The 57,671-nt window shown below is 32.1% G+C and carries 37 protein-coding genes (1 of these 37 cut by a window edge); 28 read left to right on the forward strand and 9 right to left on the reverse strand.

The genetic code is table 11. The features are described from left to right. Nucleotides 1–568 precede the first annotated feature (568 nt). The 3 genes from MXE27_RS02150 (at nt 569) to MXE27_RS02160 (ending at nt 5,823) form a co-directional block, all read left to right on the forward strand. Entirely contained in the window at nt 569–3,130 is a 2,562-nt protein-coding gene (locus MXE27_RS02150) for a DUF1616 domain-containing protein (RefSeq protein WP_248610752.1), read from the forward strand. A gap of 162 nt (nt 3,131–3,292) precedes the next feature. After that, on the forward strand, nt 3,293–4,231 hold the full coding sequence (locus MXE27_RS02155; RefSeq protein ID WP_248610753.1) for an NAD-dependent epimerase/dehydratase family protein: 939 nt from the start codon (nt 3,293–3,295) through the stop codon (nt 4,229–4,231). 152 nt (nt 4,232–4,383) lie between these two features. After that, nucleotides 4,384–5,823 carry a flippase gene (locus tag MXE27_RS02160; RefSeq protein WP_248610754.1) on the forward strand — a complete coding sequence of 480 codons (1,440 nt, stop codon included), beginning with the start codon at nt 4,384–4,386 and terminating at the stop codon, nt 5,821–5,823. 78 nt (nt 5,824–5,901) lie between these two features. Here the strand turns inward: MXE27_RS02160 and MXE27_RS02165 are convergent, their stop codons facing one another. From MXE27_RS02165 to MXE27_RS02175, 3 genes are all read right to left on the reverse strand, one after another. Continuing rightward, a complete protein-coding gene (locus MXE27_RS02165) occupies nt 5,902–6,792 on the reverse strand; it encodes a glycosyltransferase family 2 protein (protein ID WP_248610755.1) in 891 nt (296 codons plus the stop codon). Nucleotides 6,793–7,075: 283 nt separating this feature from the next. Beyond that, complete coding sequence (locus tag MXE27_RS02170; RefSeq protein ID WP_248610756.1) at nt 7,076–8,932, reverse strand: right-handed parallel beta-helix repeat-containing protein; 1,857 nt, start codon at nt 8,930–8,932, stop codon at nt 7,076–7,078. Between the two features lie 346 nt (nt 8,933–9,278). Further along, a complete protein-coding gene (locus tag MXE27_RS02175) occupies nt 9,279–10,955 on the reverse strand; it encodes a glycosyltransferase family 39 protein (protein WP_248610757.1) in 1,677 nt (558 codons plus the stop codon). A 1,099-nt stretch (nt 10,956–12,054) separates the two neighbouring features. Here MXE27_RS02175 and MXE27_RS02180 point away from each other — a divergent pair. The 4 genes from MXE27_RS02180 (at nt 12,055) to MXE27_RS02195 (ending at nt 18,430) form a co-directional block, all read left to right on the forward strand. Next, the gene (locus tag MXE27_RS02180) at nt 12,055–12,888 is read left to right on the forward strand and encodes a transglutaminase-like domain-containing protein (protein ID WP_248610758.1); all 834 of its coding nucleotides are present in this window, start codon (nt 12,055–12,057) and stop codon (nt 12,886–12,888) included. 811 nt (nt 12,889–13,699) lie between these two features. Then, on the forward strand, nt 13,700–14,773 hold the full coding sequence (locus MXE27_RS02185; protein WP_248610759.1) for a transglutaminase-like domain-containing protein: 1,074 nt from the start codon (nt 13,700–13,702) through the stop codon (nt 14,771–14,773). 988 nt (nt 14,774–15,761) lie between these two features. Further along, nucleotides 15,762–16,724, forward strand: a complete 963-nt coding sequence (locus tag MXE27_RS02190) for a transglutaminase-like domain-containing protein (protein WP_248610760.1) — start codon at nt 15,762–15,764, stop codon at nt 16,722–16,724. Between the two features lie 410 nt (nt 16,725–17,134). Beyond that, entirely contained in the window at nt 17,135–18,430 is a 1,296-nt protein-coding gene (locus MXE27_RS02195; protein WP_248610761.1) for a transglutaminase domain-containing protein, read from the forward strand. A 234-nt stretch (nt 18,431–18,664) separates the two neighbouring features. Here the strand turns inward: MXE27_RS02195 and MXE27_RS11975 are convergent, their stop codons facing one another. Further along, nucleotides 18,665–20,617, reverse strand: coding sequence for a sensor histidine kinase (locus tag MXE27_RS11975; RefSeq protein WP_248610762.1), 1,953 nt, complete (start codon nt 20,615–20,617; stop codon nt 18,665–18,667). A 160-nt stretch (nt 20,618–20,777) separates the two neighbouring features. Continuing rightward, a complete protein-coding gene (locus MXE27_RS02205; protein ID WP_248610763.1) occupies nt 20,778–22,202 on the reverse strand; it encodes an MFS transporter in 1,425 nt (474 codons plus the stop codon). A gap of 296 nt (nt 22,203–22,498) precedes the next feature. Between MXE27_RS02205 and MXE27_RS02210 the strand changes: the two genes are divergently transcribed. From MXE27_RS02210 to MXE27_RS02225, 4 genes are all read left to right on the forward strand, one after another. Beyond that, entirely contained in the window at nt 22,499–22,777 is a 279-nt protein-coding gene (locus tag MXE27_RS02210) for a PqqD family protein (RefSeq protein ID WP_248610764.1), read from the forward strand. Between the two features lie 125 nt (nt 22,778–22,902). Next, nucleotides 22,903–23,325, forward strand: a complete 423-nt coding sequence (locus MXE27_RS02215; protein WP_248610765.1) for a lasso peptide biosynthesis B2 protein — start codon at nt 22,903–22,905, stop codon at nt 23,323–23,325. Nucleotides 23,326–23,394: 69 nt separating this feature from the next. Beyond that, nucleotides 23,395–24,285: a phosphoenolpyruvate carboxykinase (ATP) gene (locus MXE27_RS02220; RefSeq protein ID WP_248610766.1), complete on the forward strand. Its 891-nt coding sequence runs from the start codon at nt 23,395–23,397 to the stop codon at nt 24,283–24,285. A gap of 29 nt (nt 24,286–24,314) precedes the next feature. Continuing rightward, nucleotides 24,315–26,189: a lasso peptide isopeptide bond-forming cyclase gene (locus MXE27_RS02225; RefSeq protein ID WP_248610767.1), complete on the forward strand. Its 1,875-nt coding sequence runs from the start codon at nt 24,315–24,317 to the stop codon at nt 26,187–26,189. 198 nt (nt 26,190–26,387) lie between these two features. Here the strand turns inward: MXE27_RS02225 and MXE27_RS02230 are convergent, their stop codons facing one another. Beyond that, entirely contained in the window at nt 26,388–32,267 is a 5,880-nt protein-coding gene (locus MXE27_RS02230) for a beta strand repeat-containing protein (RefSeq protein WP_248610768.1), read from the reverse strand. Between the two features lie 737 nt (nt 32,268–33,004). Here MXE27_RS02230 and MXE27_RS02235 point away from each other — a divergent pair. Continuing rightward, on the forward strand, nt 33,005–34,810 hold the full coding sequence (locus tag MXE27_RS02235; RefSeq protein ID WP_248610769.1) for an ABC transporter ATP-binding protein: 1,806 nt from the start codon (nt 33,005–33,007) through the stop codon (nt 34,808–34,810). A gap of 9 nt (nt 34,811–34,819) precedes the next feature. Here the strand turns inward: MXE27_RS02235 and MXE27_RS02240 are convergent, their stop codons facing one another. Next, on the reverse strand, nt 34,820–35,230 hold the full coding sequence (locus MXE27_RS02240; RefSeq protein WP_248610770.1) for an FxLYD domain-containing protein: 411 nt from the start codon (nt 35,228–35,230) through the stop codon (nt 34,820–34,822). A 240-nt stretch (nt 35,231–35,470) separates the two neighbouring features. Here MXE27_RS02240 and MXE27_RS02245 point away from each other — a divergent pair, with 240 nt between their 5' ends. The 15 genes from MXE27_RS02245 (at nt 35,471) to MXE27_RS02315 (ending at nt 53,896) form a co-directional block, all read left to right on the forward strand. Beyond that, entirely contained in the window at nt 35,471–36,526 is a 1,056-nt protein-coding gene (locus MXE27_RS02245; RefSeq protein ID WP_342765978.1) for a nucleotidyltransferase domain-containing protein, read from the forward strand. Between the two features lie 226 nt (nt 36,527–36,752). Then, complete coding sequence (locus MXE27_RS02250; RefSeq protein WP_248610771.1) at nt 36,753–37,505, forward strand: glycosyltransferase family 2 protein; 753 nt, start codon at nt 36,753–36,755, stop codon at nt 37,503–37,505. 99 nt (nt 37,506–37,604) lie between these two features. After that, nucleotides 37,605–38,576: a glycosyltransferase gene (locus tag MXE27_RS02255; RefSeq protein ID WP_248610772.1), complete on the forward strand. Its 972-nt coding sequence runs from the start codon at nt 37,605–37,607 to the stop codon at nt 38,574–38,576. Then, a complete protein-coding gene (locus MXE27_RS02260; RefSeq protein WP_248610773.1) occupies nt 38,573–40,027 on the forward strand; it encodes a B12-binding domain-containing radical SAM protein in 1,455 nt (484 codons plus the stop codon). Before MXE27_RS02255 ends, MXE27_RS02260 begins: the two co-directional genes overlap by 4 nt. Then, nucleotides 40,024–41,277: a glycosyltransferase family 4 protein gene (locus MXE27_RS02265; protein ID WP_248610774.1), complete on the forward strand. Its 1,254-nt coding sequence runs from the start codon at nt 40,024–40,026 to the stop codon at nt 41,275–41,277. Before MXE27_RS02260 ends, MXE27_RS02265 begins: the two co-directional genes overlap by 4 nt. Then, nucleotides 41,258–41,887 carry a nucleoside/nucleotide kinase family protein gene (locus MXE27_RS02270; protein ID WP_248610775.1) on the forward strand — a complete coding sequence of 210 codons (630 nt, stop codon included), beginning with the start codon at nt 41,258–41,260 and terminating at the stop codon, nt 41,885–41,887. The genes MXE27_RS02265 and MXE27_RS02270 overlap by 20 nt, the downstream gene beginning before the upstream one ends. Beyond that, a complete protein-coding gene (locus tag MXE27_RS02275; RefSeq protein ID WP_248610776.1) occupies nt 41,865–42,899 on the forward strand; it encodes a hypothetical protein in 1,035 nt (344 codons plus the stop codon). The genes MXE27_RS02270 and MXE27_RS02275 overlap by 23 nt, the downstream gene beginning before the upstream one ends. Before the next feature lie 4 nt (nt 42,900–42,903). Then, entirely contained in the window at nt 42,904–43,827 is a 924-nt protein-coding gene (locus MXE27_RS02280) for a glycosyltransferase family 2 protein (protein WP_248610777.1), read from the forward strand. Then, nucleotides 43,827–45,119 carry a Coenzyme F420 hydrogenase/dehydrogenase, beta subunit C-terminal domain gene (locus MXE27_RS02285; protein WP_248610778.1) on the forward strand — a complete coding sequence of 431 codons (1,293 nt, stop codon included), beginning with the start codon at nt 43,827–43,829 and terminating at the stop codon, nt 45,117–45,119. Before MXE27_RS02280 ends, MXE27_RS02285 begins: the two co-directional genes overlap by 1 nt. Then, nucleotides 45,112–46,398 carry a polysaccharide pyruvyl transferase family protein gene (locus MXE27_RS02290; RefSeq protein WP_248610779.1) on the forward strand — a complete coding sequence of 429 codons (1,287 nt, stop codon included), beginning with the start codon at nt 45,112–45,114 and terminating at the stop codon, nt 46,396–46,398. Before MXE27_RS02285 ends, MXE27_RS02290 begins: the two co-directional genes overlap by 8 nt. After that, nucleotides 46,385–47,608, forward strand: coding sequence for a glycosyltransferase family 4 protein (locus MXE27_RS02295; RefSeq protein WP_248610780.1), 1,224 nt, complete (start codon nt 46,385–46,387; stop codon nt 47,606–47,608). The genes MXE27_RS02290 and MXE27_RS02295 overlap by 14 nt, the downstream gene beginning before the upstream one ends. 793 nt (nt 47,609–48,401) lie before the next feature. Beyond that, nucleotides 48,402–49,823 carry a DUF2206 domain-containing protein gene (locus MXE27_RS02300; protein WP_248610781.1) on the forward strand — a complete coding sequence of 474 codons (1,422 nt, stop codon included), beginning with the start codon at nt 48,402–48,404 and terminating at the stop codon, nt 49,821–49,823. A 1-nt stretch (nt 49,824) separates the two neighbouring features. Continuing rightward, nucleotides 49,825–51,276: a flippase gene (locus tag MXE27_RS02305; protein WP_248610782.1), complete on the forward strand. Its 1,452-nt coding sequence runs from the start codon at nt 49,825–49,827 to the stop codon at nt 51,274–51,276. A 104-nt stretch (nt 51,277–51,380) separates the two neighbouring features. Then, nucleotides 51,381–52,610 carry a GDP-mannose 4,6-dehydratase gene (locus MXE27_RS02310; RefSeq protein WP_248610783.1) on the forward strand — a complete coding sequence of 410 codons (1,230 nt, stop codon included), beginning with the start codon at nt 51,381–51,383 and terminating at the stop codon, nt 52,608–52,610. A 119-nt stretch (nt 52,611–52,729) separates the two neighbouring features. Further along, a complete protein-coding gene (locus MXE27_RS02315) occupies nt 52,730–53,896 on the forward strand; it encodes a CDP-glycerol glycerophosphotransferase family protein (RefSeq protein WP_248610784.1) in 1,167 nt (388 codons plus the stop codon). 22 nt (nt 53,897–53,918) lie between these two features. Here the strand turns inward: MXE27_RS02315 and MXE27_RS02320 are convergent, their stop codons facing one another. Further along, complete coding sequence (locus MXE27_RS02320) at nt 53,919–55,175, reverse strand: flippase (RefSeq protein ID WP_248610785.1); 1,257 nt, start codon at nt 55,173–55,175, stop codon at nt 53,919–53,921. Nucleotides 55,176–55,278: 103 nt separating this feature from the next. Between MXE27_RS02320 and MXE27_RS02325 the strand changes: the two genes are divergently transcribed. Continuing rightward, on the forward strand, nt 55,279–56,388 hold the full coding sequence (locus MXE27_RS02325) for a glycosyltransferase (protein ID WP_248610786.1): 1,110 nt from the start codon (nt 55,279–55,281) through the stop codon (nt 56,386–56,388). Nucleotides 56,389–56,405: 17 nt separating this feature from the next. Here MXE27_RS02325 and MXE27_RS02330 read toward each other — a convergent pair whose 3' ends face one another. After that, nucleotides 56,406–57,671, reverse strand: the 3' portion of a protein-coding gene (locus MXE27_RS02330) for a DUF3344 domain-containing protein (protein ID WP_248610787.1). 1,581 nt of this gene lie beyond the right edge of the window; only the last 1,266 of its 2,847 coding nucleotides appear in the window; its start codon lies beyond the right edge, outside the window; it ends in the stop codon at nt 56,406–56,408.

Consider the following 57,671-nt stretch of genomic DNA (forward strand, 5'->3'; position numbering starts at 1 on the left):
ATGAATAATCATGATAAAAGGATAATACTCCACAATATATAAATGTTTTTACTTACCCTTTCTATGAAAGGATATTATTTATTAAAAGATAAGTAATTATAACTCTTAATGAACAAATATGCGGATTTATAAGGACGTAAATTAAAACAATTATTAAAAAGACATCAAATTATAGTAACCACCTTTAGGCCCCGATTTAATAGTAAAAAAGAGATCAAAAATGGTTATAAAATACAGGTTACAATCCACTACTTCATCAGACTATTTCTAAAATAAGTATTAACTAAATCTCCAATTTCACTATTCTATAAGTATAAACATATAGTTTACACCATCATAATTAATTTTTTATAACCCCAGCAAATAATTACAGATCACCCTGGACAAAAATAACTAAAATTAATAAAATCTGCAAAAAATATATTGTCTTATAATATAAATGAATAATAATATTAATATCAATGATTCTAATAATATACTTACATTTCTCGAATTTTAAAGTCATAGATTTACATGAAAATTTTAAGCAGAAACTCATTACTCATAATTATATATAACGAGGCATTGCATGGATTCCGCCAGTCAATCATTATCAATAAAAACAGAGATATTGCTTTTAATAATAACTACAATATCCCTGATTATTCTCAATATTAGCACTTTAAAACAGACTATTGCCGGCACTATAGCCAGCTTAATAATAATTTTCATAACGGGATATGGTGTTACTCTTTTACTGCCTTTACCACGTAAAGAGGAAACCTCCAATTTAATTAAAATATTTTTATCCATAATAATTGGAATAGTCCTGATAGGGCTCTGGGGTTTTCTAACCAGTTATGCTCATATCAATTCATTGAATTCAACTTTCCAATATTTAACCATTATTATAGTGACTCTGGTTTTTGTAATTAAACTCGTTAAAAAATTAAAGGGCGGAAAAAACGAAATAAAAGAGGATAATGGTAAGTGGGAAAAAGAGTCTCGCTTTAAAATAAAGAACAGAAAGGAAGCTAAACTTTTAAAAACTGCTAGAAAAGCAGCTCAATTAGAAAAAGATAAGGTTTCCAGCATTAGTAGAAAACCCATCCCTCTTGCTAAAAAAAAGGACGATCGAGTAATAAAGTTGAATCAATCATCTAAAGATTTACTGGTTATATTACTGGTTACATTATTATCCTCATTTTTAATATTAGGACCATTTTTAAAGGATAGTGTTATCAAAACACCATTTTGCATAGCCTTATTATTCTTCATACCAGGATATGCATTACTGGCCTGCGTATTTAAAAAATTCAAGGAGTATAGTCGTAAAAAGAAGGTTATTGGGAGTATATTAGTTAGTACAGCCCTTTTTTTAGGTATAGGTGCTTTAAGGTATCTGACCCATTTAAAGATATCCTCAAAAACAATTTTAGGCATATTGATAGGATTAAGTCTGCTTTTTATTGTTTTATCTTACCTCCGGCGTATAAAAATTCAAAAAACCCTGAAAAAATCATTCAGAGGCGAAGTTTTAGATTCTGAAAATTCATGGGATGATCTGAATGACTCTAAAAAATCTGGTCAACCGTATTCCATTGTCCCCAGTGTTCATAAGACCGCGTCCCGTGAAGTTGAGGATATAACTCCTCAAAAGAAAAATAAATCACTCATATGGTTATATCTGGTTGTTTTAGTGTTTGGTTTTCTGGGGTTGATCTTAAGCTGGGTGCCCTCTGTTGCAAATACATGGATAAGGGCCGTTTTCATGGTTCCTTTAATCTTTATTTTACCAGGTTACGTATTAAAAGAACTAATTTTATCTTCTAAATTCACTTCTAAAAAATCCACTATTTTAATCAGCATCTTTCTAAGCATACTGATTTCCATTATGATTGGATCTCTTTTCGGAGTGATTTACCCATCTCAGCAAGGATATCACAATATCTGCACCACCATACTATCCGTCATCACAATTATAGGGATTCTAGGGGTCTTATGGATCAATCGAAGAAAATATAAAAGTTATCCACCATCTTTATCCCCGAAGGACTATCCTGATAGAACCCACGAATTAACAGATGAATTGAAACAGTACTCTAAAGAAAAAAAGAGCTTTAAATTAAAAAAGGATCCAGAAAAAGTTGAATCCAATGACACAACAAGGGAAGTTAAAAAATTAAAAAGAAAAGATGAATTCTCAAAAACACAGCACCTGGAAGAGGATTTGAAAAAATCATTTTCACAGGTTTACCCTGAGAAAAAGTCATTTACTCCTGAATCTAGTTCAAGGCTATCTTTTTTGAAAAATGATATATTTTTAGTAATTTTGACTACTTTAATTACTTTGACCACCATCTATGTTCCTTTTTTAAGTGCAACGCCTCTAAGAGAGATTTTTGGGCTTTTATTTGTCCTATTCATACCGGGCTACGTATTAACCGCGGCCTTGTTTCCTAAAAAATCAAGTGTTGATGGTATTGAGCGTTTGGCCTTGAGTTTTGGTTTGAGTTTAGCTATATCTCCCTTAATTGGAGGAATTCTTTATTTTACTAAATCCAGTGTAGAATTTACATCTTTAATTCTTCCCTTAACTGCCCTAACCATTATACTCTGTGTTATTGTTCTTGTAAGGCGCAGAAGATTGGATGAAGATGAGAGATATGCTCCAAATCTTTCACCATACTTCCATTCTATTAAGGCATCTTTCCAGCAGGAATCTCGGCTGGATAAAATACTTTCTATTGTACTGATTATCTGTTTAATTCTGGCTGTGGCCAGTACGGTATATATTATTGTAAAACCCAAAGAAGGGGAAAAGTTCACTGAATTTTATATTTTAGGTCCAGGTGGTAAGGCCAGTGATTATCCAACTAACCTTACTGTGGGTCAAAATGGTTCTGTTATTTTAGGTGTGGTGAACCATGAGTATGCCAATATCAGTTATAGATACCTTGTTAGTTTGAATGGAACCAATATCACCAGCGAAGTAATAAATCTAAAGCCCGGAGAAAAATGGGAAAAAAGCATACAGTTTGCCCCCACTATAGCTGGTGCTGATAAAAAATTAGAATTTATCTTATACAAGCTTCCTGATGAAACAACAGCCTATAGATCATTACACTTGTGGGTCGATGTGAGCGAATAATAAATGATGTTTTATATAATAATAGACATCATCCCCTTTGAATTTAGAGGTATTAAAAACAGTCATGGAATAATTATTTATATATAAATCAACAACTAATTTAACTTATCAATTAACAGCACCAAAGAAAATATTATTCTAATCAATAAGGACGTAAATGAAATGCAGAATAAAAATATAGTGGTTACAGGTGGTTTAGGTTTTATCGGGTCTCATTTAGTAGATGAACTTGTAGAAAACAATCAGGTGACCATAATAGATGATAACTCCACTGGAAAACTAGGTAATTTAACTAATCCTCAACATACAAATTTGGAGATAATTACCGGCAGCATCACTGATTTGGATTTAAATGACATATTTCAAGATGTAGATTACGTTTTTCATCACGCGGCTATGGCCAGCGTCCCCTTAAGTGTGGATCATCCTGAAAAAGCACACCTCATTAATGCCACGGGAACACTGAAAATATTACTGGCTGCCTGTAATTGTGGAGTTAAAAAAGTGCTGAATGCTTCTTCTTCTGCAGTTTATGGCAATAATATGAACATGCCACTAAAAGAAAACGAGCCATTAAGTCCTCTATCACCCTATGCTGCATCTAAATCTTCTGCAGAACATTATGCCCAGGCATTTTATGAAACTTATGGATTAGAAACTGTTTCTTTTAGGTATTTCAATGTATTCGGACCTAAACAGGATCCTAATTCACAGTACGCTGCAGTTATACCTAAATTCATTGATTCCATGGTTAACGAAAAGTCTCCTGTAATATATGGGGATGGGGAACAGACCAGGGATTTCATATTCGTTAAAGAGATTGTGCAGGGAAATATAGTGGCTGCTGAATCTTCATTTTCAGGTGCTCTTAACCTGGCTGGGGGAAATGCTTTGTCTATTAATAATCTGTTTGAAATGATTAGAGAGATTATGGGCTCAGATATTAAGCCTACTTATTTAGCAGAGAGAAAAGGAGATATAAAGCATTCTTTAGCTGATACTTCTAATCTGGTTGAAATTGGTTTTAAAGTAGATGACAATTTTAAGGGCCAGTTGAGAGAAACTGTAGACTGGTTTTTACTTAAAAACAAGAAAAAATAACAACGTTTCCCCAGAAAAAAATAAGGGTAATCTATTCGGGAAATTAGAATATAATTATTTTTTTAATTACCATATAGAAAATCTATAAAAGATTTGATTTCTAAAACTTTAGTATTGAATCAATCCAGAATTACTTTTTTAAAAGGTGGATAATGACAACTGTTCGAAGAATTGTCAAAAACAGTGGCTGGTTAATGGCTTCTCAGTTTATAAATAATATACTGGCATTTATCTGGACCATACTCCTTGCAAAGTATTTAGGAGTGGCTGATTTTGGACTCTTATCTGAGGCACTGGCAGCTACTGGAATTTTAAGTGTGTTTGTGGACGTTGGAATGACCACTTATGCCACCAGGGAAATAGCTAAAGACACTACAATTGCCTCCAGACTGCTTGGAAATATTTTTGTCATTAAAATAATCACATCCCTAATCATTATTATATTGCTCGCAGTTTATTTAAATCTCTTAAATTATCCAACTGCAACAGAACAGATTTATATATTGATTGGGGCTTACATGATCTTCAATTCATTTAACTACAATTTCTATGGTTTTTTCCAGGGGCTGGAGAAAATGGAATACCAATCCATAACAACCATATTTAACAGTGCCCTGCTCTTTACTGGTTTTTTACTGGTGATATTCTTAAAATTAGATTTATTAGCATTTGGTTTAGTTTACGTTATTAGCAGCCTACTGAGCCTTGTCTGCAACCTTATAATCTCAAAATGGAAATTTGTCATGCCCGAGTTAGAGATTAACTGGACTTACTGGAAGAAAATTGTTAAAATTTCGCTTCCTTTTTTAATTACCGCCATATTCACCACCATATACTTCTGGATCGATACCGTGATGCTGGGTTATATTCAAGGAAACGAGGCCACTGGACTTTATAATGTTGCTTATAAAATAATGCTGGTTCTGGTTTCGATTTATTCAGTTTACATGGTTTCCATATTCCCAGTAATGGCCAAATATTATAAAGAATCATCCGAAGCTTTGAAATTAACCTATGAACGGTCCTTAAAATACGTTATCATGATAATACTGCCTATTACCATTGGCCTCACTTTTTTTGCTCGTGACATCATACTTTTAACTGTAGGTAGTGATTATTTAGCTGCCACTATATCAATGCAGATATTGGTATGGACTCTGGTATTCATGTTCACCAATAACCTCTCTACCAACCTCTTATCCTCTATTGATAAACAGGTCACAGTCACTAAGATTGCTGGAGTAGGGGCCGTGTTTAATATTGGGGCAAATCTGGTTGCCATTCCTATTTTGAGTTTTATTGGGGCTAGTATAACTACGGTACTTACTGAATTTATAATGTTCTTATTGTTGAGTTTCACCACTTCCCAGACTAAATATTCCATTGGCCGCGAATTACTAAAAGACTTCTGGAGAATTCTAATACCAAATATGCTCCTGGTATTGATATTATTATTTTTAAAACTCCCTATGGTACTTTTGATTGTAATATGTGCCATTGTATACATTTTAGGTGTCTTAATCACCAGGGCTCTGGATGAAACTGATATAAGACTTATAAAAAGTATTTTTATTAAAGATAATTTGGAATAATTCTTTATAATGAATAATTATTCTACACCAGCAATAACTCAAGAATTATTTAAAAAAAAAATTTATTAATGAAGTAATTCACTGAATTTTATTAATATTCTGCTTGAACATGCGGCTGATTGAATCCAGTATGATTCCCGTAAATACCATGAATGTCCCGAACATGGTCATCATAATGGATGCTGTGGTTGGTCCCCAGGTAGTACTGGAACCATATAAATAATCATTTAAAAATATTATAGTCAATATTACCCCAAAAATTGTTATAACTAATCCTGGAATTGTGAAATAATAAAGAGGGCGTTTTAATTCTATTTCTTGAAGTATGTGCAGCAGCACCCTTACCCCATGACTTATGGGGTTTTTAGTTGACCCATCCACATCATAGCGAACTCCTATTTCTACTTCCACTATCTTTAATCCGGCTTCTGCTACATCCGACAGCATCTCACTTTCTACTCCAAATCCTTCTTCTTTGAAGCGGAAGTATTTTATACTCTCTCTTGAAAATGCTCTGAACCCGCTTTGTGTATCAGTTAAATCCAGTCCACTGGAGATATTGGTGGCTTTATCCAGGACTTTTTGGCCTACTCTCCTGTATGTAGGGGTGTTTTCATCCAGCCCAGTTATGTAGCGACTGCCATTTACCACATCAGCTTGACCTTCTTGGATAGGTTTTATTACGTCGGGTATTTCATCAGGATTGTGCTGGGCATCGGCATCTATAGTTACAATAATATCCATGTCTTTTGCTGCTTCAAATCCAGACCTTAAAGCAGCCCCTTTTCCTAGATTTGTAGGGTGGGTGATGACTTCAGCCCCTGCCAGTTCTGCCACCAGAGTTGTGTTATCTGTGCTTCCATCGTCCACTACTATAACTTTATCTGCGTATTGTTTTGATCGTAAGATAATGCTCCCCAAGGCCACTTCTTCGTTGTAAGCCGGGAGTAAAACGGCGATTTTAGTCATGATTTAGTTCCTTAAATTGTTAAATTATTTTTCATTAAATTAGAATAAATACTTTTAAATTTACATTATTCTTCAAATTAGAATAAAATTATGTTCCTAATATTACATATTAATGTGTTATATATTTACTTGAAACAAGTACATTAAGATTTGTAAAAAAAAATTTTAAAAATTATATTATCTGAATTTATGCTATTGAGTTAGATTAGTTAATAATATTTAAAAAATAATAATTTTAAGGGGAATGGTTTTTACTTTTAGTCAAATTTTAAGACCTTACTCTCTATTTCAATTTTAATAGATTATTATAATAATTAGGTATATCTTTGCCCATATTATCCATATTATAGATATTATCTTCTTCCCCACGGCCATTATAATTTGCTTTAAAAACTGTTCCATATATTTTTTTAGAGATAATATTTTTAATGAATATTGCTCCTCCTATTCCTTCAGCGTAATTATTAGTTAAGCTACTGTTTACTATGATTAAATTTGCATCAGTTGAATATAAAGCGCCACCTGCTTCTGCTCGATTATAATCAAACTGACTATTGGTAATGTTAAATGCTTGCTTAGCACCTTCAATGTATATGGCACCACCACGTTGCAGGATGACGTTGTCGATACTGTCCTGTCCATTCCATAAAAACCGGGTTTTGTCCATAATTACAAGAGCATCAATGGTGTAAATTGCACCCCCAGCACCAGCAGCATAGTTTCCTCCAAAATAACAATTTTTAATGGTTAAATTATTATATAAATGATAAATAGCTCCGCCTTTTCCATAATAATCTTTCCATGTCATTTGATTACGTGTGAAATTTGTGTTTTCAAAGTATTCATCCCCATAGTAACTTACAATAGCCCCACCATTAATTTGCCCATAGTTTCCATTGAAAATAGAGTTATTAACTTTTAATTCACCATAATGATTATAAATAGCTCCAGCTTCCACCATATATAATACAGGACGTCTATAACTATTTGAAGCTCTATTATCTAAAAAAGTAGAATAATCTATATTCACTTTTCCACCATCATTATCAATGGCACCACCAGACCAGTAAGCTTTAGATGATTTAAAAGTAGTTCCATTGATATGCAGAGTACCATGATTATTTTTAATGGCGCCACCTTTATCGGCATCATTTTCACTAAAAATACATCGTTTTAAATCGATAGTACAATAATTATTATATATTACACCACCACTCATAATAGTCTGAGAATTCACCGAATATTTTATTTTACTACCTTTAAAAACGCAGTCAGATATCTCTAATTTATAATTTCCATCAGCATAAATTGCTCCACCTGCATTCCATCCCACATAACTTTCTAATAATAAATTATTTTCAAAATTACAATTTTCAATTTTGGTATTTCCATAGTTATAAATTGCAGCGCCGTAATAGGCTTTGTTGTGTTGAAAATGAGAGTTCTTTATAATAAGAGACTTTGCACCATTATTGTAAATTGCTCCTCCACTGGGATAAATAGAATTTATAGACATACGAGGATTTTCAATAATTGGATCAAAATCTAAACCAGCTATGTCATTATTAAAATTACAGTTATCTATTATAACTTCTGCACCATTATTAATGTAAATGCCAGCGCCTCCATCACGAGGACTAAGCACATTTGCATTTATTATCTTTACTCCTGTAATGTTAACATTTTTATCTCCTGCAATTTCAATGGCTCTACCATTTCCTTCAGCGTCAATTGCTGAACCTTGACTAATAATCTGTACATTTTTATCTATATAAATCCCATTTTCTTTAAAATCACAGTTTGCACTTAAAATAATGGTTCCATTTTCAGGGGAAGATCTTAAAGCGGATTTAATTGTTTTTTTAGGGTTTGTTGGATCAATACCATCATTACTGTCATTACCATTTATAGAATCCACATATAATTTCATTTTATTGAGGTCATCAGTCTGGTTTTTAGTAGTATTATTAAAGGTCGAATTTTTACTAGTATCATTTATAGTTTTATTTGTTGAATTTGTTTTATTAATTTCCATACGCCACTTTGAACCATCAATTTTCTCTAATCCGTTAACTACAGGAGTAACAACTGAAAAAACAAAAATAAACATGATTATTAATGAAAATAGTTTTGATTTCATTTAACTCTCTCTCGTTCTTTTTATATTATAAATTAAAATTTAAAAGTTTAAATATATAAAATTTATGAAAAAATTTCATAAAAGAACTAATTAACATTTAAATCGAAAATAGAGCAGCACCCACCACACATACCTCACATAAATCTCATCAGTATATATGGAAAACTATTAAAAGAGAACTATCGCCACAATTCATAAAAACAAAAGAAAAACTACAAGAACTAATAGAAAAATCTTCAAAAGTCAATTAGAAAAAAATAAAAATTTACCTAAAATCACCTACCCCAACAAATAACTCCCATAAACTCGTAAAATTAAAATATGTAAAAATGGAAAGATAATTTAATTACTCATTCTTCTTGTAGAGAAGCACATTATCTATTTTCCATATTACCGTGTATCCCTTAAGTTCCATTGGGCTTTTGCCTGCACTGTAAATATAGTAATCTGCGTTAAGATCATTTAATGTTTTTTCAAATGTCCCGGGTTGGACGTTTCCGGGTATGCGAGTATTTACGTATTTTTTCAAGTACCAGCTGAAGGCCGGCCCCCGGTCAGATACCATGGTCTGATTTAAATAATCAGGCACATTTATTTTAATCCACCCTGCCATGGCTTCTTCTGATATTTGCAGGTCATCTTTTTGGGGCATCTCACTTACATAGAACGCCGTGGATGATAAGAGGGCTAGGATTAAAAATAGGGATAATGCCAAAGATGTTGCATTCCATCGGCTGAATTTGTACTTTATTAAACTGGATATCTGGTTAATGCCCAGAGCCACCCCATAGGCTAATGGAGGGATCATGGTAATGAAATACCGGTCTACTTTTACCGGGTGAAAGCTATGCATCAGTAAGAACGCGCCAAACCATGTGAAAAATAATAGGTCCATGTCCAGGTGTTTTAGATTCAGATCTTTAAGTAGATAGTAAATAGATAGCGATAACATTAGCAGAATGATTTCACTATATAAAAATGACATGTGGGCATAGGTGGTTATCAGGATTATCCCCAATGCAGCAGTGAGGATTATTTTAAGGTAAACCTGTTTTTTTGAAGTTTTAAAGCTCTCGCTTTCAAAGAGGTTTTTTAAGATTTTTATGAGATATATTACAATCCCTATAATTATAACCCCCATAATGGCATAGGCCAGTATTGTGGCCTCACTAAAAGAGGGCCATAGAGTTTGGAAATAGGTACTTGGTGCTGGACTGGATATGTAGTTAGCGATGTACTTCAGATAATAACTTATGTCCAGATTATAACCCGGATTGTTGGTTCCTGCTGCCCCTGCTGCTGTTCCTACAAACAAATCTGAGAAGGGGAATGGTTTCCCTGTATTGCGATAGAAATACCACATGAAGGGGAGGTATATTATTATCCCTGCGATTATTCCCTGCAATGCTTTTTTTACCTGGTCCTTTTTCGGGTGGTTGAGGTAGATTACCAGGAGCATGGGGATTATTATGAGTCCCGAGGTGTATCTTGTTAAAAATGCCAGCATGGCCACTGGAAATGCCAGGTAAAAGAACCTTGAATCTTTCTTAACAGATAGAATTGTCAGGTAAAGTGCCCATATAGATAGTGATATTGATGGAACATCCAGAGCACCTGATGCTGCCCAGGCAATGACAATGGTGAATGTGGCAAATGATAGTGCTCCGGCCATACTCTCCCATTCATTAAATCGGATTTTTAAAAGGAGGTATAATCCTAAAGCACCTGCTATATAGAATACTCCGCTAACGGCAAAGAGTGTTGTTTCACTCACCCAACCAGCCTTGAAAAACAGTGAAGTGATAAATGGTAGAATAGGTGGAAGATAAAGTGTATCACCTACCCCCATTCCTGCCATTTTTAGGGCGTTGTTCAGGTATAAGAATATATCCCAGTAGGCCACTCCTATATTCGACTGGACTGTTACCAGAGCATATGCTAATATGATCATTATTAAAGTTAGTAATGTGAAAATCCCTGCAGAAAATTTATTTTCAGATACGAAATCCCTTATTCCATCCATAGATTATCTCCTGATAATTAATTGTAGAATACATGTTTTAAAAGTGTAATCCATGCTAATTGTTTACAATAGTAATTAATCCTAAAAATAGGAATTAATGCTTTTTTTATATCTATACTTAAACCAGCAATTAATCCCTGAAATCTTATTATAATTGGGTTATTTAACTTAAATAAATATTTAAAATTTAATTATAATTATTTAAAAGCAACTTATCCTAAAAGCGATTATTCAAAAATAGGACAAAAAGCACCTATATGAAAAAATTAGTTATTTCCTTCTTAATATCCCCTAGCAAATACGACTTTTCTAGTAAAATAAGCTCTTTAAAAATAGATTGAATATTAAACAATCTCATTTAGAAATATTTATTACACCATAATTGTTTATTACCTATTAAATCCTGCCCAAGCAAAGAGGTGATAATTGCTCATTTATTAAAGACGTCTATTAAAGGCAAATATTTTTTAATAAGCCTCCTCCGTCTTTATTAGAGTCCAAGTAGTACAGACACCACCATGTGTGGCTACCACACACCACCTTTAGTGAATCTTAAAAATTAGAGTTTATTTTTAATAAATTTCCCTGAAAAGAGTGTTATATTCTTGAAAAAAGCCCTCTTTGTGACTTGTTTAATTGATTAAGCTGCAATTGGACTATCTCCTTTTACCGTCCCTATGAAACCTTTTAAATGCGCCCTATTTGATTCAATACGCTCAGGTAAGTCCTTTTTTTCAATTTTGAAGGGCAACCTTTAAATAGTATGTTCCAGTCAATAGGTCACTATCATTGGAGCCACCAAAAATGATTTCAAAAACGTGATTTTTTTTGAATGATTGGATTTTTTTTTAAGGCTCTGTGATATGGAGGCGGTAAAATTTCGCGAAAATTACAAATAATTTTCGTTTTTACAATATGTATTGCTTTTTTAGGCATAAATGGAATACACGCAGAAAGCGTAAATCAAAGTTCCCTGGAAAACGCCAACTCATCCAGCGGAAGTATAGAAGAAAGTTCAACAGATAATAGCTCATATGAAAGTGCGCCCAGCACCAGCAGTAGTGAAAATAACAGCAGCACGCTGACCAATACCAGTGCAGTGACCCCGACTACCAGTGTTGCCACAACCACCAGTAATTCTTCAACAACCAAAAGCACTTCCAGTGTTTCAACTACAACCAATAAGACCACTGTTCAATACTACAAAATAACAGTGAAAGTACCATACAAACACTACTACAAAAAAAAGATTAAAGTGGCTCACAAGAGATGGTACAAAAAGCGTTATAAAAAATGGTACAAAAGCTACTACAAATACAAGGGCAGATACTACTCAAAATTGAGATACACGTGGAAGTACAAGTGGGCTAGAAAGACTTACTACACTTACAAATACAAATGGACTTACCAGACCAAGTATAAAACAGTGACCAAGTACACTACCACTAAACCGGCAGCAACCGCGACCGCGAGTACTGTATCCGAAAACAGCGCTTATCTAAAACCGACTAAAAACTGTCAAGTGACAGACGGTACTATAAAGACCCAGGCCAAAGCTTTAACCAAAGGATTGACCAGCACCAAAGCCAAGGCAACCAAGATCTTCAATTATGTTCGAGATAAGGTCAAGTACAGTTTCTACTACAACAGTAAATACGGGGCAAAGAAAACTTTAAAATACAAAAAAGGTAACTGTGTAGACCAGTCCCACTTATTAATTGCTTTAATGCGTGCAGCAGGGATTAAATCCAGATACATGCACGTCAAAGGAAAATTCAGCAGTGGGAAAACCTACGGCCATGTGATTGGCGAAGTATATGTAGGTGGAAAATGGTTAAGAGCAGATGCTACAAGTTCACGTAACAGTTTAGGAACCGTAAGAAGTTGGACTCTTAAAAAACTAAACGGCAGGTACATATCACTACCGTTTTAAATTTAGGGATTAATAATCCCTATTTTTCTTATTTTTAAAATAATCCATGCTTTTGAATAATTTTTTTATATATGGAACTTTTTTCTATATTCGCTAGTTTATTAATTATTGAAAAATATTAAACATTGCCTATAATCATTTATTAAAATAATTAAATTACGAAAAATAATTAAACATTTCCCAATCACTTTATTAAAATAATAGCATATCAAAAAAATTTTTAAAACAAGCAAAATTATTAAAAAAGTATTTTTATTCTTGAAATTGTATTAACATTGCAAAATAACCTGATTTTCTCATAAAAAGGATTTTTCCAAGGAAAATAATTTTAAAATATGCTTAATATATCGCTTTAAACCATTTCAATCACCCCCTAAAGATTTCAAATAATTTAAAAGTCCAATTAAACAAGTTTGTATTAAAATATACTCTCTTAACGCTTTATAAATACTTAGTAAATATTTTTCATAGCATATGAACCATCATATCTCTCTAAAAGAAGAGGAAAATAGCAAATGTATGATAGAATATGAAAACACTGGGAAATAATCATTTAAAAACAAGGCAATTCTTAAAAAAATGCTTTTACCCGATTAATTTATTGAAATAAACTATTAAAGTATTTTTTAGTTTTATAGTTAATATGAAACCCACAAAGGACGCCCTATTCAATTTAATACCTCACCCAAGCGTCGCTTTGGCAGAATTAAATCATAAACTTTATATATTATTTTCAAGAGTATATTTTCCTATCTGTGAGGTCTTTCAATTAAATAATTGACCATTGTTCCTTGTTATAAAAAAGGGGTTTTTGGGATCTTGTAGATATGGAGGCGGTAAAATTTCGCGAAAATTAGAATTAATTTTCGTTTTTACAATATGTATTGCTTTTTTAGGAGTAAATGGAATACACGCAGAAAGCGCAAATCAAAGTTCCCTGGATAACGCCAACTCATCCAGCGGAAGTATAGGGCAAAGTTCAGCAAACAATAATTCAAGCGAATCTGACGAAGATGGCGACAATTCAGCAACCAAGACAAAATCAAGTATGAGTTTACTTGCCAGTGATCCTTCAACTAACACTGCAACTTCCAATGTTACAGTCAATAATACCAATAGTACGACGAAATATTACACAGTGACCGTGAAAGTACCATATAAGTACTGGTACAAGAAGAAGGTCAAAGTTGCCCACAAAAGATACTACAAAAAACGGTTCAAAGCAAAGTATAAACAGTACTATAAAACCTGGTATAAATACCAGGGCAAATATTATTCCAAGTGGAAATACACCTATAAATACAAATGGACCTACAAATGGGTTAAGAAGGTTTATTACACCTATAAATACAAATGGACGTATAAGATCAAGTATAAAACGGTGACTAAAACCACGACAACACCACCAAATAGCACGTCCACAGTTAATGCAGCAACCACTAGTAATTACTTAAAGTCCAGTGATAATTGTCAGGTGAGTTCTAGTACTATTCAAGCCAAAGCCAAATCTTTAACCAAGGGATTAACAACTACCAAAGCCAAGGCAACCAAGATATTTAACTGGGTAAGAGACAACCTGAAATACAGTTTCTACTACAACACCAAATACGGTGCAGTTAAAACATTAAAATACATGAAAGGTAACTGTGTAGATCACTCACACCTACTCGTTGCTTTAATGCGCGCAGCTGGGATTAAATCCAGATACATGCACGTTAAAGGAAAATTCAACAGCGGAAGTACCTACGGCCACGTTATAGCTGAGGTATACGTAGGTGGGAAATGGTTAAAAGCAGATGCCACCAGCTACCGTAACACACTGGGAACCATAAAAAGTTGGACTCTTGTTAAATTAAAAGGTAGATACACGTCACTACCCTTTTAAAATTAGGGATTAAAATTCCCTAATTTCTTATTTATTTTTTAAAAATCCACTCTTTTTTTAATAAATAACATTTATAGACAAATAATTTATAATCCAAACCCTCCTTCAGTTTTTAATAAACAAAAAATAACCTTCTAAACCCATAAAATCCAAAAACAAAGAAAAAAACCCCCAAAAACCCATAAAATCCAAAAACAAAGAAAAAGCCTCCCATAAACCCATAAAATTCAAAAACAAAGAAACAAAGAAAATTATTAAGAAATTATGTTAAAACAGATTATAATTTATTAATAAAGAACTAATACTCCTGAAATTGTATTAACCTTGTAAAAAAACCCCTATTTTCAGATAAAAAGCAATTTTCTCCAGAAAACAGTATTGAAATATTCATATATCTCTCTTTATATCTCATTAATTAGTCTAAAACTAACCCTAATATCCTATAACTTAAATCAAGCCCCAGCATAGCACATTAATTAGTTTTGTTAATTTAAAAACTCCTTAAAAATGAGTTTCATAACAAAAAACCTTTCATATTACCCCTAAGTACAAGAGTAGTAGTGAAAAAGCATTAGTGTATGAGACCACCCTGAGATCATTATCTAAACCACGAGTAATTCAGGAAAAAAGCCCTATTTGTGACTGGTTTATTGAAATAAACTGTTAATGTGTTTTTTCCTCTTAAGCGTGATATGAAACCCTTTAATGTTGCCCTATTTAATTTAATAAGCCCAAATAGTGCCTTTTTTCCAGAATGAAACCACAATCTTTATATACTATTTCCAGGTTTATATTTGTCTGTCTGTGAAGTCTTTCAATTATATTAATTGACCAATATTCCTTGTTATAAAAATAGGACTTTTTGGGGCTTCATTGATATGGAGGCGGTAAAATTTCGCGAAAATTACAGATAATTTTCGTTTTTGCAATATGCATAGCTTTTTTAAGTACGAATGCGATTTACGCCGAAAGCGTAGATGAAAATTCGTTGGAAAACGCCAATACATCCAACGAAGAATTACAACAAATTCCGACAACAAACGAAACTCAAAGTACAGCTAATAACAGTAGTACCAGTAATGAAACAACAGCAACTACCAGTACTAGTACCATGGCTAATACCAGCACTACTAAAGAACTGGCTGCAGGAACTAACGACACCAATAAGACTACTTACTATACAGTAACAACTAAAGTACCATACAAATACTGGTACAAGAAGAAAGTCAAAGTTGCTAATACCAAATACGTCAGAAAGTACGTTAAACAGCCTTATAAAAAGTACTATAAATCATGGTACAAATACAAAGGTAAGTACTATTTTAAGTGGAAATACTCTTACAAGTACAAGTGGACCTATAAATGGGTTAAGAAGGTTACTTATACCTACAAGTATAAGTGGTTTTACACTATCAAGTACAAGACAGTGACCACAACTACCACTACTCCACCAGCCAATACATCCAGTACAGTTAGCGGATCAACCAATGCTACTTCTGTGCCGGGTAGTGAATATTTAAAATCCACTACAAATTGTCAGGTGACAGATAGTACTATTAAGGCAAAAGCTGCAGCTTTAACCAAAGGATTAACATCCACCAGTGCTAAGGCAACCAAGATATTTAACTGGGTCAGAGACAACTTGAAATACAGTTTCTACTACAACACCAAATACGGTGCAGTTAATACCTTAAAGAACATGCAGGGTAACTGTGTAGATCACACACACTTGCTGATAGCTTTACTGCGTGCAGCAGGAATTAAATCCAGATACATGCACGTTAAAGCAAAATTCAACAGTGGAAGTACCTACGGTCACGTTATAGCCGAAGTATATGTGGACGGTAAATGGTTAAAAGCAGATGCCACCAGCTATAGTAACACTCTGGGAACCATTAAAAGTTGGAGTCTTGTAGAGAATAAAGGCAGATATATATCGTTGCCATTTTAGAATTAGGGAAACCTCCCTAATTTCTTATTTATTTTTTTAAAGATAAATTACAGAGATTTATTGGATTTTTTTTAATTATTTCATTATAATTTAGTTTAATTTTTAATAATTAGACCTTAAAACCCTGAAATTGTTTAATATGTATGATAAAATAGTATTAATTCAATTAAAAAGGAATAATATAAGCTGATTACCACCAGTTTGTTTTAGGTTATTTAAAAAGAAATTATTTATTTTAGCGCATTTTAGGTCAGTTTTTTTCCAAATGAAAATCATAAAATTTATATGTTTCATAATGACGTAAATATTACTATCAACGAGGTTTTCAATTAGTTAGTAAACCATTAAGTGTTTATGTTGGGGAATTAATTGGACTTTGTTGATATGGAGGAGGTAAAATCTCTCGAAAAATGCGAATAGCAGTTGTACTAGCATTATGCTTCGCTTTTTTGAGTTCCACCGCAATTTATGGAATAGACACAGAACAATCAGTTAATTTCACCGGAACCCCAAGTGAAACTGCTTTAAGCAGTATCACCGGTAATGCGGTTTCAACTGAAAATGAATCAGATTCGGTTGAAACGCCCGTTATAGTCACAAACAATTCATCAGAACTCGAAAAAGTGAATAATGATTCCGAGAAAACTCTAAATGAATCACAATATAATTCAACCATCTCCTCAAATAATAATACTACAAAAGAAGAAATAAAAGCAGCAGGGACTACATCTAGTAAAAATTCAGTGACAATCAGCATAGCCAGCATTAAAAGTGCTGCCATTACAGTTAAAGCATACATTGAAAAAAACAAGAAACTGCCCAGTTATGTTACTATCGCTAATCAGAAATTTAGTATGAGCCAATTCTTATACTTACTGGCCAAGGGAACCAGAAACCTGAATAGTGGGATAACTAGTAGTATTATATTAAAATCTGTATCCGGTCCTTCCAGTCCAAGTGGAAGTTCTAAGGTAGGGAATATAAAGAAAAGTGCATACATTACCATTGCAGGGAATGTGGCAACTTATATAGAAAAATATGGTAAAGCACCAAATTATGCCCGTAGTTCACTAGGAAATATTCAGTACCAAAAATTAATATACACACTGTCAAAGATAATAGCTTTCCATCAAACAAACAAGCGTTTGCCCCAGTATGTATCTGTAACTAGCATCTCAATTAAGATGAATTCAAGTTCAGCAGATACCAGTAGTGTTGTAAATAAAATAAACGATGCTTATGCTGGAGAAATACTTGCAAATTATTTGAAAGCTACCACCAATTGCCAGGTAAACGACGCCAATATTAAAGCTCTGGCGGCTTCTATAACCAAAGGATCGACGTCAACTTTGGATAAAGCAACCAAGATCTTTAACTGGGTCAGAGACAACCTAAAATACGATTTCTACTACAACACCAAATACGGAGCAACGAAAACTCTACAGATTAAAAAGGCAAATTGTGTAGACCATACTCACCTATTAGTGGCCTTATCCCGTGCAGCAGGATTATCTGCAAGATACGTACATGGAACATGTAAATTCAATAGTGGAAGTACATATGGACATGTCTGGGCACAGATTTATGTAAATGGAGTTTGGTACGCCGGTGATGCAACCAGTTATAACAACAAGTTAGGTACAATTAACAACTGGAATGTTTCATCTGCAGTTATAAAAGGTAAATATGTTACATTACCATTTTAAAAAACATATGAACCTTTTCTTTTTTTATTTTAGTTAAAAAGGTTGAAGGGGACTATTTTTTTATATTTTAAAAAAGTTCTTTTTTTATAACCCTGAGATTAATCCCCTATAAATCGTAATTAATAAAACCAGATATTAGTTCTACATTAATAGATCATTTAATTGATAAGTCTAAGGATATTAGTTCTACATTAATAGATCATTTAATTGATAAGTCTAAAATTAGTCCCCAAACTATAATCTAGGCGAATATTCAATCTTTTTAAAGCGAATGGTAATCTCAGTACCATTTTCACGGTTTAAGGTTAAAGTACCGCTTAGCTGGTCCACCAGACCATTGACCAGTTCCCATCCCAAACTGGTGCATGAACTTAGATCAATATCTGCAGGCATGCCCACCCCATCATCTTTAACTATTAATTGATAGCATTCAGGGTCTTTTTTAAATTCAATGTATATTTTACCTTTCCTATTATCTGGAAATGCGTGTTTTATGGCATTAGTTACCAGTTCATTGATTACAAGGCCCACGGGTATGGCCGTATCAATGGCTAGTTGAATATTTTCAGAGTTTACCTGGAAGATTACTCTTTCGCTGGAGCTATAAGTTATGGTGAGGTTTTTAACCAGCCGATTTATATAATTCAACATGTCAATTTCTGAAAAGTTTTCACTCTGATATAAACTTTCATGTACAATTGACATGGTTTTTATACGGTTCTGGCTTTCTAAGAGAATATTACGTGATTCTGGATCTTCCACTTCACTTGATTGTAATCTAAGCAAACTGGAAATGATCTGCATATTGTTTTTAACCCGGTGGTGGACCTCGCCTAATAATAATTCTTTCTCTTTTAAGGATGCCTTCATTAATTTCTCTGCTTCTTTAGTAATGGTTACATCAGATGCAGTGATTATTGCTCCATTGAATTTCTCATCTTCCACATGGGGTATGATCCATCCACTGAAATAGGCCTTTCCCGATGATAGCTGTGACTCTATGGATTCCACAAATACCGGTTTTAATTGTTCCTGAGCCTGCATATAATACTGGTAAAAATCAGGCATTCTGGAAGTGATTATCCCATTATTAATGTCTTTATTAATGATATATGATGATTGAACATTGAACATCTTCAACATTCCGTTATTAACGTACTGGACTTTATGGTCTTTATTTACAACCAGTATGCCTTCTACTATGCCATTTATAACATCCTCAAAGAATTTTTCCATATCTACGATTCGGGTTTCGAATTTTTTTCGGGTAAGATCCAGCTGGTTTAATCTATGGGCTAGCCAGATAATGATTGTAAATAGAAACCCAACTGCTAGACCTACTAATATTACTTCGCCAAAGTAGGTATTGTATAGTTCCGCCCTCTCACCCTTAGATACAAAAAAACCGATTATAGTTAAAATAATAACACTTGACGGCAGCAGTATCCGGCCCATATATGAACCAGGACTATCCCGGTGAAGCGACGCCATAATTCCCTCTTTAGGATATAGGGTCAGCAACCCAGTGCATAATATTATGTGGAGGATGCTGGTGAAAAAAGCCATTTGAGTGTAGATATTAGGATTAGGAATACTACCTAAATCCAGTAAATAAGTCATGAAACCAGTATAGGCAATTAATGCACATGAGAAAGCTATTATCTGAGCATATTTAACATATTTTTTTGCCGTTAAAAGGTATAGGGCAATACCCAGAAAAATGAATATTATAGAACTTAAAAAACGAGGCCGAGTCGGCGTCAGGTCATCTACAGATGACTGGAAGAAAAACTGGTCAAAAGGTAAGTAAATATTAAAAAGGTGCTGTAATAATGTTAAAAACCCTGCAATGAATACAATTATGGATATTATCTTCACAAGGGTGTTAATGGTTTTATTTTCCCGTCGGGTGTTTAGTAGATAGAGAGAAGTACCTAAAGCCAAAAATAATAGGGACGTGTTAAATTTTGTGGGCGGCGAATCAAAAACTATCCCCTGCAGCAGAGGAATATGGAAAACCCATCCTATAATAATTATCAGAGCAAAAGTAATCACGATTATTGAACAGATCTTTGAAAGCCGCAATGCGTCCTTAATGCGCTTATCTGAAAAATTTTCCAGTTTAATATCCCCATTTTCTGGAAATGGTTTCACTGGTTCTTTTTCCATTTTCGTTATTTCAACCACATCTCCCCACAATGATAATATGAAAATTTGACCTCATTTATTATTATTGTGTTAATACCATAATATCTTATTCCAAATGAATCATAGGATGCAGTTAAATCTAACCACATCACTGCCACAGATAAGTAAAATTATCAACACTGCTTACTTTAAAATAATTCTAATCTGATTTATCCAGATTTAGGGATGATCCTCCCTTCCAGGTGAATAAAAGGGCTACGGCACACATAACGGCAAATAGAATAAATGATACCTTTACACTGCTTATAAATGAATCCATATTAGTCGGCCCAATATTCGCAGTACCTATGTAAAGGTTCATAATCAGCAGGGCCATAGCCATGCCCATTATTTGACCCATGACCCTCATGGTACTTATGGAAGCTGAGGCCACACCGTAGTATTCTTTTTTAACAGAACTTATAACCATATTAGTATTGGGCGTTCCAAATAGAGCAAATCCTACCCCAATTAAAGCTAAAAGAATTACTATAACCCATATGCTTGTTTCCTGAGTTATTAAACTTAAAAATAGTGTGCCCAGTGCTATCAGGACCATTCCCACACCGGCGATGGTTCTGGGGTTTTTTTCATCAGATAGTCTCCCGGCATAGGAGGCGAAAAATGCGATAAATAGGGATTGTACTGCCAGGATAAGTCCTGCACTCTGGGGGTTAAAGCCCAATGCGTACTGTAAGTATAAACTAAGTAAGAAAATTATGGGGTATCCTGCAGTGTAACTTATGAGTGTGGCCAGACTATTGAAGCTGAAGGCCCTGTTTTTAAATAATTTTAAATCAAAAAGTGGGCTTGGTTCTGCTGACTCAAATTTGTAAAATATTATTCCCATTATCAACCCCACCATAATCAGGATCATTCCAAATAGATCAGGCAGTTGTGATAGTCCAATGATTAAGGGTATGATACATCCTGCCAGTATCAAGGTGCCTTTGATATCAAATTTTTCCCCTGCTGCCTCGGCCCATTCTTCTTTTAATTTTGAAACTGCATAAACTGTTAATATCCCTAAAGGTACGTTGAAAAAGAATATACTTCTCCATCCTAAATTTTCAGTGAGTATTCCTCCTAAAACCGGCCCCAGGAATAATCCAATGTATGCTCCAGTGATGGCGATTCCCAGGGCTTTTCCCCGCTCCATTACAGGGAAGACTGAGACCACTATGGCATTGACATTAGCAAATATCATGGCCGAACCAATGCCCTGGATGATCCGTAAAACCAGTACCACTTCACCAGTTGGGGAAAATCCTGCTAGAAAAGAGGATATTGTGAATAATATAATCCCCATCCTGAATATATTTTTACGGCCGTATATATCCGATAATCTTCCCAGAGGCACCAGTAAAACTGTTAAAACTAAAAGATACGCAGTGGGGATCCACCCTAAAAGAAAGGTATTCATGGATAGTTGGCTGGCCATCTCTGGTAGGGCAATGGTGATGGATGATCCCACAAAGGGTGTTAAAAATGAGGCCAGTGCTGCCAGTACCAGAGCATAGGATCTTGAGTCATTTATACTTAAAAAGTCCCTGATGGATTTCCAGTACCTGGAATTTTTTATCATAATATATTATTCTACAACTGATAATTGAAATAATTATTTTAAAAAATTGGTCTATAATAATTAAAACCATGCTATGATTTTCAGATATAATTAATTAGTTTTTAGAATCTTGGAGATTTTACAAAACTATTTTTTTGTATTCTGATTATACCAATAATGATTTTGTAAAGTAAAAACAAGGGCAATGTAAAATCTTTAAAGTAAATTTTTGATTATAATATCTAAAAACTATAATACCACCATTACACTAATAAATTATAAAATTGTAAATTGAATTTATTAAGGGGATATGATTAATGATAACTAATTTATCTGTAGTTTCTAAAACCAATAAGTCTGTCCACTGCGACCTGGAAGATGAAGTTGTAATTTTAGGTTTAGATGATGGGGTCTACTATGGACTAAACCCGGTTGGGGCCTTTATCTGGAACTATATTCAAGGACTAGTTAAAGTGGAAGATATAAAAGATGCCATCTTAGAAGAATACGACGTTGAAAAAGATGTTTGTGAAAAAGACCTCCTGGAACTACTGGAAGATCTTTTAGATAAGGGGCTTATTGAGGTTCAGGAGTAGTATTATAAAATTTTTAAACACCCTTTAACTTCAAAATTGAAACTTACAAAATAATAGTAAAACCCTATTAATATTTTATTTTTTATATAATCACTATTACCTGATAAAAATCCACAATTGATTATATGTCAACAATCCACAGCTTCTTTAAATTAGATCATACAACCAGATTACTCTTAATAAAGGCAGTTACTTTACAGTGGTTTGTTAGAATCATGCTGTGGATTTTACCATTCACTTATATTCAAAAAAGAATAGAAAACCAAAATAATAATTCCCTGGTTGACTCAGATATTCCAATAAAAAAACTAATCTGGGCAGTAAAAGTGACCAGCAGATACACTCCCAGATCAACATGTCTCACCCGTGCACTGACTGGACAAATACTCTTAGTTAGGTATCATTATTCAGGTAAGATAATGATTGGTGTATCGAAAAATGAGGGCAACTTTGAAGCACACGCATGGTTGGTCAGTGGGGAAGATATTGTTCTGGGTGAATCTGAAAAAGAATTTGTTCCCATAATGGATGTGGGTAAAAAACAGTAATGAAATAAATTTTTTATACAATTGAATACAATTTTTATACAGTTTTATAAATCAATTAATCACTGATAAATGAGTAAAATGTACGAATATAAAGCATATGGTCTCAATATACATTCTGAGATATTTCTTCCAGAACTTGCTGTTTTAAAATCAGAAAATCCTGATTTAATAATTAGAAACGGTACTTTTGATATTTACGAAGGAAAAACAGTTGTGGAAGGGGATTATTTTAGAACTACAGATCAGGCCATTTACAGGTTCTGGGATGATGTAGGTGAATTTAAGATTATAAATGGAAATGAGATTATAGTTAATCCTATTCCCCAAATCAATGATTTAGTCTTGAGGAGTTTTATTCTAGGCACTGTAATGGCATCTCTTCTTTATCAAAGAGGTTTATTTGTACTCCACTGCAGTGCAGTGAATATTGATAATCAGGTAATAGCTTTTTTAGGAAATAAGGGTTATGGAAAATCCACAACTGCAATGACATTTTATAGGGAAGGTTATCCTATTGTTGCCGACGATTATGTTGCTATAGATATGGAAAATAAAGTTCCAATGATTCAACCTGGTTTTCCCAGTTTAAGGCTGTCACATATATCACGAGAATATGGTAATTTCAACCCAGAAAAAATATATTATAATGATTATGAGATCGATAAGATCCATGTACCTGTAGTTAACAGTTTTTCATTCAAGCCCCTTCCTTTAAAAAAATTATATGTACTTCAAAGAGGAACTGAATTAAATATTAGTAATTTTAAGGGGCAAGAAGCCATAATGAAACTGGTTGAAAACACTTTTGGAATTTCAAGGTTTAAAAAATCGGATTATCCCGAGCATCTTAAACAATGCGCATCACTATTAAATCAAGTTGATATTTCTCTTTTAGAGGTACCTGAATCCCTGGAAGAACTTTATAAAGTGGTTAGATTAATTAAAAAAGATATAGGGTAGATGAATAATTTAATTTGTGAGTCCATACTATGAGTGCAATTACAGGAATATTCTACAGAGATGGGAGAAAAGTTGATCCTGACCTCATTAAAAAGATGAATGATAAACTCTCACATCGTGGTCCTGATGGATCTGACATTTGGTGTGAAGGATCTGTGGCACTGGGCCATCAGATGCTCTGGACAACACCCGAATCACTTCATGAAAAATTACCCTTTGAAGAGGACGGGCTGGTGATTACTGCAGATGCCCGTATTGATAACCGCGATGAATTATCAGAAGAATTAGAAATACCTGATGAAGAACACATTTCCGATAGTTATTTTATTTTAAAGGCCTATCAGAAGTGGGGTGAAGATTGCCCTGATAAGTTACTGGGTGATTTTGCCTTTGCCATCTGGGACCAGAATAAAAAGAAGTTGTTTTGTGCCCGGGACCACATGGGCGTAAAGCCTTTTTACTATTATTTAGATGATGAAAAATTTGTTTTTGGGACGGAAATAAAGGCTATCCTATCAATCTCTTCAATTCATTTTAATTTAAATGAAAAAAAACTATTACTATATCTAACAAAAGAATTAATGGATTATACTCAAACATTCTATGAGAAAATTTATTGTTTACCAGCTTCACATTTCTATTTAATCAATACAAAAAAAGATACAATATCTAAATATTGGGAACTCAACCCAAAAATGAAAACACTGCTAGGTTCCGAAGAAGAATATAAAAAAGCTTTTCTTAACATTTTTTCTGAAGCTATTCGCTGTCGCATTAGAAGTAGTTTTCCTATAGGATTTAATCTAAGCGGAGGACTTGATTCTTCTTCTATTGTGTGTACAACAAGAAAAGTATTAATGGATAAAAAAGATGTTAATATTGAATTTATTAATACTTTTTCCACAGTCTACAATGAAATTCCAGAATCCGATGAAAGATATTATATTTCAAAAGTTTTAGAAAATGATAAAATTAAATCTAATTTTTTATTTGGAGATAATAACAGCCCATTAAAAGATATTGAAAATATATTATGGTTTCAAGATCAGCCATTTATTTCTCCCCATATTGTTAATGACCTTCAGCTTTATCGGAAAATGAAAAGCCAAGGAATTCGTGTTAATTTAAGTGGAGATGGTGGAGACGAAATTATTTCACATGGAGGAAACTATTTAAGAGAATTGCTTTTTTCTTTTAAATTAAAAAAATTTCTAAAAGAATTATATGAATATTCAAATAGAGATAATTATAGTAAATTTAAGATTATATTTTCAGAAGTTATTCTCACTTTAATTCCATATTCTTTAAAAAAATATATTAGATTAATTTTTAAAAGAAATAAAATTTCTATAGTGAATGAAAAACTTTTAAAAGAATTTGAAATTAATAAATTTGATCTTGATGATCTTTTAGACTACTTAAGCAAACTTGATACAAAAAAATATCATTATTTCACAATCAATAACCCACTTAACCAAACAATATTTGGGATAATGAATAGAAGTTCAGCCAGATATAATATAGAAGGAAGATACCCTTTTTTTGATAAACGTCTAGTGGAGTTTTGTTATTCTCTTCCAACAGAAATGAAAATAAAATATGGTTGGGATAGATACATAATGCGTATTTCAATGAATAATATACTTCCACCTGAAATCCAATGGCGCCAAAAAAAAGCTGATTTAAATCATGTATATAAAAGGAATATCATACTATTCGAAAAACCCACTATCGAAAAAATAATATATAATACTAAAACCATTCAAAAATATTTAGATACGAAAAAAATTCAAAAAAGTTATGAAAAATATAAATTAAATAATAAAAAAAGTTTATTTGATATTTGGCTAGTTTTAGTAGCATATTTTTGGCTTAAATCAAAAAATTTTGAAATAGATGATTAAATTTAAATCGGCATTTTTTTAGCTAGCACTACTTTGAGCATCACTTCCATCAAACCCTTTAAGTGGGCTAGCTTTGGTAATATGAGTTATATCACCATATTTTTTTAATTCTGGTTTATTATAATTCTTCTTATCCATAAAAACACCTCATTATATAATAATAAAATAATTAGATTAAATAATCTAATAACTATTTTATCAATTTACTAGGATATATGTTTGCATAGAATCGTTTGCTGTGAACCAATCGTATTGTGTTGCTATTCCTGAACGATAAGCACGGTTAGTAATTTGAGTTCCAGATACAGCATCAACTCTAGCAATTATAGTTAAAGTAGCTTCCGTGTTATTATTCAAATTAGAAATACTCCAAATACCCGTCGACAAATCATAACTTCCTAAACTTAGTGTGAAACCGGTATTAATATCTAATGAACCTACATACAAACTATCAGGTATCATATTTGTAATATTAATCCCCGTAGCATTACTTGGACCATTATTTTTTACTTTAACAGTGATAGTCACATAATCTCCTTGTTGAGGATTAGTATTATTCACTGTCTGATCAACCTGAATATCCGCAGCAGGAGAAATAATCAAATTCCTAACCCTAGTTTTAGTAGCACCAATATTATTTTGATCACAACTCACAATAGTCGAATTAAGACTAAAATCAGAAGTTCCACTACCCACTTTCAGAGATTCTAATAAAACTGAAAAAGAAGCATAAGAACCTGAAGAAGTTCCATTACCACCCTCCAATATATCAATCACCCACGTGAAAGTATTAGTATCTTCATCAAAACTTAAAGTACCCGGCTGAATCAAATTATAACTAATAACTTTAAACGCTTTTCCAATAACATACTTAACCACAATATTCGTAGCAGCCGTATTACCCAAATTATTCACCTGAGCCAACATAACAACCTGCTGCTTATAATTATAAGTATAAACACCCGGAAGCCACGCATAATTAGTCACAGACAAAGTCACATTATTAGTAGATGACTTGCTGCTTGCATTTACAGTTATATTTATAATGGAAGCGTCGTTTGCTGTGAACCAATCGTATTGTGTTGCTATTCCTGAACGATAAGCACGGTTAGTAATTTGAGTTCCAGATACAGCATCAACTCTAGCAATTATAGTTAAAGTAGCTTCCGTGTTATTATTCAAATTAGAAATACTCCAAATACCCGTCGACAAATCATAACTTCCTAAACTTAGTGTGAAACCGGTATTAATATCTAATGAACCTACATACAAACTATCAGGTATCATATTTGTAATATTAATCCCCGTAGCATTACTTGGACCATTATTTTTTACTTTAACAGTGATAGTCACATAATCTCCTTGTTGAGGATTAGTATTATTCACTGTCTGATCAACCTGAATATCCGCAGCAGGAGAAATAATCAAATTCCTAACCCTAGTTTTAGTAGCACCAATATTATTTTGATCACAACTCACAATAGTCGAATTAAGACTAAAATCAGAAGTTCCACTACCCACTTTCAGAGATTCTAATAAAACTGAAAAAGAAGCATAAGAACCTGAAGAAGTTCCATTACCACCCTCCAATATATCAATCACCCACGTGAAAGTATTAGTATCTTCATCAAAACTTAAAGTACCCGGCTGAATCAAATTATAACTAATAACTTTAAACGCTTTTCCAATAACATACTTAACCACAATATTCGTAGCAGCCGTATTACCCAAATTATTCACCTGAGCCAACATAACAACCTGCTGCTTATAATTATAAGTATAAACACCCGGAAGCCACGCATAATTAGTCACAGACAAAGTCACATTATCATATATACGAATATTTGTATTTTGCATTTCATTATCTAAGCTAACTGATATATTTGGCAAACCTGTATTTATAGCAGTGAAACGAGAATTTGATAATCCGTTTCTCAAAATATCAAGTTCAGGGTTAATTACACCTAATGTATGATCCGTAGTATTAAATAAAATACTAATCCCATCAGGAACATGGCCCAGACTACTGGTATCAACTCCCAGATTATTGTGTATTAAATCAGCTGTAATGGTTGAAGTTCCACCTACAGCTACTACATTTGGGCTTGCACTAACAGTCAAAACCAACCAGGTACTAACATCCACACCAGTAGATACTTTACTACTTGGATCTGCATTACTGCCCCACCAGTTATTGGTAGCATCCACTGCTCCAGATGTACTATTTATTAGAATTCCGCTGCCAATGATCCTATTGAAGTGTATTTCTGCATTTCCAGTGTTGTAAATCGCACTTCCGGTTCCGGTTGCAGTATTATTTAATAAATTACATCCAGTAATAGTCAAATTTCCGGCATTGTTGATTGCTCCACCATTTCCATTTGCTCTACCATTTTGTAAAGTCAAATTGGTAATGCTCACTGTAGAGCCATCAGTGATATCAAAGATTCTTCCCAGTGATTGTGCATCAATGATGGTAGAGTTAGCTCCAGATCCTACAATGTTTATATTTTTATCTATGGTTACATCGTAGTTTCCAGCTCCTGTGTAAGTTCCACTTAATATGGTTAATGTTCCACCTGGTGCTGTCATTTCAACTGCTTTTTTAATGGTTGCATATGGTTTTGCTGCACTTCCATCTCCTTCACTGTCACTACCTGTTGGAGATACATAAATATGCTCTCCTAATATGTCAATATCTGTACTTACTGTTGGGCTTCCAGTTGCATTTACAACAGCAGTTCCAGAGGGTGATGTGGCTGTGAATGTGGTTGTTGCAACCCCATTGACCATCACAGAACTTCCAGGATTTACTGTACCTAAAGTACTGCTGAAAGATATAACTATTCCATCAGGAACATGTCCAGATGAAGGGTTGTAGTATACTCCATTTTGATTATGGGTTAGGTCTGCTGTAATGAGTGAGGTTTCACCAGTTTGTACGATATTTGGTGATGCTGTTACTCTTAGAACTAACCATGTACTGACATCAACATTTCCACTTACTTTACTACTTGGATTATCATTGGAAACCCACCAGTTTACTTTGGCATCGACTGAACCACTTGGGCTGGCAATGACATTGCCGGTTCCATTAATTTTGTTGAAGTGCATGATTAGGTTTCCAGTGTTGTAAATGGTTCCTCCAGTTCCAGTTGCAGTATTATTTAGTAGATTATTTTCAGTTAAGGTTAGGTTTCCTGCATTGTTTATAGCTCCACCATTTCCAGTGGCACTGGCATTAGCTAAAGTTAGTCCGGAGATACTTGCAGTATTTCCACTGGTTATATTGAATATTCTACCGATTTCTTGAGCATTAATAATAGTAGTACTTGCACCAGACCCTGCAATAGTCACATTTTTATTTATAACTAGATCGTGTTCATTGTAGGTTCCACTGGCAATTTGTATGGTTCCTCCAGGGTAAACTCCTGCTATTCCTGCACTAATTGTTTTAAATGGATGTTCAGCACTGCCGTCTCCGGTAGCGTCATTTCCATCAGGTGATACATAGACTTCATCCCTGCCAATGGTAATTGATGCACTGACGGTTTGGTTATCAGAAGTTGCATTGACCACGGCAATTCCGGGTTTAGGTCCTGCTGTGAAAGTTACAATCACTCTACCATTTACTGTGGTGCCTGAGCTCACATTTCCCAGTGTTCCCACAAATCCTATTGGTATTCCATCAGGTATGTGTCCCTGGCTGGAGGTATCTGCTCCAGTGTTATCGTGAGTTACATCAGCTGTAACTGTGGAAGTGTTTCCTACTTTAATTAAAGTAGGTGAAGCACCTACTGTTAGAACCAGCCATCTGCTGACATTCACATTACTTGAAACATTACTACTTGGATTAGAATTATTTCCCCACCAGTTGTTGGTGGCATTTACAGTATTAGTGGTACTGTATATTACAACTCCATTTCCAATTATCCGGTTGAATGTGATATTGGCATTTCCCGTATTGTATATTGTTTTTCCATTACCTGTTGCAGTGTTATTTAATAAGTTACATTCAGTAAGAGTCAGATTACCTGCATTGTTTATGGCTCCACCATTTCCAGTTATACTACCATTTGCTAGGGTTAATCCAGAAATTCTAACTGTGGATCCACTGGTTATGTTAAAGAAGTTTCCCTGTAATTGTGCATTGAGTATTGTGGAACTTGCACCTGATCCAACAATAGTCATGTTTTTGTTGATTACAATATTCCGGTCACTTGAACTATTGTATGTTCCATTTAAGATATGAACGGTTCCTCCAGGGTAAACCCCGGCTATTCCTGCACTTATAGTCTGGAATGGATTGCTTGAGCTTCCGTCTCCAGTAGTATCGCTGCCCGTGGGTGAAACGTAAACATCATCCCGACCAATAGTTATGTTCGTATTTACAGTTTGACTGTCCACAGCAGCACTTACATTTGCCACTCCTGGCTTGGAACCTGCAGTGAAAGTTGAAGTTGCCACTCCATTTACCATACTTCCATCTGGAATTGTTCCTAGGGTACCACTGAAATCTACTATTATTCCATCGGGAACATGTCCTGATGCAGGGTTATAATAAGTTCCTGCATTGTCATAGGTTAAGGTGGCAGTTACTGTTGAAGTTCCACCAACTTTTATCAAATTAGGGTTAGCATTTATCTTTAAGACTAACCAAGTAGTGGCATTAACATCATTGTTTACTTTTCCTGCAGCTAGTGGAGTGCTGCCTTCCAGGTTAGTCCCCCACCAGTTGTTTTGTGCATTTAAAACCCCACTAGATCTATATACATCTGTTCCAGAATTTCCAACTATCCTGTTGAAGTGAAGTTCAGAAGTACCGGCATCATTGTAAAGAGCCCCGCCAGTAGTTGCACTATTATAAAGTAAATTAGATTCAGTTACAGTTAAAATGGATCTTCCATTGTTATAATTATTTAAGGCTCCCCCTTGAGTAGCACTGTTACTGGTGAAGTTTGATTTGCTGATGGTTAAAATTCCCCAGTTACGAATCGCACCACCGTAGATTCCTACATTACTGGTAAATGATGTATTGGTTATCGTCGCGGAGTTTGCAGAAGTACCTGCATTGGTCCATATTGCTCCTCCGTGTTGTCCCTGATTACTGGTAAATGTACAGTTTGTGATAACTAAATTCATTCCAATATTAGTAGTACTATCTCCTTGACATATAGCACCACCAGCACCATTATTATTCATAGATGCTGTGTTACTTGTAAAAGAACTATTGGTGATTATTAAACCGTTATTACTGTAAATTGCACCACCATCAGAGCTCCCAGTATTACTGGTGAATTTACTACCGGTTATTGTTAAAACACCATTAGCATAAATAGCCCCGCCGCTAGCTGCAGCATTACTCGTGAAATTACAGTTATTTATAGTTAATGTCCCAGTACTGTAAATTGCGCCCCCATTACCATCTGCACGGTTATTACTGAAAGTACAATTATTTAATATTAGAGTACCCGAGCTAGTAATAGCTCCTCCATTCCTATTAGTGTTTCCGTTGATGAAATCTATGTTATTGAAAGTAACCGTACAACCAGAACTAACAGTAACCCTGCGAGCTGAATTACTACCACTTATAGTGGCACGGCCATTGTCAAGAACATCGAAACTCAAATTTTTACTGACAGTAAATGTTTCTGTAAAAGTTGCGCCACTTTCTAACATAATTGTATCGCCATCTTGAGCATAGTACATAGCCCAATAAATTGAACTAAAAACATATCCTGCAGGATAGAATCCTCTCGCTACTGGAACCCCATTTCTCCAAATCTGTGGATCAGGAGCAGTAGAATCTGTTCCCATCGTTGTAGTCGATTGAGTACTTTCTGAAGAATTTGAATTAGTTTCTTTACTTGGCAATCCATCTTCAGTCACATTTGATCCGTAGTTTTCCATTGAATTTTGATTATTTGTCTGTGATTCATTTAATTGGATGGAATTTGACGTGGTTAAACCATCCGTATCAAAATTATCAGTATCATTTGCTGCAGCTACTGTTGAAGCACCACAAATGATCATTGCAAAGACAATTGTTATCAAAATTGCAAATAATCTTCTTTGCATTATTTATTCACCTTCCCATTATCTCCCAATTTGTTATTTGATTAGTTTTAAATTTAAAATCCGAATTCATAGAAAAATTGTTTTGTTGTGAAAAAATTCACGTGATAGTTGAAAGTCGCTGATTTTTAGTGATTAAATACACATTTATATAATTATAGAGATAATTATTGTGAAATCACATATATAACTTTCCCCATTTTTGTCAACTAATTATCACTAAAATGAAGATTTAGATAAAAATATTTAAACAAAAACTCGAAATATGATAGTTCAAAATCACTAAAAATAACTGATAATCATGATAAAAAATAATTATTCAGTAATTTGATTAAAAAAGTGACATGAATCAATATTTTAATTAAAAAAACTAGAATATATCGCCTTTTATTGAAAATTCAAAGTAGTATAATAACAACTATCACGAAAAATAATAACCCTTGCTTTTTTGTGAATATGATCACAGAATCCTAAATTTTTGTGATTGATGTAACATAAGCTAATTTTTTTGTGAATATAATAGCATTATAGTTATATTTTCAATCTATCTATTTTTCAAAGCAACAAAAAATAGAATCTTCCAGTAAATCTCAAAAAAAATTTAAGCAAACTCTTAATTTAAAAAGAAGATTTTCACTAAAATAAACTATCAATAATTATTCTCCCACAAGAATATAGATATAATAAAAATTAAAATGAATCTAAATAACTAACAAAAACAAGAAGAATATGGTCCACAAATGAAAGCAAAGAATTTTTTAAAAGGAAGTTACATTGGCCAGTACATAATCCATTTAACCAGTTTTAAGCCTAAAAAATTCACTTTAACTGTAATTTTAATGGTAATTATTAGCCTAACAGAAGGTATTGGGTTACTCTTACTGGTGCCCTTGCTGCAGTTAGTTGGTTTAAATGTACAGGAAGGATCTCTGGGACAAATTGCTTCATCCATATCATATTTCTTTAATCAAATCCAGGTTGAACCCAACCTGGCCATGGTCCTTGTAATATATGTGTTGATTATCAGCTTGAATTCATTCTTTGTTAAATTGCAGAGCACGAGTAGTGCAGAAATCCAGTATGAATTTGCAGCAGATATTAGGAAAAAACTTTTCTCATCCATCACCAATTCCAATTGGCTTTTTTTTACTAAAAAAAGGTCTTCTGATTTTGCCCATGCCCTGACCAATGAAGTGGAAAGAATCAGTGTAGGGGCGGGTCAATTTTTAAGTTTAACTGCTAATGTCTTTGTACTTGCAGTTTATCTTATCTTTGCCCTGGAGTTATCTGGTTTGATAACCTGGATGGTGTTTTTAGTAGGGCTGATTCTTCTTTTAATTTTAAAAAAAAGAACAAGTGCTTCTGCCTCAACTGGCCAAGATCTTACCATTAAATCTAAAGAGATGTATTCCTCCACTATGCAGCATTTGGATGGTATGAAGACCATTAAAAGTTTCAATATGGAACATCAAAATATTGATGATTTTTCAAAAACTGCTAACGATCTTGCAGATAAATATAAAACAACTATTAAAAATTACACTGATATTAAATTCTATTTTGATGTAGGGTCTGTAATTATTCTAAGTGTTATTGTATTCATTTTAATCAGTGTTATAACAATTTCAACAGCAGAACTTCTAATATTATTATTCTTATTTGTGAGAATGATACCTCGATTTTCCACTATACAGCGCAGTTACCAGTATTTTATAAATATGATTCCTGCTTTTGTTAATGTGGTGAATTTAGAAAAAGAATGTGAATATAATAAAGAAATGGATAGTAAAGATGTTGATTTAATCTTTAAAGACAGCATAACTTTTGAGAATGTTTCTTTTTCATATGATAATAATTCTTTTGCCATTAAAAATCTAAATTTAAATATACCTCACGGAAAGACAACTGCCATTGTTGGTTTATCTGGGGCGGGGAAAAGTACTATTGCGGACTTATTAATGGGGTTAATAAAACCAGACAAAGGTAATCTTATAATAGATCGCACAAATTTAACTGATAAAACCAGGCGCACATGGCGTGATCAAATAGGTTACGTAGCTCAGGATACATTTCTATTCAATGATACTATCCGTAGCAATTTACTTTTAGTCAAACCAGATGCATGTGATAAAGATTTTAAAGATGCTTTAAACTCAGCTTCAGCCGATGAGTTTGTTTATAAACTTCCTGAAGGTTTAAATACTATTTTAGGTGATCGGGGAGTTAGGTTGTCTGGAGGAGAGAGACAACGATTAACATTTGCCAGAGCATTACTAAAAAAACCATCATTATTAATATTAGATGAAGCAACCAGTAATCTCGATTCTAAACACGAGAAAAGAATATTAGATTCAATTGAAAATATACATGGTGATGTGACCATTTTAATGATAGCCCATAGGTTATCCACTATCCGTAATGCAGATTTCATTTATTTAATTAGTAACGGCAAAATAATTGAATCTGGAACTTGGCAGGAACTTATTGAAATGAAAAAAGGAAGATTTAATAGTATTTTTAATAGTCAACATATAGAGAAAAATTAAGAAACTATATTATTTCTTAATTACAATATTTAATGTATAATTTACAATTTTTTGATCAGGATCTTCAAAAGTAATATAAAAAGATGATTTACTTAATGCAGGAACTATTTTAGGATTATAAGGAGACACTGTAGTATTCCCCAGTAAAGTACCGTTTTTATCATAATATTTAGCAGTTATTTCCACATTAGAAGCATCAGATTTTGCTTTATTTCCAATATATCCCCAAATATAATAGTAAAATGTAGTATTTCTATCTGAGTGATCTCCAGTAGAATTTATTATATATAAATCACTTAATTTAGCTGGTTCTTTTTCTCCCCAAGTTTTATCAGATTTATTTTTAATAGTACAACCAGATATTGCTGGCACTACTACCATAGACAAAATAATAAACATGACTAAAAATTTTTTATCCATAAACTATCCTCTTAATTAATTAAATTAATATTTAATTAAAGAAAAAATTTTATAATAATATTATAATCCTATGGTTTATAAATAAATTGATAGTATAGATTTAACTGAGGGATATTACTGATAAAAGATAGTAAAATTAGCATTAATCTCAGTCCTGAAGATGAACTTCTACTCTGTTGTAGCAAAACAAAAGTTAATTCTCACACAAAAATCAAAATAAACTCATTAATTAAACAAGATGTGAAATGGGATTATTTAATAGCGAAAGCATTATTACATAGAGTAATGCCTCTTTTATATATTAATCTTAATTCTATTTGTCCTGAAAGCGTTCCGAATAATATTTTAAGCCAATTAAAAAATTTTTTTAATGAAAATGCCAAAAAAAACCTATTATTAACTGGAGAATTAATTACTGTTATGAACTTATTAAGGTCAAAAGATATTGACACATTTTCTTACAAGGGGCCTATTTTAGCATCCACCGCATATGGAAATATTACATTCAGAGAATTTAGTGATATTGATATTTTATTAACCAACAGATCAGATGCATTAAAGGCCAAAAATATTATTCTTTCAAGGGGATATGAACTTTATCATCCAAAAGAAACCAAATCAGAGAATAAAGATCCGTATATGAAATTACTCTCAGAATTTACATTTATAAACCCAAAAACAAGATCAACAGTTGAAATTAAGTGGAACTTTGAAGGTATGTTTTTTTCATTTCCTAAGAATCCAAATTTTTTGTTAAACGATCCAAAAATCTTTGAAATTAGTGAATTCAAGTTAAAAACATTTTCCCAAGTTAATCAAATTCTGATACTATCTATACATGTTGCAAAACATGGCTGGACTCGATTATCATGGATTTGTGATATTTCAGAATTTATTCAAAGAGAGAATATTGATTGGTATGAAACCCTTGAAAAAGCCGAAAAATTAGGGGTAAAACGAATATTAATGATTAATTTATCATTAGCAAGAGATTTTTTTGGATTAGAACTCCCAGATACCATTTCTTATGATTTGAGTTCAGATGATGCAGTAAAAACTATTTCAGATATTATTAAAAAAAGGATTTTCTATGAAAATAATAAATCATTAAATATTTTTGAAAAATCGTATATATATTTTAAAAAAAGGGAAAATGTTATGGATGGCATTAAAGATTGTTTGAATATTTTGACAAGGCCTGTTTATAGAGATTATAAAGATATTCCTTTACCTCAATTTTTATTTCCTCTTTATTTTATTCTTCACCCTATTTTATTAATAATAAGATACCACTAATACAAAATTATTCTCTAAAACCCATTATTAAGAAAATATTAACAATAAACCGTTTCCGAATATTATTTTCTGTTCATAAATCTAAAAAAAACCTCCAATTACTTAGCAAAGTATGATTATTTCAACTCAGAATATTTATATTATATAATAATTAAATTAAGTATGGGGATGTGGATTATATCTTATTTTTATAATTCCATATTCAATAATTTATTGGATGATTAAAATGAATCATAATATTAAAAAATTCAATGATAATTTCACCATAATTTCAGTGGTTATTCCAGCACTAAATGAAGAGGGTATTGTTGGAAAAACTGTTTCTTCCATTCCTATTAATAAATTAAAAGAAATGGGATTTCAAGTGGAAATAATAGTAGTAGATAACGATTCTACAGACAATACCGCTCAAGAAGCCAGGGAATCAGGGGCTAGAGTGGTTTATCAACCTAATCGAGGGTATGGGAATGCCTACCTAAAAGGACTCAAAGAAACAAAAGGAGATATAATAATCATGGGAGATGCAGATGGTACTTATCCATTAGAATATGCCCATGAATTTATTTTACCCATTTTAGAAGAAAATTACGATTTTGTGATAGGATCTCGTTTTGATGGAGAAATAGAAAGCGGTGCTATGCCGCCATTGCACAGATACCTTGGAAACCCTATGCTTTCCAAAATGTTAAATATTTTATTTAAATCAGATGTGAAAGACACTCATTGTGGTATGCGCGCTTTTAAAAAGAGTTCTATTGATAAATTGGATTTGAAATCTCCAGGGATGGAATTTGCCATTGAAATGGTGATTGAAGCATCCGAAAAAGATTTGAAAATATTCCAGACCCCTATTAATTACCGTGTTAGAGGCGGCGAAGCTAAGTTAAGTTCCATTAAAGACGGCTGGAGACATGTAAATTACATGATAAATAGAAAATTCCTAAAACGGTCTGATTATTATAGTAATTCTAGTGAATAAAATAATAATAATAAATTTACTATTTTTAAATGAAATTTAATTTTAAATGATATAAAAATTACAAAATATATGCTAATCAATTATTGTTAGTGTGTTATTATGGCAAAGTCACTTGTATCAATAGTCATCCCTATGAAAAATGAAGGAAACATATTAAAAAGATGTTTTCAATCCATGGAAAACATTGATTATCCCCATGACCTGATTGAACTGGTTATTATAAACGATGGTTCAACAGACAATACCAAAGAGCTTATTATAAATCATGACTGGAATTTTAATTTTCAGTACATTGAAACTGGAGGAGTAGGAGTTTCCAAAGCTAGAGATCTAGGTTCTAAAAAAGCTAATGGAAAATATATTCTTTTTACTGATGCGGACTGTGTAGCTTATCCAAAATGGATTTTAGAGCTTCTAAAACCATTTGAAAATGATGTAGCTGCTGTTGGAGGTCCAAATTTAACTCCAAAAAATGATAGCCCTTTTGCAAAATGTGTGGGGTCTGTGCTATCTATTTTAAGTAAACCCGGCGCTAGATACGCCTTTGAAGGAGAGGAAGTGACCGAAATACATCATAATCCCACATGTAACGTGATGTATAAAAAAGAAGTCTTGGAAGAAGTAAATGGATTCAATCATAGATTAATAACCACTGATGATGAAGAATTAGATTATAGAATTAGAAAAAAAGGTTATCGAATATTATATACTCCTTTTGCTAAAGTAGACCACTATAGAAGACCCAGCTGGAAAAAATTCATTAAAATGGCATATTACTACGGTTTAGGCCGGATGCAATCTACTAAAATGCATCCTAAAATGGGAAAATGGTTTCACTTTGCACCAATGTTATATGTTTTAATTTTAATAGGACTAGGGATATTATCATTATTTTATAATATTTGCATGTATATCTTTATCAGTTTAATAATTCTGAGTATTTTAGGAATTTTAGTAATTAGCATAATCTTTACCTACAACAAAGAATGTGGTTTTACCACATTTTTTTCCCTTATAAATATATGGTTATATGGATACGGAGTAGGTATGTTAAGAGGTGTTTTTAAATGAAAATTTATATACTCAATCCACCATATATGCCTCATTTTGGAAGAGGAATGAGATGGCAAGATACTGGAAGAGGTGGAACCCTTTATTATCCAATTTGGCTTTCATATGCTGCAGCAACACTCGATCACTATCATGAAATCAAATTAGTTGATGCTCCTGCACGAGATTGGGAAAAAAAAGATGTTTTAAAAGATATAAAACAATTTAAACCTAAATTAATTGTTATGGACAGTAGTTTTCCCAGTTTAAACAATGATATATCAGTTGCAAAATATATCAAAGAAAATTATAATGATACTGTGAAAATTGCATTAGTAGGCCCCACAGGATCCCAATTTGCTGAAAAAATACTGGAAAATGAATCAATAGATATTGTAACCCGTTTTGAATATGATTTTACATTAAAAGAACTCTCTGAAAAATTAGAAAATGGTGAAGATTTTAAAAAAATCGCAGGAATTTCTTACAAAGATAAAGGTGTAGTAATAAACAATCCAAATAGGAATCTTTCATCTTCACAGGATTTAGACACCATACCATTTGTTTCTAAAATATATGAAAAATTCCTTAATATCGATGACTATTTTTTAGGAAGTTCTCTTTCCCCAGAAGTCCAAATTTTTACAGGTCGAGGTTGTCCGTTCCAATGTACCTTTTGTTCCTGGCCTCAGACACTTATGGGTCGAAAATACAGAGTGAGAGCAGTCTCAAGTGTCTTGGATGAACTGGAATGGATTGAAAAAAATTTACCTAACGTTAAAGAGGTATTCTTTGAAGATGACACATTTACTATTGATAAAAAAAGAGTTTTAGAGTTTTGCAGAGAATATAAAAATAGAGGATTGAAAATAACTTGGGCTTGCAATGCTCGGGTTGGTTTAGACTATGAAACCATGGTTAATATGAAAAAAACAAACTGTAGGTTACTTATTGTTGGATTTGAATCTGGAAATCAGTTTATTTTAGATAATATTAAAAAAGACATAAGTGTGAAGGGTATAAAACAATTTGCACATGATTGTAAAAAAGCAGGTTTGCTTTTACATGGTGATTTTATTATTGGACTACCTGGTGAGACACGAGAAACCATTGAGAATACTAAAAAAATAATAAAAGAAACAAAGGCAGATATCCTTCAGGTTTCAGTTGCTTCTCCATTTCCAGGAACAGAATTCTATGAATGGTGTAAAAAAAATGATTACTTGCTTACAGATGATCCCAATGAATATTTAGATGACAAAGGACATCAAAAGGCAATTGTTTCTTACAATGAAATATCTAATGAAGAAATTAACCAAATTGTTAATAATATACTCCGTGAGTATTACATCTCAATTAATTATGTTCCAATAGCCCTTAAACAAGTTTTAAGGAAAAATGGGATTAGTGAACTTCGAAGATTATTATATTCTGCTAGAATGTCATGGGGCTATCTTGGAGGAAAAAAATGAATGTATGTATTCTTTGCCCAGAAATTGGTAATTCTTGCGGAAGTGCATTTATTGGAGGTCATGTAAATAATGTAGTGGAACTTTCAAAAAGAATGGCTGATGATGGACATGATATTACTATAGTTACCACACCACACCGTCATCCGGGAAATTTCTGTGATAAAAGTTTTGCTTATGATGGAATAGACATCAAAACCATACCCATATCAGCAGATTACTTATCAGCTCGATACGGTGCAGAATTTGCTTATAAATCAATCCTTAAAATAATAAAGTTAAATAAAGATAAAAATTTTGATATTATTCATGGGCACTCTGGCTATTCTATGCCAGCATTAATTACAGGATTATCTGCGAAATTTTCTAAAATACCTTCAATACATACTATTTATTGCCCTATAGAACCTTCTGGTGGCAGCTTAGTTAAAATTTTATCAAATAATACATTTTCACGATTTTTCTTTTCCAATATAAATAAGGTAATTGCGGTTACCAAAAATGTCAAAAAATCTCTTATTAAAACAGGTTTAGAATCTAAAACTATTCAAGTAATTCCAATCGGCATTAATACAGATCTTTATAAATTTGAAAACTCTGAAATATTGTCTAAAATCAGATCAGATTATAACTTTGGATCTGAAACACCATTAATTATATATATTGGAAGTTTAACCAAACAAAAAGGATTGTTAGTTTTATTAGATGCTCTAAAGATCGCTGCAAAAAAAAATCCAGACATTAAATTGTTTATGATCTTAAATAAACCTTTGGAGAGATATATTAAGCCAGATAAATTAGATGTAGATATGGATTTAATATATGACATAAAAAAGAAAATAAAGAATTATGGGTTGGAAAATAGTATCATCCCATTAGGATTATTGAATAATTTAAATGAATATTTAGCTACAAGTGATTTTTATGTTGCTCCTTTTTTAGACATGGTTGGAATAGCCGACTATCCCACTTCCATGTTAGAAGCCATGGCTGTGGGTAAACCAATCATTGCGACTGATGTTGGAGGAATCTCGGAAATAGTAAAAACAGGAATTAACGGAATACTAATAAAAAAAAATAACGTAACTGAACTTGCAGACGCAATTACGTTCCTAGTAAAACATAAAAACGAAACCCAAAAAATGGGTAGTAATGCTCAACAAATTATAGACCAAAAATTTAAACTCAAAATTACTACAGATCAAATTTTAAAACTTTATGAAAAGGTGATTAGTGATTATAATTGCAATTGAGGGCATAGATGGTAGTGGAAAAACAACACAGGCCAATATGTTAGTTAAAAAATTAAATGACGCCCATATTGATGCGGAGTATATGAAAACAATTTATATTACTCTAAATATTTTACCCTTTTTTAATAAGTATGAAACTATTTTAAGTCCTAGAAAGGATAAAGTATCTGAAATCTCAGAGAAAAGAGTTTTTAGATTATCTAAGATTTTTAAGAAATTTTTTGGTTATTTATATGCTCTTACAACATACATAATCATCAAAATCAGATATAAAAATAGAATAGCTGTATGTGATAGATATTTTTATCAATTCTTTTATGATCTTTTTGGTGAAAAATCAAAAATAATATTAAAAATATTGCCAAAACCAGACTACACTTTTTTTCTGAATGGTAACCTAGAAACTTTTTGTTCAAGAATGGATGACTCCTTTGATGTTACAGTACCAATTGCATATTACGAAAAGATACTTCGTTTTTACCAAGATCTTTCAAAAGAATACAATTTTATTCAATTAGATGCTAGTGAATCTAAAACAGAACTTAATAAAAAAATTTATAACAATTTAATAAAACTAGAGGGATTTGATGAACAAATTAGAATCACTTAAATTTCTTCTGGGAATTATAGACCCAAATTACAGTTTTTCACCAAATATAAAATTAAATGATAAATCAGACATAGAACCCGTTGTAAAAATAGCTTCCAAAAATGGTTTGTATTACATACTCATAGAAAAATTAAAAGAACATGGGCATGAAATATCTGAAAATAAGCAAAAAAAAGAAAGCGAAATGAAAAGTTTGATTGATCTTAAAAAAACTTTAGAAATTATTAAAACTTGTGCCGCTGAATTAAATATAGATTATGCTGTAATAAAAGCGTGTAGTACTGTATCTCATGTTCCAAGAGATGTAGATATTTTTGTTCGGAATAAAGACCGAATTCGTTTAATAGATTCTTTAGAGAAAAAAGGAATGATTTGTGTTCAAAAAGGGATTACTGAAACAGCACTTAAAAATAGAAATATGAAATTAGATATTTATACTGAAATTTGTTATATGGGAGTTGATTTTATTGATACTGAATTTCTGCTGCAATCAATTCAAGAAGATGAAATATTTGGTATAAAATTTCAGGGTCTTAATTATAATTCAACCATGATATTAATGTTAGTCCATAGTATCTTTGGGCATGGAAGTATATCACTTCTAGATTTTATACACTTAAATAACATCAGAAACGAAATAAATATCGAAGAATGTGAAAAATATGCTTATTCTAAAGGCTGGGGAAAAGTTTTCAAAATGGCATTGAACAAATTTGATGATATAACCAATATAATTTACAACAATAACGAAATGATTTACTTCCCTTATTTATTTGACAAAAAATTCATAATGGAGTGTGTTTCAGGAATAGATAATTTTGAAATGAGTTTTTCCGAAAAATTCTTTTTAAATGTTACTTTCATCCAAGACAGAATTATTTTCGAATTTAATGATACTCCTATTTATAATTTTGTAAAATCATCAGAAACCGCTCGAAATCTGATAAATTCACTAACAGCGTCGGTCAAAATTAAAAGAGGGGATAAAAAAAGTATTGATGATAAAGAGTGATATGATGATTGAGAATAATGATGAGAACTCAAAATTAATTTCAGTCATCCTTCCCACATATAACCGGGCAGGGATGATTAAACCATCCATAGAAAGCATAATAAACCAAACTTATCCAAAATGGGAGCTAATAATCTGTGACGATGGTTCAGTTGATAATACAGAGAGAATAGCTCAAGAATATGTTGAATCAGATTCTAGAATAATTTATAAAAAAAATTCAGTCAATCAAGGGCTACCTCGTAATAGAAATATTGGAATCGGACTTTCTAAAGGCGAACTTATTTTAAACATAGAAGATGACTTAACCCTAGATCCTAGTTGTTTAGAAACATTGATAAAAACATATAAGAAATTAAAAGAAGAAAATAAAAAAGTTGGAGCAGTAGCACCCCGAACTTTTACAAGGCGAGAAGAAACTAAAGGGTTTTTGGGGCGTGTATGGAACTATAAAGCAGATAAAGTGCGTGAAAATATGGATGTACCATATGTACTTAATAAATGGGTTGGAATTGGTTATTTAAAATGGGACCTAGAACTTGATCACATTCAGAAAATTGAAGATGCGCCATCATGGTCTTTAATTGACCGGAAAGTAATGGAAAAAGTAGGGGGCTACGAAGAAAAAGCTTATGGAGGCACATATTTCAGAGAAGAAAGCGATCTATACTTTAGAATTCGTAAATTAGGTTACAATCTATATTTCGAATCAAAAGCTATCGCACACCACGGAAGAGCAGAAACTGGAGGTTGTAATGTATCATCTTTCAGGAGATATCACTATTATGCTTTTAGAAATCATATAATATTTCTGAAACGCAACTTTGGATGGAAAGCAATTTATATGTTGCCTTCTTTCCTTTTGTATCTACTTTATAATACATTAAAGGCCATCATAATACTTAAATTGCAAAAAAAGAGAGGATAATGATAATTCAATCAATTAGTGACGTTTTTTACAACGATTTATGTATGGGTTGTGGAACATGCTCAGCCATATGTCCGGAACAATCTATTAAACTAGAACTCAATCCAAAAAAAGGAACATATGTTCCTAAAATCGATGCAAAGAAATGTAATAATTGTAATAAATGTTATTCTGTTTGTCCGGGATATTATGTGGATTTTGACAGTTTAAACCTAGAAATTTTCAAAAAAATCCCTGCAAACATTTTGATAGGAAATATTTTAGAGAATTATTTGGGTCATTCACAAAATAATTATATAAGATTTAATTCTTCATCAGGCGGAGTTGTAACCCAATTACTGATTACAGCACTGGAAAATGGGTTTATTGATGGTGCATTAGTAACCCGAATGAAAGAGACTAATCCATTAGAAGCCGAACCTTTCATTGCTAGAACCAAAAAAGAAATATTGGAATCATCTAAATCTAAATATTGCCCTGTTCCCTCAAATGAAGTACTAATTGAAATTCTAAATTCAAAGAAAAATGAAAAATTTGCAATAGTAGGAACTTCATGTCAAATACAGGGAATAAGAAAAGCCCAAAAAATAAATCCTATTCTTAAAGAAAAAATAGTCTTGTGTTTTGGTTTGTTCTGTGGAAAACGACCCACATATATTGGAACAGAATTTTTAATGAAAACTAGCAATATATCCAAAAAAGAAATATCCAAATTAAGTTACAGAGGCAAAGGTTGGCCTGGTTATTTTTCAGTTGAGATGAAAGATAACACCAAAACAGATATTCCGTATACTATAGCATTTAGTATATTATCATTATTTACTCCAAAAAGGTGCTTTTTATGCAACGATGGTAGTAGTGAATTAGCAGATATCTCATTTGCTGATGCTTGGATACCGAATTTGCTTAAAAATAATGCAGGAGAATCTATGATTATAGTAAGAAGTGAGAAAGGGCGGAATTTTATTAATAGAATTAAAAATAAAAACATTTCACTTAAAAATATAGATAATGCTGAAATAAACAGCACATCCCATGAAAAAATGCTTAACTTTAAAAAGAAAAGTATTTCTGCTCGTTTAAAAATATTGAAGTTTCTAGGAAAAGAAGTGCCCCTTTACGATAACAAACAATTACTATCCCCCAATTCTAAAGATTATGTTAATTCAATCATATCTTACATTAAATATCAAATAGCTATGAAAAAATTTTTATGGCCTTTAATGAGTTTTATCATTAGGAGAGTAATCCAATCCAAAAAAGGAATTAAATTAGGTGAAAGAATTGATTAAAATTATAATTGCAGAAGAAGTACCCAGCCAAAACAAAGGAGAAGTTGCTATATTAGAGGGTATTTATGAATCGCTTAAAAAATTAGGCGAATTTAATATTAAACTCTTTTCTTTCCATCCGGATTTTGATAAAAGAGAATATGGAAATAAAGCACAGATTATTGATGTTTTAAACTGCTTTCATATGAGTTTTATTAACAATGCAACTAGTAAATTAAATAAAATTTTTATTTTTGGATTTTTAACTTTCCAGCATTTTTTATTTTTATTTTTTTATCGTTTATTTGGGAAAAGAATAGCACTGAAAATTTTTAAGGGAAACATCTGGAAAGAATATTTGAATGTAGATTTAGTTATTGTGGGGCATGACAGCCTTATTACTGCAATTAGCTATCTTCCTTTTGTTGTTTTCTTCAAATCTCTTAAAAAATCGGTTATGATATTTGGGGGGGGTGTTGGTCGTGAAGGAAGTACTTTGTGGGTTTTCCTAGCTAGACATATTTTAAATAAATTGGACTTAATAACTTTAAGAGAACAAATAAGTTATGATTATCTAAGAAAGATAGGGATTAACAAAGTTCCTATGTTTGTAACTGCAGATCCTGGTTTTCTAATGAAATCTTTGCCTATTGATCAGTCATATGAACTTCTCAAAAAGGAAAACATATCTAAAGAGAAACCACTTATTGGTATAACTTTAAGCTGGATGACTACTTCAAAGTACTGCTTCCCAGAAATTCCTAAAAAGGAAGATAAATACAAAAAATATATTGAAATGATGGCACAGATCATCCAACAATTATCAGACGAATTAAATGTTAACATAGTCTTGATTTCTCATGTATTCGGCCCAGAGAAAGATCAAGATGACAGATGGATCATAGAAGATATATATAATCTCCTGGAAAATAAAGAACCTCTGCGAATTATTACTAATGAATATAAGGCTGCTGAGTTAAAAGGAATTATTGGAAACTTAGATCTTTTAATTGGAGAACGCCTACATTCAATAATTGCAGCAGCTAATCTTAACATTCCTTTTTTAGCAGTAACTTATCCTTCACCTAGAATGAAAGGCGTATTGGGAATGATGAATATTGAAAGTATCTTTAATGTAAAAGATTTAGACTACTATATTTATCTAAATAAAATAAAAGAAACTTGGAAAAAAAGAGAAGAAATAAGTAGTCAACTTTCTAATAATCATGAAAATATTAAAAATAGATCATTGGCCAATGCTACATTAATTAAAAAAGTAATAAGAGGTGAAGCTGATTAAAATATTAATCATTTGCCACCAAATTCCCTTCAAAAAAACAACTAATGCATTCTCTTACAGAGTTTTAAACGCTTTAAAATACTTAAAAGAAGATTGTGGTCATGAATTAAGCCTAGTATCTTTTAAATATCCTGATGATCCTGAAGATTATGCAAAAAAATATTGTAATGATGTTTTTACTTTTACCCTCCCTGAATCAAATAAAGAACGAAAAAAACAATATTTGAAGGAATATATCAAAGGAATACTTAAATGTCGAATAAACTTCAAAAATATTTATGATTATCGTTTTTCATGGCAAATGTATGATAAAATCAAGGATTTAGTATCTAAAAATCATTTCGATTTGATTTTTGTCAATGAACCTTCAATGATTAGTTATGCACTGAATTTTGATAATAAGAAAATTGCTGAATCATGCAGTCTATCAAAGGCCATGCAAGAAGCTTATCAAAATGAGAAAAAAATCTTTAAAAAAATTTATTACTTAATTGATTATAAACGTATGAAAAATCTAGAAAAATACTATGCAAATTATAATTTATGTTTAACCGTTACCGAAGAAGAAAAAGAACTATTATTAAAAGACAATCCTAATTTAACTCTTGAAATAATACCATATGGAATATCTTTAGATTTCAATTTTAATAATTTAAAAGAAAATTTTCCAACTTTAGCATTTTTAGGAAGCTTAAATTCCACACATAACCAAAAATCAGTATTATATTTATATAAAAAAATTTATCCAATCATAAAAAATAAATTTCCTGATATTAAACTATTTATCATCGGTAAAGAACCCCCTAGATCTATATTGAATATATCTAAGAATGATCCTTCAGTTGTTGTCACAGGATATGTACACGATGTGAAGGATTATTTAGTACATTCGTCCATAATTATATTGCCTATTCATGGTTACGGTATTAAAACAAGAGTATTAGAATCTATGGCTCTAGGCATACCTATTATCTGTTCTCCAGAAGCAGTTCATGGAATTGATGTTGAAAATGGAAAAAATATCATTTTAGCAAGTGACACAAAAGAATTCATAAATAATATAATTAAACTACTAAATGATGAAAAATTAAGACGCACAATTGGTTCAAATGGTAAGAAATTGATGGAAAAAAAGTATTCTTGGTTAAAAATGAATAAAAACTTAAATTATATTTTTGAAGGAGTTGCTAGTGAAAATGAAAATAGTTAACTTGTTCCAGCTTAATGAAATGCCTCTTAAACCATTCATGATAATAATCCTTTGTTTACAATTATCAATTATAGGTTTAATTTCAATGGATTTTTTAGGAATAGGCATCCCTTTACTAAGGAATCTAGTAGGTTTTTTATATCTTACTTTTGTACCTGGTTTTCTTCTTATTAGAATATTAAAAATTCATACCGATGCTGTTGAAAATCTTGTTTTGTGTGTAGGCATAAGTATAGGTTTTTTAATCATTTTAGGTTTTTTAATGAATTTTTTTTATCCTTATATTGCGATTAAACCATTTTCAACATTATCCATTCTATTTTCAACAAGTATGATTATAATTACACTGAGTATCTTTGTTTATTTAAGAGATAGGAAAAAATTTTTTCCTACAAAATATTTAGAATTAGGAAAAAATATATATTTTCCCATTTTATTTTTAATTTTGTTACCATTTATTAGTATAATGGGATCTTATTTAGTCAATTTTTACAGTAGTAATATTTTATTACTTATTTTGATTGTTTTAATAGTTACAATTGTAATTTTAGTATCATTTGATAGATTTATACCTAAAAAGTTATATCCCTTTGTAATTTTTTTAATATCGATATCTCTTTTATTTCATAAATCACTCATATCTCTTTACTTGACTGGATTTGATATACACATTGAATCATATTTTACACAACTAACTCAGATAAATTTGTTCTGGGATTGGTCAATTGAACACTCTTATAATTCAAATCTTAGTAATTCTGTGCTCCCAGTAATATATATAAAAATGCTAAATTTGGACTTTACATGGCTATTTAAAATAGTTTACCCTTTTCTTTTTAGTTTTGTTCCATTAACACTATACCAAACATACAATAAAATAACAGAAGAAAAAGTTGCTTTTTTAGGAACTTTTTTTCTTATCTCATTTTCTGCATTTTACAGTGTAATGATTTCCCTAGCCAAGCAACAAATTGCAGAAATATTTTTTGTATTGATATTGCTATTAATTGTAGATGAAACCCTAGAAAGTGTTAGTAAAAAATTATTAATTGTCATATTCAGTATATGTTTGATATTTTCTCACTATGGACTAGCATATATTTTCATGCTCTTCCTAATAATTAGCATTATAACTTTATTAGCTAAACGAATTATTAAAAGATCTAGATTATCAGAAAAATTAAATTTATTTAACGGAACATTCATTCTATTATTTTTAGTGACAATAATGGCATGGTATATTTATATATCTTCATCGTTCACATTTGCAAAAATTGTGGGAATTGGAAATCATATTACATCAAATATTGGGGAAATTTTAAATCCTTTAAACAAAAATCCAGATGTTTTAAAGATATTAGGTCAAAAAGAAACATTGAGTCCTATTCATGACATAGCCAAATATTTATATCAAGTAGTAAACTTTTTTGTAATAATAGGTATGCTAAAACTTATTTTTAGCAAAGATAGTAATAAGATCAACACAGAATATAAAATAATGGCTATTGTTGGATTTGTAGTAATAATTCTAAGTATTATAGTTCCATTCTTCTCCAGTAAAATAGGTACTAACCGAATTTACCATATTATTATGCTTATTTTATCACCATTTTGTATTATAGGTGGTTGTTACTTACTAAGCTTTATAACAAAAAGCTTGAATAAACTTCCAAAAGTAAATATTAATCTAAAAAAATCAGATAAATTGAAGATTATAACCATTCTGGTTCTAGTTCCCTATTTTCTTTTCAATGTAGGATTTATATATGAAATAACAAATGATTCAGCACCATCATCTATTTCTTTAAGTTTAAAAAATATGGAAAAAAGTATAAATCCCTCCATAAAAATGCAATTAAATTCAGAATATATTTGGAAAGAGGAAGTTTATAGTGCAAAATGGATTTATAAATACAAAGATCACAAATATAAAATTTATTCCGATGAATTATCTGGAAGATATATTTTACCCAGTTATGGTAACTTTTTAGGATATCATGGTTTTACAAATTATACTATGCACAATCCAACACTTATAAAAAAAGGATATATTTATCTAAGCAGATATAACACCTTAGAAAAAACCATAGAAATTAGAGATTGGTCAGGTGATAGAATAGCCATGACTTTATTTTTTAATACTACACAAATATCACCTATCCTTAAAAATAAAATATATTCTAGTGAATTAAGCGACATTTATTTTTTGGGATAAAATGATTTCTTTTAAAAAATTCCTCAAAGATATTGGTATTTCAGGTGTAGCTCATATCTCAAACACTGGCAAAAATATTATCCTTTTACCCGTTTTAACTAAAACATTAGGAGCTGAACCCTATGGAATATGGGCCCAAATGTTAGTTACCGTTACTATTTTAATGCCTCTTGCTCTATTACAATTAGAGTATTCAATGACAAGATTTTTATCAGCAGAAAAAAATCAGAAAAAACTAAGAAAAGGCGTTTATTCAATCATCATAGCAATGATGATATCCGCTGTTGCCTTTTCACTATTCATATTTATTTTTGCTAATCCAATTGCTTCATCATTATTTGGTGGTATTAAAAATACTATTTTTGTTCAAATAACTGCTTTAATACTTTTTTTGACAACTTTAGATCAAATAATATTCAGATATTTTATTTCATTTGATCAAATTAAAAAATATTCTATGTTATTATTATCCCAAAATATTTTTGAAATAATAATAGTATCGTTTACAGTTTTGAATGGATACGGATTATTAGGAGCTTTTTTATCACTGGTCTTAATAAGGCTTGGAATTTTTTTAATTGGAGTGCCAATAATAAAATCTCAAGTTAGCATCACCACGCCCAGTTTTTCTCTTCTAAAACATTATATTAAATTTAGTCTTCCTTTAATTCCGTTTAATCTTTCAATGATGATAATGAGCTCAGGAGATAGATACATCATTGGATATTATTTAGACCCATCCGCTGTGGGTATTTACTCAGCATCCTACATATTAGGTTCAGTTCTAAGTTTTTTATATGCTCCTATAAGCACAGTATTTTTTCCAACAATAACTAGACTTTTTGAAAACAAAGATGACGCAATGCAAAAATATCTTACATTTACATTTAAGCTATTTTTGATGATAGGTTTACCCGCTCTTTTTGGTATTGCTGTTCTCTCAAAACAGTTATTAAGCATTTTAACAACATCAATATTTGTAGGATCATTCATAATAGTGAGTATTATTGCAATAGGTGATTTGTTTTTTAATTTATCAAACATGTTCTCAAATATTTTAATGTTATTTAAAAAGAATAACTTGATTGCTTTTAGTTATATCATTTCAGCAATTATCAATATAACATTAAATATATATTTAGTTTCTTTAATAGGAATAATTGGTGCTGCTTTATCATCAGTCATCACATATATTATACTATTTTCTATAATATCCTTCTTCAGTTTCAGGGAAATAAAATTTGAATGGGATCCCCTTTTTATTGTAAAATGCATAATTTCCTCATCAATAATGGCATTAGTGATATACTATTTAGGATTAAGCGGACTAATGGGAATATTATTTTCAATTCTTCTCGGAATAGGAATATATTTTGGATTTTTAATATTATTGAAAGGAATAAGTAAAAATGAATACTATTTAATAAAGAATATAGTCTCTAAAAAAAGATAGAATTTATAGAATAGTATTATAACAAATAAAAAAAAAAGTTGAATAATTCAAACATATTTTTTCATAATGATGTTATTAATCTGAAATATAAAGGAGAAATGTTAATGCATTGGAATAATAAAAATGTCCTTATAACAGGAGTAACAGGATTTGTAGGACCATATCTAGCAAAACAACTAATTGACCAAAATGCAAATGTTTTTGGACTCATCCGTAGAAGAGCTGATGGCGCAAATTCTAAAAATATTACAGATCAAAGCATACAATCAAACATTAACCTCATTGAAGGCGACCTTACAGATATATCATCTTTAGCACAAGCAATTGATCAATCAAATCCTGATTACATTTTTCATTTAGCCGCCCAATCATTTGTGGCCCGTTCATTTGAAAATTCCATGGAAACTCAGCAAATTAATTGTTTAGGAACTTCAAATTTACTTGAAGCTTTAAGGATTAAAGATTCTGATGCAAAAACTATTTTTGCCGGTTCCAGTGAAGAATATGGTCTAGTAATTTCTTCACATAAACATCTTCAAGAAGCACAGAAAGAATATGGAGTCATATTCCCTCCAGTAGAAGATATCCCTGAAGTTCCCATTAAAGAAACCAACCCTTTACGGCCAATGTCTCCTTATGCTGTTTCTAAAGTTTACGGTGATTTTTTAATGAGAAATTATTATCATTCTTATGGTTTAGATACAGTAGTCTCTCGAGCTTTTAATCATGAAGGTGCGGGTAGAGGGTTGATGTTCGTTACATCAGTTATAACCAATCAAATAATGAAATTGAAATTCAAGGAAATTAAAGATATCTCCATTGGAAATATTAATGCTTTCCGTGACTGGTCTCATGTAACAGATATTGTGAATGGTTATTTATTACTCGCTGAGAAAGGAGTTTCTGGAGAAGTTTATAATCAAGGATCTATGCGAACAAACTCTGTTTTAAGTTACATATTATTAGGATTAGAACAAGCAGGATGGGAAGTTAATAAAATTAAGACCATGAATAATAAAAAAATCGTAGAAAATCCCACTGAAAATGATAATTCAGAGATTTTTGGCATTAAATTTGATAAAACTAAAGTTGATCAATTAATGCTGGAAGATCAAATTGATTTCCAGATTGAAGATAAAGGAATAATCGTTGAAACGGACAAAGGAGATATTCCAGTTAACTTTGACCCAAATAGGTTTAGGCCCGCAGAAGTTCCTATTCTCCTAGCTGACACCAACAAGATACAACAATTAGGATGCGAAATTGAGTACAGTTTAAGTGATGTTATTCGTGATCAATTAAATTATTTCATTAAAAAAGAAAATAGATTATAATCCAATATGATTATTTTTTTTATCTTATTTTCTTATCCCATTTAAATTTTTTTTCTCATTGCTGTAAAATATAAATCATAATAAACAAATAATTTCATACTTACTAATTGAGGACCACCATGAACACTGAACCACTAAAAAGAACCATCTATAAAATCTGCAATCGATTTATACCCAAGAATAAAAAAAAGATTGCATTTGAGAGTATTCCTGATTTTACAGATAATTCAAAAGCATTCTATGACTACTTCATTGAAAACAACCTGGACAATGAATACAAACTACATTGGCAAGTAGATGAAAAAAATAACAATATAAATGTCCCCCAATATTTAAAATTCTCAAAATCAGGTCTTTACCACTTATTCAGATCCAAATACATAGTGACCACCCATCAGAATTTCATGGATATTAAATCACCCAAGCAAACCACAATAAACCTCTGGCATGGAATGCCCTTGAAGGCCATGGGTTATGCTGAAAATAAAAATGACAATGAAATTTTACCTTTTCCCAGTAGAGACCACAACTACATATTAATTAGTACTTCTAATATAATGCGCAGCTCCCTATCTGCCTGTTTTTATATGGACCCTAGAAAAATATATAACACCGGCCAACCACGCTCTGATAAACTATTTAAAACTGAAAAGAGTGAGGCCAATCTCTTCAAATTAATTGAACACGACTTGAATTACGATAAGATCATCCTTTTTGCCCCGACTTATCGCCAGGGTTTTGAACGAAATGAGGGAGAACTTTTCCAAAACATTTTAAACTTAGAAAATTACGAAGAAGAAACTTTCTTGGAATATTTAGAAGATAACAATATTTTATTCCTGATTAAAATGCATCCTTTTGAAGAAAATCACTATAAAAAAACAATAAAAAACTCCAAAAATTTAAAATTAATCACATCTAAAAAACTTCAAGAGGAATTTTTAGATCTTTACGATTTTTTAGGAGCAGTGGACATCCTAATAACAGATTACTCCTCAATTTATTTCGATTTTTTACTTTTAAACAAACCAATGCTGTTCACTCCAACAGATTTAGAAGACTATTCTAATTTCAGAGGCCTGATCTTAGAGCCTTATGATTTCTGGGCTCCAGGGCCTAAAGTTACTGAATTTGAAGATTTCCTGCAAGAGTTGGACAACTGCATAAATGATCCTATTTACTATAAAAAAGAGAGGAAACTTGTAAACGACATCGTTAACAAGTTCCAGGATGATAAGTCCAGTGAAAGGGTTTTCAACCTGGTTTTTAAAAGTGGTTTATTCTAAGTTTCAATCACAAATAAGTTTTTCACCACAATTTATGTCGTTTTACCCCATATGCGCGTATGCTCAGCACTACCAACTCCGTGAAAACCACCAAGCCCGCGACAAGGTAAATATTCATGAAGGAAGAAATCACCAAAATCATGCCCAAGTGTACAACTGCCCCGATTACCACACTTCCATTGGCGTATTTTTGTTGGCCCAGTACTGCTAAAAATGGGTAGCCCAGTATCATGGAGGGGATGACTATTATCAATGCCACAGCTAGTATCTGCAGTACTCCTGTGCTTGGCCCAAATGCGGGTCCAAAGAGTAAATTTACAATAAATCCACTAAATACAATCAATAGAACACAAAAAACTGCATTTAAAGCAGTTACTGATTTAAATATTTTACGGTGAAATACTTTATTTTTTGTTTTAGCCATGTATGGATAAATTACCTGTAAAAGGGGAGCATATAATCCTTGCATGGCAACATAAAGCTTCTCAGCAGCCGAATAATAACCAACAGCAGTGTTATTAGTAAAAATCCCTAAGAAGAATGTGTTACTGGAAGTATAGATGGAAGCTGATGCTCCTGATAAGAAGAAGTTGGTACTGTCTTTAAATGTTTCAACAATGAAGCTGCGAGAAGGAATATGGAACCTTACCTTAAATGTTCTATAAATAATCACCAAAGAAATTAAACCCGAGATTATAATCCCCAACGAATAAAGTAAAGGAACAAATATAAAGTCTGCAGCACTTCTAACAACTGCAAATATAGCAAAGACAAATATCAAATTTGTTAAAACATTCAATATAGTTATATACTTCATCCGTTCCATGCCTTGGAAGAACCACATGGGCGATATGGTGTAACCAATGACCCATCCAAAGGCTAATAAATACATCAAGGCATTGGATGAAAACTTGGAAAACGAAAACACTACAACGTACAAAATACAAAAAGCCAATACAGTCAACAAAATTTTAATAATCATCACAGCTGAGAAAATCTCCGAGACCTTCTCTGGATCATCTCTATGTATAGATATTTCCCTTACAGCAGACAAACCAAATCCGTATTCAGTTAGTATCTTAAAGTAGGCCATGAGTGCCATGGCAAAGTTAACTAATCCATAATTGGCTACTCCTAGAGTTCTGGTTAAATAAGGAACTGTGATTAAGGGCAGTATATAGCCCACTACTTGTAGTGCTGATAGTGAGAAGAAGTTTTCTACCAGGACGCGGTAGTCTTCTGATTTTAGTTTTTCTTTGATATATCTGATTATGTCCATGAATTATTCTCCGGTATGTGAAAATTAGTTAATCTTATATCAATATAGGTATAGAATATAATGAATATACTTTTTTACAATATAAAAGCAAAGGTGCGTTTTATTGAAGGTTTTATTCCAGAGTAGAGAGGATTTATTTGATGTGGTAGGTGGAGACACTATCCAGTTACTTAGAACTAAGGAATTTTTAGAAAATTTAGGTGTTGAAATAGATTTAAAAACAGATTTCAACCCAGATTTAAAAGATTATGACCTGGTGCATTTATTTAACATCACCCGGGTCCACGAAACATACCTCCACTCCCTTAACTGCCAAAGACAAAATAAACCTATGGTACTATCTCCTATTTACTGGGACTTTGATGAGATGTTAAGGACCACCGGCTCTAAATTAAGGCACAGATTATATAAAAAGAGCATCCATAACGTGGGAAGTGTTTATGATAAGTTGTTCAGTGCCTCTAATTTAATCAAGAGGTGGACTGCCTCTGAAATAACTCAAATTAAGATGGGTTTTGTAAAGCAGCAGATTAAAACACTCTCTTTAGCCCAAGCAATCTTACCTAACTCCCAGATTGAAGCGGATTTAATGGTGAAGCAATTTCATTTAAGCCCGGAAATTATCCACGTGGTTCCTAATGCTGTGGATGAGAAATTCTTAAATGCCACCCCAGAATTATTTAAAGAGAGATACGATTTAGATAATTTTATTCTATCTGTAGCCCGTATTGACCCTCGTAAAAATACTTTAAATCTTATAAAAGCTGCAAATAGTGAAAATATTCCTTTAGTTCTTATTGGAGATAAATTACCAGGTAACTACACTGTTCAGTGCGAAAAGGAATCATTTAATGGGAACGTGACATTCATAGAGCAAATCTCACACGACGATCCTATTTTATCTTCTGCTTATGCTGCAGCCAATACCCATGCTATTGTGAGCTGGTATGAGACCCCAGGGATATCCAGCTTAGAAGCATCCCTAACAGGATGTAACATAGTAACAACCGATAGAGGCAGTACCACTGAATATTTCGAAGATTTGGTGCATTACTGCGACCCTTCTAATTTAAATAGTATAAAAGAAGCCGTAAAAGAAGCATATAACTCTCCGCCAAATAACAATTTAAAACAACACATCTTAGAGAATTTCACCTGGGATATTGTGGCAGAAAAAACACTGAATGCTTATAAAAGCGTTTTAAAAAAATAAAAAAAAGGAAAAAAAGTTTATTTTGTTTTAAACCGTATAGTAATTCCTTTAGCCAGTTTGTTACCTAAAATATCTCTTACTGCAGATGCAGGTATATATATTGCATAACTAGTGTTTTTGCTTCGCAGAGATGTTTTGATTTTTAATAAACTGCCAGATAGAGCTTTACTAATTTTGATTTTTTTACCGGTTTTTAAGTTCTTTACATACACTTTGGACCAGTTAACACTTGCCTTGATGTTTTTTGAGAACTTGATATAAAGAGCTGATGTCCGGGAAACTTTGGTGGCTTTAGTCTTAGGATTACTTGAAACCACTTTTGGTGCGGTTTTATCTATGACATACTTCTCGCTAACTACTGTAGATGGGTTTCCTGCTTCATCGTAGGCTATGAATTTTAAAGTCGCACTTGAAGTCATTGTAATAGGTGCCGTGTATCTTTTACTGGTTTGAGTTGGCGTTGAACCATCTAAAGTGTAGTAAATATTTCCGGCCTCATTCATGGTTAGAGTTACCACTTTGTTGGTGTTGTAAGATCCGCCTTTAACATTAGCCTGTACCGTAGGAGCAGTTACGTCTCTAACTACAATATATGAGTTTTTGGTCATGGCATTGGATCCACCGTTACCAGTTACCACCAGTTTTACAGTGTAGATACCTGGAGTATCATAGGTAAATACCGGGTTTTGATCTGTGCTGTCAGGTATTCCGTCGTTGTTAAAGTCCCATACCCATGAACTGATATCTCCAGTAGAAGAATCAGTGAACTGTATGCTTGATGATGCAGGTACATCAGTTGCATTGGCTGTGAAGCTTGCTACTGGTGTATCATAGGAAGTTATTAAAATATTAGACATGGCGAACATATTGTCACCATCACCATTATTGTAATAACTCTGCATTCCAGCTACATTGGAACCATTTAATAGTGCGGCAGTTACATCATAGTTTGAAAATCCAATCTGTGGAGAGGTTAAATAATCTGCCCAGAATCCAGTGTACTCCTGATCGTTGAAGTAGAATTTACTTTTATCTGCATCGCCTGCTGAAGCCAGTATGGCAATGAGTTTAGCCGTATTTAAACCTCCAGTTGATACATTATTGAAGTTGGCGTAAGCTGTTGCTTCAGTATCATTGGTACAGTAGGATGGAGTGGATCTTAAAAGATCTGAGCCCTCATTAATCCATATCTTCTTGGTGGTGGTGTTAGGATCTTCGTAAATTATAACGATATATCCACCGTAGAGAGAAGGTGTGGTCTGGTTTCCTTTAAGTACCAGCAT

It is taken from the genome of Methanobacterium alcaliphilum (genome assembly GCF_023227715.1).
In the GTDB taxonomy this organism is placed as follows: Archaea; Methanobacteriota; Methanobacteria; order Methanobacteriales; family Methanobacteriaceae; genus Methanobacterium_E; species Methanobacterium_E alcaliphilum.

What these genes read in the sequence shown, in the direction of transcription:
- MXE27_RS02165 (WP_248610755.1), bottom strand. Translation starts at nt 6,792, where the DNA reads ATGACTAAAATCGCCGTTTTACTCCCGGCTTACAACGAAGAAGTGGCC.
- MXE27_RS02170 (WP_248610756.1), bottom strand. Translation starts at nt 8,932, where the DNA reads ATGAAATCAAAACTATTTTCATTAATAATCATGTTTATTTTTGTTTTT.
- MXE27_RS02155 (WP_248610753.1), top strand. Translation starts at nt 3,293, where the DNA reads ATGCAGAATAAAAATATAGTGGTTACAGGTGGTTTAGGTTTTATCGGG.
- MXE27_RS02320 (WP_248610785.1), bottom strand. Translation starts at nt 55,175, where the DNA reads ATGGACATAATCAGATATATCAAAGAAAAACTAAAATCAGAAGACTAC.
- MXE27_RS02235 (WP_248610769.1), top strand. Translation starts at nt 33,005, where the DNA reads ATGAAAGCAAAGAATTTTTTAAAAGGAAGTTACATTGGCCAGTACATA.
- MXE27_RS02215 (WP_248610765.1), top strand. Translation starts at nt 22,903, where the DNA reads ATGTCAACAATCCACAGCTTCTTTAAATTAGATCATACAACCAGATTA.
- MXE27_RS02310 (WP_248610783.1), top strand. Translation starts at nt 51,381, where the DNA reads ATGCATTGGAATAATAAAAATGTCCTTATAACAGGAGTAACAGGATTT.
- MXE27_RS02255 (WP_248610772.1), top strand. Translation starts at nt 37,605, where the DNA reads ATGGCAAAGTCACTTGTATCAATAGTCATCCCTATGAAAAATGAAGGA.
- MXE27_RS02285 (WP_248610778.1), top strand. Translation starts at nt 43,827, where the DNA reads ATGATAATTCAATCAATTAGTGACGTTTTTTACAACGATTTATGTATG.
- MXE27_RS02260 (WP_248610773.1), top strand. Translation starts at nt 38,573, where the DNA reads ATGAAAATTTATATACTCAATCCACCATATATGCCTCATTTTGGAAGA.
- MXE27_RS02240 (WP_248610770.1), bottom strand. Translation starts at nt 35,230, where the DNA reads ATGGATAAAAAATTTTTAGTCATGTTTATTATTTTGTCTATGGTAGTA.
- MXE27_RS02220 (WP_248610766.1), top strand. Translation starts at nt 23,395, where the DNA reads ATGAGTAAAATGTACGAATATAAAGCATATGGTCTCAATATACATTCT.
- MXE27_RS02315 (WP_248610784.1), top strand. Translation starts at nt 52,730, where the DNA reads ATGAACACTGAACCACTAAAAAGAACCATCTATAAAATCTGCAATCGA.
- MXE27_RS02265 (WP_248610774.1), top strand. Translation starts at nt 40,024, where the DNA reads ATGAATGTATGTATTCTTTGCCCAGAAATTGGTAATTCTTGCGGAAGT.
- MXE27_RS02160 (WP_248610754.1), top strand. Translation starts at nt 4,384, where the DNA reads ATGACAACTGTTCGAAGAATTGTCAAAAACAGTGGCTGGTTAATGGCT.
- MXE27_RS02280 (WP_248610777.1), top strand. Translation starts at nt 42,904, where the DNA reads ATGATTGAGAATAATGATGAGAACTCAAAATTAATTTCAGTCATCCTT.
- MXE27_RS02225 (WP_248610767.1), top strand. Translation starts at nt 24,315, where the DNA reads ATGAGTGCAATTACAGGAATATTCTACAGAGATGGGAGAAAAGTTGAT.
- MXE27_RS02275 (WP_248610776.1), top strand. Translation starts at nt 41,865, where the DNA reads ATGAACAAATTAGAATCACTTAAATTTCTTCTGGGAATTATAGACCCA.
- MXE27_RS02150 (WP_248610752.1), top strand. Translation starts at nt 569, where the DNA reads ATGGATTCCGCCAGTCAATCATTATCAATAAAAACAGAGATATTGCTT.
- MXE27_RS02250 (WP_248610771.1), top strand. Translation starts at nt 36,753, where the DNA reads ATGAATCATAATATTAAAAAATTCAATGATAATTTCACCATAATTTCA.
- MXE27_RS02305 (WP_248610782.1), top strand. Translation starts at nt 49,825, where the DNA reads ATGATTTCTTTTAAAAAATTCCTCAAAGATATTGGTATTTCAGGTGTA.
- MXE27_RS02230 (WP_248610768.1), bottom strand. Translation starts at nt 32,267, where the DNA reads ATGCAAAGAAGATTATTTGCAATTTTGATAACAATTGTCTTTGCAATG.
- MXE27_RS02175 (WP_248610757.1), bottom strand. Translation starts at nt 10,955, where the DNA reads ATGGATGGAATAAGGGATTTCGTATCTGAAAATAAATTTTCTGCAGGG.
- MXE27_RS02205 (WP_248610763.1), bottom strand. Translation starts at nt 22,202, where the DNA reads ATGATAAAAAATTCCAGGTACTGGAAATCCATCAGGGACTTTTTAAGT.
- MXE27_RS02210 (WP_248610764.1), top strand. Translation starts at nt 22,499, where the DNA reads ATGATAACTAATTTATCTGTAGTTTCTAAAACCAATAAGTCTGTCCAC.
- MXE27_RS02195 (WP_248610761.1), top strand. Translation starts at nt 17,135, where the DNA reads ATGCGAATAGCAGTTGTACTAGCATTATGCTTCGCTTTTTTGAGTTCC.